This is a genomic window from Burkholderia sp. Ac-20365 (assembly GCF_017104715.1).
Classification (GTDB): Bacteria; Pseudomonadota; Gammaproteobacteria; order Burkholderiales; family Burkholderiaceae; genus Paraburkholderia.
The window spans coordinates 1-56,656 of the sequence record NZ_JAAGPI010000041.1; the positions used below are offsets into that span (position 1 = coordinate 1).

General features: G+C 61.4%; 57 protein-coding genes and 1 tRNA gene (1 of these 58 cut by a window edge). 19 read left to right on the forward strand and 39 right to left on the reverse strand.

Translation table 11 applies throughout. The features are described 5' to 3' along the window. Positions 1-233 (forward strand): hypothetical protein (locus tag G3O01_RS37985; protein WP_205812314.1); only part of this gene is annotated, 233 nt, incomplete at its 5' end. 63 nt (positions 234-296) lie between these two features. Here G3O01_RS37985 and G3O01_RS37990 read toward each other — a convergent pair. Continuing rightward, entirely contained in the window at positions 297-1,421 is a 1,125-nt protein-coding gene (locus tag G3O01_RS37990; RefSeq protein WP_205812316.1) for an AI-2E family transporter, read from the reverse strand. A 260-nt stretch (positions 1,422-1,681) separates the two neighbouring features. Here G3O01_RS37990 and G3O01_RS37995 point away from each other — a divergent pair, with 260 nt between their 5' ends. The 4 genes from G3O01_RS37995 to G3O01_RS38010 all read left to right on the forward strand — a co-directional run bounded on the left by G3O01_RS37995 (position 1,682) and on the right by G3O01_RS38010 (position 5,611). Beyond that, positions 1,682-2,896, forward strand: a complete 1,215-nt coding sequence (locus tag G3O01_RS37995; protein WP_205812318.1) for a DUF2863 family protein — start codon at positions 1,682-1,684, stop codon at positions 2,894-2,896. A gap of 198 nt (positions 2,897-3,094) precedes the next feature. Further along, positions 3,095-3,976 carry a response regulator transcription factor gene (locus G3O01_RS38000; RefSeq protein ID WP_205812320.1) on the forward strand — a complete coding sequence of 294 codons (882 nt, stop codon included), beginning with the start codon at positions 3,095-3,097 and terminating at the stop codon, positions 3,974-3,976. Positions 3,977-4,067: 91 nt separating this feature from the next. Continuing rightward, positions 4,068-4,742: an energy-coupling factor ABC transporter permease gene (locus G3O01_RS38005; protein WP_205812328.1), complete on the forward strand. Its 675-nt coding sequence runs from the start codon at positions 4,068-4,070 to the stop codon at positions 4,740-4,742. Between the two features lie 200 nt (positions 4,743-4,942). Beyond that, positions 4,943-5,611, forward strand: coding sequence for a hypothetical protein (locus G3O01_RS38010; protein WP_205812331.1), 669 nt, complete (start codon positions 4,943-4,945; stop codon positions 5,609-5,611). 132 nt (positions 5,612-5,743) lie between these two features. On the opposite strand, the gene G3O01_RS38015 is transcribed toward G3O01_RS38010, so the two are convergent. Then, positions 5,744-6,910, reverse strand: a complete 1,167-nt coding sequence (locus G3O01_RS38015; RefSeq protein WP_205812333.1) for a M14-type cytosolic carboxypeptidase — start codon at positions 6,908-6,910, stop codon at positions 5,744-5,746. A 30-nt stretch (positions 6,911-6,940) separates the two neighbouring features. After that, positions 6,941-7,723, reverse strand: coding sequence for a peroxide stress protein YaaA (gene yaaA, locus G3O01_RS38020; protein WP_205812335.1), 783 nt, complete (start codon positions 7,721-7,723; stop codon positions 6,941-6,943). 57 nt (positions 7,724-7,780) lie between these two features. Here yaaA and G3O01_RS38025 point away from each other — a divergent pair, with 57 nt between their 5' ends. Together G3O01_RS38025 and G3O01_RS38030 are read left to right on the forward strand one after the other, a co-directional pair. Then, positions 7,781-8,311 (forward strand): putative toxin-antitoxin system toxin component, PIN family, encoded by a 531-nt coding sequence (locus G3O01_RS38025; RefSeq protein ID WP_205812337.1) that lies wholly within the window; start codon positions 7,781-7,783, stop codon positions 8,309-8,311. Between the two features lie 94 nt (positions 8,312-8,405). Next, positions 8,406-9,596 (forward strand): pyridoxal phosphate-dependent aminotransferase, encoded by a 1,191-nt coding sequence (locus G3O01_RS38030; RefSeq protein WP_205812338.1) that lies wholly within the window; start codon positions 8,406-8,408, stop codon positions 9,594-9,596. An 82-nt stretch (positions 9,597-9,678) separates the two neighbouring features. Here G3O01_RS38030 and G3O01_RS38035 read toward each other — a convergent pair whose 3' ends face one another. Next, positions 9,679-10,326: a glutathione S-transferase gene (locus G3O01_RS38035; RefSeq protein WP_205812340.1), complete on the reverse strand. Its 648-nt coding sequence runs from the start codon at positions 10,324-10,326 to the stop codon at positions 9,679-9,681. Positions 10,327-10,462: 136 nt separating this feature from the next. Between G3O01_RS38035 and G3O01_RS38040 the strand changes: the two genes are divergently transcribed. The 6 genes from G3O01_RS38040 (at position 10,463) to G3O01_RS38065 (ending at position 16,157) form a co-directional block, all read left to right on the forward strand. Next, entirely contained in the window at positions 10,463-12,031 is a 1,569-nt protein-coding gene (locus G3O01_RS38040; RefSeq protein ID WP_205812342.1) for a 3-hydroxyacyl-CoA dehydrogenase, read from the forward strand. Continuing rightward, positions 12,032-12,820, forward strand: coding sequence for an enoyl-CoA hydratase (locus G3O01_RS38045; RefSeq protein ID WP_205812344.1), 789 nt, complete (start codon positions 12,032-12,034; stop codon positions 12,818-12,820). Continuing rightward, positions 12,817-13,542, forward strand: a complete 726-nt coding sequence (locus tag G3O01_RS38050) for a histidine phosphatase family protein (RefSeq protein ID WP_205812346.1) — start codon at positions 12,817-12,819, stop codon at positions 13,540-13,542. Before G3O01_RS38045 ends, G3O01_RS38050 begins: the two co-directional genes overlap by 4 nt. A gap of 26 nt (positions 13,543-13,568) precedes the next feature. Next, positions 13,569-14,657, forward strand: coding sequence for a phosphotransferase (locus G3O01_RS38055; RefSeq protein ID WP_205812353.1), 1,089 nt, complete (start codon positions 13,569-13,571; stop codon positions 14,655-14,657). Between the two features lie 64 nt (positions 14,658-14,721). Continuing rightward, a complete protein-coding gene (locus tag G3O01_RS38060; protein ID WP_205812361.1) occupies positions 14,722-15,939 on the forward strand; it encodes an acyl-CoA dehydrogenase family protein in 1,218 nt (405 codons plus the stop codon). Continuing rightward, positions 15,936-16,157 carry a hypothetical protein gene (locus G3O01_RS38065; protein WP_205812505.1) on the forward strand — a complete coding sequence of 74 codons (222 nt, stop codon included), beginning with the start codon at positions 15,936-15,938 and terminating at the stop codon, positions 16,155-16,157. Before G3O01_RS38060 ends, G3O01_RS38065 begins: the two co-directional genes overlap by 4 nt. 576 nt (positions 16,158-16,733) lie before the next feature. On the opposite strand, the gene G3O01_RS38070 is transcribed toward G3O01_RS38065, so the two are convergent. From G3O01_RS38070 to G3O01_RS38205, 28 genes are all read right to left on the reverse strand, one after another. Next, positions 16,734-17,198, reverse strand: a complete 465-nt coding sequence (locus G3O01_RS38070; RefSeq protein WP_241024630.1) for a MaoC family dehydratase — start codon at positions 17,196-17,198, stop codon at positions 16,734-16,736. Then, positions 17,195-17,653, reverse strand: a complete 459-nt coding sequence (locus G3O01_RS38075) for a MaoC family dehydratase (protein WP_205812363.1) — start codon at positions 17,651-17,653, stop codon at positions 17,195-17,197. Before G3O01_RS38075 ends, G3O01_RS38070 begins: the two co-directional genes overlap by 4 nt. Before the next feature lie 31 nt (positions 17,654-17,684). Continuing rightward, positions 17,685-18,812, reverse strand: a complete 1,128-nt coding sequence (locus G3O01_RS38080) for an acyl-CoA dehydrogenase (protein WP_205812371.1) — start codon at positions 18,810-18,812, stop codon at positions 17,685-17,687. Between the two features lie 10 nt (positions 18,813-18,822). Then, positions 18,823-20,019: an acyl-CoA dehydrogenase family protein gene (locus G3O01_RS38085; RefSeq protein ID WP_205812379.1), complete on the reverse strand. Its 1,197-nt coding sequence runs from the start codon at positions 20,017-20,019 to the stop codon at positions 18,823-18,825. A 54-nt stretch (positions 20,020-20,073) separates the two neighbouring features. After that, positions 20,074-20,505 (reverse strand): DUF1178 family protein, encoded by a 432-nt coding sequence (locus tag G3O01_RS38090; RefSeq protein ID WP_205812381.1) that lies wholly within the window; start codon positions 20,503-20,505, stop codon positions 20,074-20,076. A 247-nt stretch (positions 20,506-20,752) separates the two neighbouring features. After that, entirely contained in the window at positions 20,753-21,343 is a 591-nt protein-coding gene (locus tag G3O01_RS38095) for an NUDIX hydrolase (protein ID WP_205812388.1), read from the reverse strand. Between the two features lie 41 nt (positions 21,344-21,384). Beyond that, positions 21,385-21,681: a DUF2818 family protein gene (locus G3O01_RS38100; protein WP_205812390.1), complete on the reverse strand. Its 297-nt coding sequence runs from the start codon at positions 21,679-21,681 to the stop codon at positions 21,385-21,387. Then, positions 21,681-23,165, reverse strand: a complete 1,485-nt coding sequence (gene nuoN / locus G3O01_RS38105) for an NADH-quinone oxidoreductase subunit NuoN (protein ID WP_205812392.1) — start codon at positions 23,163-23,165, stop codon at positions 21,681-21,683. Before nuoN ends, G3O01_RS38100 begins: the two co-directional genes overlap by 1 nt. A 25-nt stretch (positions 23,166-23,190) precedes the next feature. Then, entirely contained in the window at positions 23,191-24,684 is a 1,494-nt protein-coding gene (locus tag G3O01_RS38110; protein ID WP_205812400.1) for an NADH-quinone oxidoreductase subunit M, read from the reverse strand. Between the two features lie 23 nt (positions 24,685-24,707). Beyond that, complete coding sequence (gene nuoL / locus G3O01_RS38115; protein ID WP_205812407.1) at positions 24,708-26,768, reverse strand: NADH-quinone oxidoreductase subunit L; 2,061 nt, start codon at positions 26,766-26,768, stop codon at positions 24,708-24,710. Positions 26,769-26,786: 18 nt separating this feature from the next. Beyond that, positions 26,787-27,092 carry an NADH-quinone oxidoreductase subunit NuoK gene (nuoK, locus tag G3O01_RS38120; protein WP_007588140.1) on the reverse strand — a complete coding sequence of 102 codons (306 nt, stop codon included), beginning with the start codon at positions 27,090-27,092 and terminating at the stop codon, positions 26,787-26,789. An 18-nt stretch (positions 27,093-27,110) separates the two neighbouring features. After that, positions 27,111-27,779, reverse strand: a complete 669-nt coding sequence (locus G3O01_RS38125; protein WP_205812409.1) for an NADH-quinone oxidoreductase subunit J — start codon at positions 27,777-27,779, stop codon at positions 27,111-27,113. 162 nt (positions 27,780-27,941) lie between these two features. Further along, positions 27,942-28,430 carry an NADH-quinone oxidoreductase subunit NuoI gene (nuoI, locus tag G3O01_RS38130; RefSeq protein WP_012401389.1) on the reverse strand — a complete coding sequence of 163 codons (489 nt, stop codon included), beginning with the start codon at positions 28,428-28,430 and terminating at the stop codon, positions 27,942-27,944. Positions 28,431-28,445: 15 nt separating this feature from the next. Further along, positions 28,446-29,510, reverse strand: a complete 1,065-nt coding sequence (nuoH, locus tag G3O01_RS38135) for an NADH-quinone oxidoreductase subunit NuoH (protein ID WP_205812411.1) — start codon at positions 29,508-29,510, stop codon at positions 28,446-28,448. Further along, complete coding sequence (gene nuoG / locus G3O01_RS38140; protein WP_205812413.1) at positions 29,511-31,844, reverse strand: NADH-quinone oxidoreductase subunit NuoG; 2,334 nt, start codon at positions 31,842-31,844, stop codon at positions 29,511-29,513. 96 nt (positions 31,845-31,940) lie between these two features. Continuing rightward, the gene (gene nuoF, locus G3O01_RS38145) at positions 31,941-33,269 is read right to left on the reverse strand and encodes an NADH-quinone oxidoreductase subunit NuoF (protein ID WP_205812415.1); all 1,329 of its coding nucleotides are present in this window, start codon (positions 33,267-33,269) and stop codon (positions 31,941-31,943) included. After that, positions 33,266-33,751 (reverse strand): NADH-quinone oxidoreductase subunit NuoE, encoded by a 486-nt coding sequence (gene nuoE / locus G3O01_RS38150; protein ID WP_205812417.1) that lies wholly within the window; start codon positions 33,749-33,751, stop codon positions 33,266-33,268. Before nuoE ends, nuoF begins: the two co-directional genes overlap by 4 nt. 170 nt (positions 33,752-33,921) lie before the next feature. Then, the gene (locus tag G3O01_RS38155) at positions 33,922-35,175 is read right to left on the reverse strand and encodes an NADH-quinone oxidoreductase subunit D (RefSeq protein ID WP_205812418.1); all 1,254 of its coding nucleotides are present in this window, start codon (positions 35,173-35,175) and stop codon (positions 33,922-33,924) included. A 9-nt stretch (positions 35,176-35,184) separates the two neighbouring features. Beyond that, complete coding sequence (locus tag G3O01_RS38160) at positions 35,185-35,787, reverse strand: NADH-quinone oxidoreductase subunit C (protein ID WP_205812420.1); 603 nt, start codon at positions 35,785-35,787, stop codon at positions 35,185-35,187. A 21-nt stretch (positions 35,788-35,808) separates the two neighbouring features. Beyond that, positions 35,809-36,288 carry an NADH-quinone oxidoreductase subunit B gene (locus G3O01_RS38165; protein WP_006052903.1) on the reverse strand — a complete coding sequence of 160 codons (480 nt, stop codon included), beginning with the start codon at positions 36,286-36,288 and terminating at the stop codon, positions 35,809-35,811. Positions 36,289-36,350: 62 nt separating this feature from the next. Continuing rightward, positions 36,351-36,710, reverse strand: a complete 360-nt coding sequence (locus tag G3O01_RS38170; RefSeq protein WP_028369574.1) for an NADH-quinone oxidoreductase subunit A — start codon at positions 36,708-36,710, stop codon at positions 36,351-36,353. Between the two features lie 172 nt (positions 36,711-36,882). Further along, positions 36,883-36,967 (reverse strand) — tRNA-Leu (locus tag G3O01_RS38175). Between the two features lie 112 nt (positions 36,968-37,079). Next, the gene (gene secG / locus G3O01_RS38180) at positions 37,080-37,469 is read right to left on the reverse strand and encodes a preprotein translocase subunit SecG (RefSeq protein ID WP_205812422.1); all 390 of its coding nucleotides are present in this window, start codon (positions 37,467-37,469) and stop codon (positions 37,080-37,082) included. An 85-nt stretch (positions 37,470-37,554) separates the two neighbouring features. Next, positions 37,555-38,334 (reverse strand): triose-phosphate isomerase, encoded by a 780-nt coding sequence (gene tpiA, locus G3O01_RS38185; protein ID WP_205812424.1) that lies wholly within the window; start codon positions 38,332-38,334, stop codon positions 37,555-37,557. A gap of 155 nt (positions 38,335-38,489) precedes the next feature. After that, positions 38,490-39,506 (reverse strand): NAD(P)H-quinone oxidoreductase, encoded by a 1,017-nt coding sequence (locus tag G3O01_RS38190; RefSeq protein WP_205812426.1) that lies wholly within the window; start codon positions 39,504-39,506, stop codon positions 38,490-38,492. A gap of 126 nt (positions 39,507-39,632) precedes the next feature. Then, positions 39,633-41,771 (reverse strand): polyribonucleotide nucleotidyltransferase, encoded by a 2,139-nt coding sequence (gene pnp, locus G3O01_RS38195; RefSeq protein WP_205812434.1) that lies wholly within the window; start codon positions 41,769-41,771, stop codon positions 39,633-39,635. Positions 41,772-42,097: 326 nt separating this feature from the next. After that, a complete protein-coding gene (gene rpsO / locus G3O01_RS38200; RefSeq protein ID WP_205812442.1) occupies positions 42,098-42,367 on the reverse strand; it encodes a 30S ribosomal protein S15 in 270 nt (89 codons plus the stop codon). A 157-nt stretch (positions 42,368-42,524) separates the two neighbouring features. After that, positions 42,525-43,808: a branched-chain amino acid ABC transporter substrate-binding protein gene (locus tag G3O01_RS38205; RefSeq protein WP_205812444.1), complete on the reverse strand. Its 1,284-nt coding sequence runs from the start codon at positions 43,806-43,808 to the stop codon at positions 42,525-42,527. A 179-nt stretch (positions 43,809-43,987) separates the two neighbouring features. On the opposite strand from G3O01_RS38205, the gene G3O01_RS38210 reads away from it, so the two are divergent. Beyond that, positions 43,988-44,512, forward strand: coding sequence for a hypothetical protein (locus tag G3O01_RS38210; protein WP_205812446.1), 525 nt, complete (start codon positions 43,988-43,990; stop codon positions 44,510-44,512). A gap of 96 nt (positions 44,513-44,608) precedes the next feature. Here G3O01_RS38210 and G3O01_RS38215 read toward each other — a convergent pair whose 3' ends face one another. From G3O01_RS38215 to G3O01_RS38240, 6 genes are all read right to left on the reverse strand, one after another. Further along, the gene (locus G3O01_RS38215; RefSeq protein WP_205812448.1) at positions 44,609-46,159 is read right to left on the reverse strand and encodes a 2-isopropylmalate synthase; all 1,551 of its coding nucleotides are present in this window, start codon (positions 46,157-46,159) and stop codon (positions 44,609-44,611) included. A 1,096-nt stretch (positions 46,160-47,255) separates the two neighbouring features. Next, on the reverse strand, positions 47,256-48,128 hold the full coding sequence (gene pssA, locus G3O01_RS38220) for a CDP-diacylglycerol--serine O-phosphatidyltransferase (protein ID WP_205812450.1): 873 nt from the start codon (positions 48,126-48,128) through the stop codon (positions 47,256-47,258). Positions 48,129-48,149: 21 nt separating this feature from the next. Then, on the reverse strand, positions 48,150-48,788 hold the full coding sequence (locus G3O01_RS38225; RefSeq protein WP_109483990.1) for a phosphatidylserine decarboxylase: 639 nt from the start codon (positions 48,786-48,788) through the stop codon (positions 48,150-48,152). A gap of 124 nt (positions 48,789-48,912) precedes the next feature. Continuing rightward, positions 48,913-50,010, reverse strand: coding sequence for a ketol-acid reductoisomerase (gene ilvC, locus G3O01_RS38230; protein WP_346779252.1), 1,098 nt, complete (start codon positions 50,008-50,010; stop codon positions 48,913-48,915). A gap of 12 nt (positions 50,011-50,022) precedes the next feature. Further along, positions 50,023-50,514 carry an acetolactate synthase small subunit gene (ilvN, locus tag G3O01_RS38235; protein ID WP_007588180.1) on the reverse strand — a complete coding sequence of 164 codons (492 nt, stop codon included), beginning with the start codon at positions 50,512-50,514 and terminating at the stop codon, positions 50,023-50,025. Between the two features lie 111 nt (positions 50,515-50,625). Continuing rightward, positions 50,626-52,389, reverse strand: coding sequence for an acetolactate synthase 3 catalytic subunit (locus G3O01_RS38240; protein ID WP_205812454.1), 1,764 nt, complete (start codon positions 52,387-52,389; stop codon positions 50,626-50,628). 419 nt (positions 52,390-52,808) lie between these two features. Here G3O01_RS38240 and G3O01_RS38245 point away from each other — a divergent pair, with 419 nt between their 5' ends. The 4 genes from G3O01_RS38245 (at position 52,809) to G3O01_RS38260 (ending at position 55,164) form a co-directional block, all read left to right on the forward strand. After that, complete coding sequence (locus G3O01_RS38245; protein WP_205812456.1) at positions 52,809-53,372, forward strand: RNA polymerase sigma factor; 564 nt, start codon at positions 52,809-52,811, stop codon at positions 53,370-53,372. Beyond that, entirely contained in the window at positions 53,369-53,797 is a 429-nt protein-coding gene (locus tag G3O01_RS38250; RefSeq protein ID WP_205812458.1) for a DUF3619 family protein, read from the forward strand. The genes G3O01_RS38245 and G3O01_RS38250 overlap by 4 nt, the downstream gene beginning before the upstream one ends. Before the next feature lie 17 nt (positions 53,798-53,814). Next, positions 53,815-54,582: a DUF3106 domain-containing protein gene (locus G3O01_RS38255; protein WP_205812459.1), complete on the forward strand. Its 768-nt coding sequence runs from the start codon at positions 53,815-53,817 to the stop codon at positions 54,580-54,582. A gap of 81 nt (positions 54,583-54,663) precedes the next feature. After that, positions 54,664-55,164: an RDD family protein gene (locus G3O01_RS38260; RefSeq protein ID WP_346779253.1), complete on the forward strand. Its 501-nt coding sequence runs from the start codon at positions 54,664-54,666 to the stop codon at positions 55,162-55,164. 221 nt (positions 55,165-55,385) lie between these two features. Here G3O01_RS38260 and G3O01_RS45660 read toward each other — a convergent pair whose 3' ends face one another. Beyond that, the gene (locus G3O01_RS45660) at positions 55,386-55,511 is read right to left on the reverse strand and encodes a hypothetical protein (RefSeq protein WP_277403082.1); all 126 of its coding nucleotides are present in this window, start codon (positions 55,509-55,511) and stop codon (positions 55,386-55,388) included. 479 nt (positions 55,512-55,990) lie between these two features. On the opposite strand from G3O01_RS45660, the gene G3O01_RS38265 reads away from it, so the two are divergent. Continuing rightward, a protein-coding gene (locus G3O01_RS38265; RefSeq protein WP_205812463.1) for a UDP-2,3-diacylglucosamine diphosphatase crosses the window boundary here: on the forward strand, positions 55,991-56,656 show its 5' portion. 276 nt of this gene lie beyond the right edge of the window; the window shows 666 of its 942 coding nt (coding positions 1-666); its start codon is at positions 55,991-55,993; its stop codon lies beyond the right edge, outside the window.

Here is a 56,656-nt window from a genome sequence, read left to right on the forward strand (position 1 = left end):
ACACTTATCGGCTGTTGATTTTTAAAGAACATTCGCGGGAAGCGCCTTGCTTTCACCACGTTGCTGCGTCAGCAGCAGAGAAACGAGATTATGAAGAACCTTTTTCGTTTCGTCAACCGGTTTTTTTGGCATCGCCTGAAAAACCCTGCCGACTTCACGACCGCGCCGTTTCTGCCGCGGCCCCGCTCCGCTGCGCTCAACACCGCGCTACCGAACGAGGACGCGAATCTTAGGCCATCACACGCCCTGTGACAAGGGTGTGACGCAAAGATTTTTCAAAAGCCGATCCTAAACGATCATTCTTCCCGCGCCTTTTCGACCTGCGCCACAGGCTCCGCAGGTTTCCCTCCGGCCCTTGCGGCCAGCTCGCGCGCATCGGGCGACCCGATCGTCCAGTCGTGCAGCACCGTATAAGCCACGGCCAGCAGTGTCGGGCCGATAAACACGCCAAGGAAGCCAAACGCGAACGCCCCACCAAGAATGCCGAGCATCACAAGAATCAACGGCATGTCGCTGCTCTTGCCGATCAGAATAGGCTTGACGACGTTATCCGACATACCGACCACCACCACGCCCCACACGACGAGAAATATCGCCCATCCCGTTTCGCCGCCGTGGTACAGCCAGATCGCCGCTGGCAGCCACACTACGACGGGACCGCCCGGAATCACCGACAGAAAGAACGTCGCGAGCCCAAGCAACGCCGGCGTAGGCACGCCCGCAATCCAGCAGCCGAAGCCAGCCAGCACACCTTGCACGAGCGCCGTCCCGAGAATGCCGTACACCACGCCCTTCACCGTGCTGCCCGCCAATGCCAGCAGATAGTCGGCGCGTTCGCCGGCAATGCGCCGCATGCCCGCGTTGAGCCAAGCCGCGGCACCCTCGCCGCCCGTATAAAAGAAGAACGTCAAAATGATGCTGAGCGCGAGCAGCCCCAGCCCATGCGTGATGGCAAGCGCCGCCGCGAGCACCCATTTGCCCGCGGGCGCGGCAAGCACACGCAGTTGCGCGGCCATCTCGGAATTGCTGCTGGTGACGCGCTCCCAGAACGATTCGATGCTCGAACCGACCAGCGGAATCCGCGCAACCCAATCGGGTAAATCCGGCAGGCCTGCATCCGTCAGATGCTGGACCAGGGCCGTGATCTCCTTGGTATGCGCGCCGAGCGCAAACCCCGCGTAGACAAACGGCCCCAGCACGACGACCAGAATGATCAACACGATCAGCGTCGCCGCCCACCTGCGCCGCCCGCCCAAGGTCGCCGACAGCTTGCAGTACAAGCCCCACGAGCTATAGCTGAGAATCGCGCCCCACAGCAGCGCCGTCGTAAACGGCGCGAGCACCAGCAGCGAGCCGCCGACCAGCAATAGCAACGCAAAGACGGCCGCCAGCCGCTCGATCAGTTGGTCCGACTTCACCATGCATCACCCCCGACATCATTCCATCCAGATCCAGACGTCCGATGTGCCGACGTCGAAACGTCCGCAGAACGAGTATAGGAAAGCTCAGGCGAAAGCCACGCTCGCAAGGCCGGGCGCCGACTGCAGGCGGCCGGAAGCATGCCCCTCAGGCGCTGCGAAGCCCACGACCCGGACAAATCGCTGCCAGCAGTGCGTGTCGATAATATGTCGGCGAAGAAACGACTAGAATATATGGTTCTCTGCACACAACCTCCGGATTTATGCGCTCGCGAATCGCCAAACGTCTCCCTCCCGATGCCGACAAACTGGTCGGTCTGTCGCTCGCGCTCTTTGCGTCGGGCAGCCGTACCGAAGACCGATTCTGGGAAGCCAAGCTCGACGCTCTGCTCGCGAAAATAGTCCGCAACGGCAATCAGACGACGCTCGACGCCGCGCTCGACCATCTGCAGCAGAATCATCCTGATGCATACGGCGCGCTGGCAGACATGGCCGAAACGCATAGCGAGTCGCTGATTCTCGAGCACGACGGCGTTCAGTACGAAGCGCTGCTGATCGCCGCGCCCGTGCTGGCCTGGACGCGCTATGTGATTCCGTCGGGCGCGCTCAAAGGCGACGCGTCCGACGCGTTGCGCGCGCACCTGCAGGCTCACGTGCTGGCCGCCGACACCCGTGTCGCGATGGCGCCCTTTATGTATAGCATCGACCAGTTGCCGCGTCACCACGTCGAAACGTGGCGCCTCGCGCAGCAACTCGCGCAGGCGGCCGTCGGCGGCGTCAACGCGAAGATCAACTTCGGCGAACTACCGGAAACGTCGCCTATTCTGGCCGACCCGCGCTTTCTGCTGGCGGTCGTTGCCGCACCCGTCGGCGCGCCCGTATTCCGCTGGCAGGAAGAAGAGCACGGCTCGCGCATCGAGCGCAGTCAATGCCTCGAACAGTGGGCGACGCAAGGCGGCGCCAATCTGGCTGTCGTGCTGCCCGGCTGCGAGTTCGAATGCCTGCTGCCGGACGCCTACTACTCGGCCTGCCGCGACGCGGACGAGCGCGTGCGCCCGCACACCGTTCGCACGGCAGTGCGCTATCTGTTCGACACAATCGGTGCGACGCCCGACGAACTGCGCGCGGTCGTCGCTGGCTTCGGCGAGCGACGCATCGACGAATACCGGATCGGCTTCACGCGCCGCGGCAGCAACGAAGTGATCTATGGCGTCGTGTGGCCGCTCTACGGTCGCGAGAACGGCGACCCGGGCATCGACGAGGAACCGCAGGAAGCGATGTCGGCTGAAGGTCCGCTGGAAGACATCGTCGCCTTGCTGAAAGAAACGGGCATCACCGATATCCGCCGTCACGCCGGCCGTTTCGAGCCGGAATATTGTGACGACTGCGGAGTCCCACTCTATGCGGATCCGCTCGGCGAGATCGTTCATGCAGAAATGCCGGAAGATGCTGAGCCTGCACAACCGCATTTCCACTGATCATTTCAGACTTTTCTCTGCATTGAATCAAGCCCCGCCGAATGCGGGGCTTTTTTTATGGCACTCGTCCTATGCCGCCTGGACAGGCCGTCACGCGATCGGGAATTTTTCATCATCGACACGATGGCGCATCGCTGCGTGACGACGAGATCGTCGCGTGCATCGCGCCACCACGACCGATCGATCAGGAGGCAATGCATGCGGTTTTTAGTTTTCAACACGGACGCCGAGCGCAGGGAAGGACTCAAGGCGCTCTTAAGGCAAATCGACCGGCAGGCGCGGTTTGGTGAAGCAAAGGACTGGCCGCAGGTGGAGCGCACGCTGCGCCGCCTGCAGCCAGATCTGCTCCTGATCGACTGGGAGCTCTGGATGTCGCCCGGCGACGCGCGCGCGTTGCTCGCCAACCACCCCGGCCTGCCCGTCGCCGTACTGGTCGACGACAGTTCGCCGAGCCATGTGCGTGCGTTCGTCGAAAAAGGCGTGCTTGGCGTGATTCCGCGCTCGACCGATCCGCGCGTGATCGTGCGCGCGCTCGAAATGGTTTTGCTGGGCGTCCACTACATTCCCGCAGGCGCGCTTTCATTCAACGCGCCCGCGCCGACGGGCAAGCTCATGCGTCCGCTGAACGACGCGCGCACGCTCGAACTGGTCGCGCCGCCAAAGCGGCCGCGCCTCGCCGGCGGCCTTTCGCCGCGACAAGAACAGATCATGCGCTGCGTGCACATGGGCAGTACGAATAAAATGATTGCTCGCGCGCTTGGCATCAGCGAGGGCACCGTGAAAATCCATCTGGCGACGATCTTCCAGCAACTGGGCGCACCCAACCGCGCCGCCGCCGTCGCCATCTATAACGGCTGGCTCACTGCGCAACTCGAAGTGCTGCGCAGCGGACACAACCGGATCCAGCGGCCCGCGCGCGTGACATCGAACGTCACGCCGCTACGCCAGCACAAGCCGCGAACGTTCCGCTATCCGTTGCCCGCCAACGACACTGCCGGCGCATTGCCCATGGCAGCCGAAGCGACAACGCCCTATGGCACACGGCCCAAGCGCCCGGAGCGCGATGATGGCGCGATGTAAAGGTCGAAAGAAATCACCATCAATCGACATAAATCATCGCTGGCATGGAATCCGCTCACACGTTTCGCCGTTCAACGAGTAATATGAAGACATGGGTTTCCTCTATACACCGCTTCCGTTGTGGGTCGCTGTCGGTGGCTGGATCGCCGCTGTGGCTCTGCTCGCGCTCGCGCTCTGGAAGAACCCGTTCAGGCGCCTGCAGGAACCCGTGCTTCAGCATGTGTGGCTCGCCATCATCGTCGCCGTATCGGTGCTGTGGGCGACCAACGCATGGCTCGAAGATGGCACGGTGATTCACCTGCTCGGTGCAACGCTCGTCGTCACGTTGTTCGACTGGGGGCTTGCCCTCATCGCGATGGCCATCGTGACGGGTCTTGCCGCTGTCGTGTTCGACGCGCCATGGCAAGGCATCGCACTCACCTTCCTCGTGTTCGGCGCCGTGCCAGTCGGCGTCTCGACGCTGCTGCAGCGTGCGAGCGTCGCGTGGTTGCCGCGCAATCTCTTCATGTTCATCTTCGGCCAGGGTTTCGTGTCACCGGCCATTGCCGTTACGGTGGCATCGGCGGTTGCGTTGGCAACGCATATCGCGCTTGCCGACGGATCGATGTCCGTGATCCCTGCAGGCTACGCGTTCAGTGTGTTTCTGCTCGCATCAGGTGAGTCGTGGTTCACGGGCATGTCGACCGCATTGATCGCCGTCTATCGGCCCGCGTGGGTCACGACTTACGACGTGCGCCGCTACCGGCTCGGCGGACCACGAACCTGATCACACTTCGCATCGCATCGGTAGCAAGCAGGCGGATGTACTGCCCCGGCGCATCCGCGCATCCCTGCATCATCCGCCGATCTATCGCCCGTTGAGCCTCTGCACCACGACACGACAAAATATTTGTGCCAGGATTGAACTCCTTCGTGTCGACGGGCATCTTATGTGCCTGAAGTCATCACAGCATTGACCAGAGATAGATGGATCGCACCAACGCACCGCGCCGATTGCCGCGGTTGGTCGGCCGGTTAGCGGTGTGGGTAGCGAGCGCATCGCTCGCATGCTCGCTGCCCGCTTTCGCCGATCAACTCGGGCAGCACAACGACCTCGTCAGCAAGTTCATCAACGATATGCACGCCGATCCGCTCGTCGCGGATTGCGCCGCGCATGGCGACTTTGTCGCGAGCACATCGACGGCATTCGATCACGTCGAGTTCCCACCCAGTTCATTCGATAGCGCGCACGCGGCCGTCACGCCCTGGAACGATTCGTTCGACGAAGGCAAGCAGAAGGTCAAGGTCGACAGCATCGTGACCGTCGAAGGCCTGGGCGTTCCGCAAGGCGGCGGCGATGCATCGCAGCTGAAGTTCCGCTGCGGCTACGTCGGCGCGCAGATGCTCGCTTTCAGCTGGAACGACCCCGTGCCGCCGCTGCGTGCACGCAGCACTGCTTCGTCGGGATCGAATAGCGTAAAGGGCAAGCACGGCGCGAGCGGCAAGGGCTCGAAAAAGAGCTCGGGCAAATCGACCAAAGGCACGACGAACAAGTCGGGCAACAAGAAGTCGAGCAAATCCTCAGGCAAGGCTGTGACGACGAAGAGCAGCACCACGAAGTCGAGCGCAAAGAAGTCGACTGCGAAGAAGCATTGACGCCACGCCCACGCTCGCCAGCGTTCTGATCAAAACTGGCGTACGACTCAAACAAGAAACAAAAAGCGAGGCCACGCATCCCGCGTGGCCTCGCTTTTTTACATACGTTTGCGTTTTCGCTGACAACCGGCGTCAGGCGAACGTTTCCATATGCCAGAGGATCGCCTGCAGCATCGCCGCGCCAAGCGACGCGCTGCGCTCGCCGTTCCAGCCCACACGCTCATCGGGCAGATTGGCGTTGTCCTTGAACGGCATTTCCAGCGTCAGCGACAGGCACCCGAACTCGTTGCCGATGTACTTCGACGCGAGCTTCAATGCATCCTGCCGATACTTGCTCGCTTCATAACCGTACTTGTCCTGGAAATCGGGACTCGCGCGCTTGAAGTTCTCGATGAACGCGTTCTGTTCCTCGCGCTGACGTTCGGTAAAGCTCGGCAGCATCTCCGAGCCCGCGACGAACACATACGGCAGCGCTTCATCGCCGTGAATGTCGAAGAACAGGTCGCAGCCCGTCGCATGAATCGCGTCGCGCACGAGCAGCACTTCGGGGCTGCGCGCCGCGTCGGGCTCCATCCACTCGCGATTCAGGTTCGCGCCCGCCGCATTCGTGCGCAGATTGCCGTTCACGCTGCCGTCAGGGTTCATGTTCGGCACGATGAAGAAGTCGGCGTAATCGTAGAGCTTGCGCGCGACGGGATCGCCCGACCAGTCGCCCCACCCCGCGAGCCGCTTCACGAGGCCTTCGACGAACCATTCGGCCATCGTCTCGCCCGGATGCTGACGCGCGATAATCCAGATGCGCTTTTTCTGCTTCAATGTACCGTCTTCGAGCAAGGTCGGCGTGCCGAGCGTCAACAGCGACATCGGCCGGCCTTCGACCGTCTTGCCCAGTTCCGTCAGCGCGGCATGCGGCATCTGCTGGACTGCGCCGAGAAATTCCGAGTGACGCTCTTCGCCATACGGCTCGAAGTACGCGTAATAGATACGGTCGAAATCGGGCGTGTGATCGATGGTCAGCACCCGGCCATCGTACGAAGTCGGCACGCGGAACCAGTTCACGCGGTCATAGCTCGCGCAAGCCTGATAGTTGCGCCAGCCTTCGGCGAACGCGCAGTCGGCGGCGTTCTCGAAGGTCATCACGCAACGCTCGCCGCGTGCGCCCGACAGCCGGAAATAGAACCACTGCGCAAAGTCGGCGTGGCTTTCCGGACGCACGCGCAAGCGGATATTGTCGGCTTGTGCGCAGGACAGGACTTCGATCGCGCCTGCATCGAAATTGCTCGTAATGGATAGCGTCATGATGGTGTTCCTGCTGGTTCGGCGCGGCGGTCAGTCCGCGATGCGCCGGCGAAAAACGTAGGTGGAATCGTTCGATGCACCCGCGTCGAATGCATAGCCTTCGGCGTCGAAATTCTTGAGCTGCTCGGGCGTATCGAAACGGTTTTCCACCGCGTAGCGCGCCATCAGTCCGCGCGCGCGCTTTGCATGAAAGCTGATGATCTTGTAGCGGCCGCCCTTCCAGTCTTCGAACACGGGCGTGACGACGGGTGCAGCGAGTTTCTTCGGCTTGACCGACTTGAAGTATTCCGTCGATGCGCAGTTGATCAACGCGCGCGACGCGCCGTCCTTCTTTTCCAGTTGCGTGTTGAGCGCCTGCGTGATGCGCTCGCCCCAGAACGCGTACAGATCCTTGCCGCGGCTATTCTCGAAACGCGTGCCCATTTCGAGCCGGTACGGTTGCAGCAGATCGAGCGGACGCAGCAGACCATAGAGGCCCGACAGCACGCGCACGTGCTGCTGCGCGTAGTCGAGATCGGATGCGGACAGCGACTTCGCGTCGAAACCTTCGTACACGTCGCCGTTGAACGCGAGCATCGCCTGCTTCGCGTTCGACGTGTCGAACCTGGGCGACCAGTCGGCGTAACGCTGGAAATTCAGATGCGCGAGCTGGTCGGAAATATCCATCAGCGAGGCGATGTCATGCGGCGACAGACGGCGCAGATCGCCGATCAGTTCGGCGGCGTCATCGACGAAATCGGGGATCGTGTGCTTCTTGACGTGCGGCGGAGTGTCGTAGTCGAGCGATTTGGCCGGCGACAGAACGATTATCATAGAGGCTTTCAGGCACGCCGTGCCTGGCGGTCAAAGACGAAAGCCAGATTGTAACGAATGCCCGAAACCCCTGCCTTGCCCGAACAGAATGCGTCTGCTGCAGTTGCCCAACCCGCAACCGTGACAGCGCCCGCCGTCGTGCTCGATTCGAACGTGTGGATCGACATTCTCGTATTCGACGACCCGCACACGCGCCCCATTCTCGCCGCGCTCGAAAGCGGCGCAATGCGCGCGCTGATCGACGCGCGCTGCCTCGCCGAGCTGACTTTCGTGCTCGATTATCCGCAGTTCGAAAAACGCGCCGTCGACAAAGCGGCAGCGCTTGCCACGCTCGCACGTCTGTCGACGCTGGTCGAGCCGCCCACGCCCGCTGAAAACACGCCCGCGCTGCCCAAATGCAAGGATCGCGACGACCAGAAGTTTCTCGAACTTGCCTACGCGATGCACGCGGACTGGCTGGTATCGAAGGATCGTGCGGTATTGAAGATGGCAAAACGGATCGCGCGCGATTTCGGCTTCCGGATTGCGCAGCCTGCACCGTTCGTCGCCGAATGTGCGCTGACGGCCACGGAGCCGGCAGAAGCCTGACGCAAACCGGCGCGGCCCGCGCACGAACGCCACCGCGCCGTTTTCCCTACAATCGAGCTTCACGCCTGACGACAACGGTAACAACGACCGCGACATGAACGCACCGCACGATCTGACGACCACGCCCATGACCACCACGCCTCCTTCGTTCCCGTCCCGTCTGCCGAGCGTCGGCACGACGATCTTCACCGTGATGAGCGCGCTCGCCGCCGAAAAGAACGCGGTCAATCTCGGTCAGGGCTTTCCGGATTTCGATTGCGATCCGCGTATCGTCGATGCCGTGACCAACGCGATGCGCGAAGGTCACAACCAGTACCCGCCGATGGCAGGTGTCGCGCCGCTGCGCCAGGCAATCTCCGAAAAGATCTCGAACCTGTACAGTCGCCGCTACGACGCCACGACCGAGATCACGGTAACGGCAGGCGCGACGCAGGCGCTTCTGACTGCAATCCTGTGCGCGGTCCATCCGGGCGACGAAGTGATCGTCGTCGAGCCGACCTACGACAGCTATCTGCCGTCGATCGAACTGGCGGGCGGCAAGCCCGTGTTCGTCACGCTCGACGCGCCCGACTACGCGATTCCGTTCGACAAGCTCGCCGCCGCGATCACGCCGAAAACGCGCATGATCCTGATCAATACGCCGCACAACCCGACGGGCACCGTCTGGCGCGCGGACGACATGAAGAAGCTCGAAGACATCGTGCGCGGCACGAATGTGCTGATTCTGTCCGATGAGGTCTACGAGCACATGGTCTACGACGGCGCGCCGCACGAAAGCGTTGCGCGCTATCCGGAACTCGCGCAGCGCAGCTTCGTCGTGTCGAGCTTCGGCAAGACGTATCACGTGACGGGCTGGAAGGTCGGCTACGTGGCCGCGCCCGCGGCGCTGACGGCGGAATTTCGCAAGGTGCACCAGTTCAACGTGTTCACGGTCAACACGCCGATGCAGCTCGGTCTCGCGCACTACATGCAAGACCCGGCGCCGTATGTGAATCTGCCGGCCTTCTATCAGAAGAAGCGTGACTTCTTCCGCGCCGGTCTCGCGCAATCACGCTTCAAGCTGCTGCCGTGCACGGGCACCTACTTCCAGTGCGTCGATTATTCGGCCATCAGCGACATGCCCGAAGCCGAATTCGCGCAGTGGCTCACGAGCGAGATCGGTGTCGCCGCGATTCCCGTGTCGGCGTTCTATCACGAGTCGCATGAATCGGGCGTCGTGCGCTTCTGCTTCGCGAAGAAGGAAGACACGCTCGCCACCGCGCTCGAACGGCTGGCGCGTCTCTGAGATGGCGCGCGCGATGCTGCGAATGAACCCATGTTCTTCGTCATCGCGCGCGACACACCGCGGCGGCCGTGCTCCGCTGCGTTCACTTCTTCTTTTGCGCTTCGATGTAGGCCTTGCGGTCGTCCGTCACCCGTTGCGCGGCCGGGCGCGCATTGATCGCCTTCACATACGGCTTCCAGTCAATGCCGACATCGAGCAGGAAATCGCGCCCGTAGATGGCCTGCGTCGCCATGCCGACGAGCGGCAGGCTCACGAAGCCGGAGATATCCGCGATACCGAACTGCTCGCCGCGCAGATACGGCGTGAATTTCGCGAGCCGCCTGAATCCACCAATGTGATGAATCAGCAGTTTCTCGGTACGTCCTTTTGTGGCGTCGGTGATCGTGCCGCCGAAGAACGCCTGTTTGTACAGATTGCGCGCCGTCAGTTCGAGATGCACGTCGACGAACGTGATCAGCTCGCGCTCTTTCGCGGCTTCCCACGGATCGCGCGAGAACATGGCCTTCTCGGGAAACGCGGCCGCCAGGTATTCGATGATCGCCTGCGACTCGCACAGGCTGCCCCGCTCTGTCACGATGTACGGCACCTTGCCGAGCGGCGAGTGTTCGAGGAACGCCTCGTCCTGGCTGAACGTCACGGGCACTTCCTCGAACGGAATGCCGAATTCGAGCAGCGCGAACTTCACTTTGTTGTAATAGTTGGACAGCGCAAAACCGTGCAGCTTGATCATCCGGTGTCTCCCTGCGGATGGTTGTCGAAAATCGCTCGCAATTCGTCGCGATCTGTTGCAGATGCAGATCTGAACCCGCACACGACAGATTGAAACGAACGTACTATTTTAGAATAATCATGGAGTCAGTCACATCATGTCACCGAACACCTCTCGCCAGTACAGTATCGAGACCGTCGGCGTCGTCGGCGCGGGCGCGATGGGTCGCGGCATCGCGCAAATTGCCGCGCTCGCAGGCCTCAAGGTCAGGCTCTTCGATACGAACACGGCAGCCGTCGGCGCAGCGCGCGATTATCTGTCCGACACGTTTTCCAAACTGGTCAGCAAAGGCAAGCTCGACAACTCGCGCTCGCTGGCCGCGCTCGCCAATGTCACGGGCGCAAACGCGATCGGCGAACTGAAGGACTGTGATCTCGTCATCGAAGCGATCGTCGAAAAGCTCGACGTGAAGCGTGCGCTCTTCAAGGAACTCGAAGGCGTCGTCAGCGAGCGCTGCATTCTCGCGTCGAACACGTCGTCGCTGTCCATCACGGCGATTGCGGCCGCGTGCGCCGATCCGTCGCGCGTGCTCGGCTATCACTTCTTCAACCCGGTGCCGCTGATGAAAGTCGTCGAAGTGATCGACGGCTTGCGCAGCGATCCCGCCGCAGGGGACGCGTTGATGGACCTCGCGCGCCGCATGGGTCACACGCCCGTGCGCGCGAAGGACATGCCCGGCTTCATCGTCAATCACGCGGGCCGCGGGATGAATACGGAAGGCCTGCGCGTCGCGGATGAAGGCGTCGCGAGTTTCGTCGAGATCGACCGCATCATGCGCGAGCAGGCGGGCTTTCGTCTCGGTCCGTTCGAACTGCTCGATCTGACGGCGCTCGATGTCTCGCATCCCGTGATGGAATCGATCTATCACCAGTTTTATGAAGAGCCGCGCTTCACGCCGTCGCCGATCACGGGTACGCGCCTCGCGGGTGGGCTGATCGGGCGCAAGGCGGGCGAAGGCTTTTATGTGTATGTCGACGGCAAGCAGCAGGCGCCCGCCGAAGCGCCAGCGCCGACGCAATTGCCAACGCGCGTCTGGGTAAGCGCACGTGTGCCCGCCGCGCATGACGCCGTGCTCGCGCTGATCGCGAAAACCGGCGTGGCTGTAGACGAAGGCGCAACGCCCGCTGCCGATTCGCTGATCGTCGTGACGCCGCTCGGCTTCGACGCAACGACAGCGGCTGTCGATGAAAACCTCGACGCAAGCCGCGTCGTCGCAATCGATACCCTCGTCCCGCTCGCCGACGCAAAACGCCGCACGCTGATGACCACGCCCGCGACCACGCGCGCCGCGCGCGATGCCGCGCATGCCCTCTTCGCTCACGACGGTGTGCCCGTCACCGTGATCCGCGATTCGACGGGCTTCGTCGCGCAGCGCGTGGTGGCGACGATCGTCAACATCGGTTGCGATATTGCGCAGCGCCAGATTGCGTCGCCGTCGGATATCGATCTCGCCGTGACGCTTGGGCTCGGCTATCCGCGCGGGCCGCTCGCACTTGGCGACGCACTCGGCGCGCAGACTATCCTGACCATTCTGCGCAACATGTTCAGCGTGCTCGGCGATCCGCGTTACCGGCCATCGCCGTGGCTCGCGCGCCGTGCACAACTCGGCATGCCGCTCACGCAAGCCGACATCGCCGATCAAAACAACGCAAAGGAGACCGCATAAATGGCCGCCGAACTGCTCGCCTCACGCCCAGCCGAAAGCGAATCGACGCTCGTGCTGACGCTCTCCAACCCCGGCGCGCGCAACGCGATGCACCCGGACATGTACGCTGCCGGCATCGAAGCGATGAACACGGCTGAGCGCGATGCGTCGATCGGCGCCGTCGTCATCACGGGTGCGGATAACTTTTTCTGTGCAGGCGGCAATCTGAACCGTCTGCTCGAAAACCGCGCGAAAGATCCTTCTGTGCAGGCGCAAAGCATCGATCTGCTCGGCGAGTGGATCGCGGCATTGCAGGCGTCGTCGAAACCGGTGATCGCGGCCGTCGACGGCGCCGCGGCGGGCGCCGGGTTTTCGCTGGCGCTGGCATGCGACCTGATCGTCGCCGCCGACGACGCGAAATTCGTGATGTCGTACGCACGCGTCGGCCTCACGCCGGATGGCGGTGGCTCGTGGTTCCTCGCACGCGCGTTGCCGCGTCAGATCGCGACGGAAGTGCTGCTCGAAGGCAAGCCGATCGGCGCGACGCGTCTGCATGAACTCGGCGTCGTGAACCGCCTCGCGAAGCCCGGCGCCGCGCGCGATACGGCTGTTGCCTGGGCCGACGATCTCGGCAAGATTTCGCCGAACGCGAAGGCGCGCATCAAAGGTCTGGTCGCGGCTGCCGGCGAACAATCGCTGCCCGAGCATCTCGTTGCCGAGCGCGACAGCTTCGTCGCGTCGCTGCATCATCGCGACGGGCTCGAAGGCATTACCGCATTCCTCGAAAAGCGCGCACCCCATTACAAATGAGCACGCCAACGGGTTATCAGTTGCCGAAGCGCCGCCGTATCTATCTGATGCGGCACGGCGACGTCACGTACTTCGATGCGTCGGGCAGCACGATCGACCCGGAGCGCGTGCCGCTCAATGAGAACGGGCGCGCGCAGGCGGACGCCGCAGGACGCGCGTTTGCCGAACAGAATGTGCGCTTCGATCGTGTGATCGCGAGCGGCCTGCCGCGTACGGTCGAAACCGCGCAGCGTGTGCTCGCACAAATGAGCGCTCAGACTACGATCGACATCGAACCCGCATGGGAAGAGATACGCGGCGGCAAACCCGGCTCGATTCCCGCCGCAGATCTCGAAGCCGCTTTTCTCGGCGCGTTCGAAGGCATCGTCGCGGAAGACGTGAAGTTTCTTGGCGGCGAGACGATCGGCGAACTGTTCGACCGTGTGCTGCCCGCGCTCGATGCGCTGCGTGCCGACACATCGTGGGACGTGGCACTGCTCGTGCTGCACGGTGGCGTCAATCGCGCGATCCTGTCGCACGCGATCACGGCGGGTGGACGGACGTTCTTTGGCCACCTCGCGCAATCGACCGGTTGCATCAACGCGCTCGATATTGGCACGGCACCGCGCGACTGGGTCGTGCGGATGATCAATCATTCGCCGCCTTCGCCGCTGCATCGCGACGTGCGCAATACGACGATGGAAATGCTTTACGCGCAGTTCATTCAAACAAGGCGCAGCTAGCAGACAGATTTTCCAACGGAGGAGACATGCCGCAAGACGCGACACCGACCGACTACTCCGCATTCGAAGGCACGCGGCCCGTCAGCGAGCGACAACGCATCGATGTCGACGCGCTTTCTGCGTGGCTCGCACAACATGTCGAAGAGTTTGCTGGACCGTTGACGCTCGAACAGTTCGCGGGCGGCCAGTCGAATCCCACCTTCAAGCTGATCACACCGACGCGCGCTTACGTGATGCGCGCGAAGCCCGGCCCGTCCGCGAAACTGCTGCCGTCGGCGCATGCGATCGAGCGCGAGTACCGCGTGATGCATGCGTTGCGCGACACGGATGTGCCCGTCGCGAAGATGCTCGCGCTGTGCGAGGACGAAAGCGTGATCGGCCGTGCGTTCTACGTCATGGAATTTGTGCAGGGCCGCGTGTTATGGGATCCGTCGCTCCCGGGCATGTCGCCTGCACAGCGCGGCGCGATTTACGACGAGATGAATCGCGTGATTGCTGCGTTGCATAGCGTCGATGCCGAAGCCGTTGGGCTCGCGGATTACGGCAAGCCCGGCAACTATTTTGCGCGGCAGATCGGGAGATGGAGCAAGCAGTATCAGGCGTCGGAGACCGAGCCGATCGATGCGATGCATCGGCTGATCGATTGGTTGCCGCAACATATGCCCATCGAAACGGATGCACGCGCAACCATCGTGCACGGCGATTACCGGCTCGACAATCTGATCTTCGATCCTCACGAGCCGCGCGTGCTTGCCGTGCTCGACTGGGAACTGTCGACGCTCGGCGATCCGCTCGCCGACTTCGCGTATCACTGCATGGCGTGGCACGTCGATCCCGCGCAATTTCGCGGCATTGCGGGCCTCGACTGGAACGCACTTGGCATTCCCGACGAGGCACAGTATGTGCGACGTTATTGCGAGCGCACCGGACTCACGATTCCCGGCGACTGGAACTTCTATCTCGCGTACAACATGTTCCGCATCGCTGCGATTTTGCAGGGAATCATGAAACGCGTGGTGGACGGTACGGCGTCGAGCGAACAGGCGGCGGACGCAGGACGGCGCGCACGACCGATGGCCGAACTTGCCTGGCGCTATGCGCAGAAAGCGCGCTAAGGAACTGTCGGCGCTGATGTGGCTCCATCTGTAGACCGGATTCAACGTCATCCACGAGGCCAAGATGAATTTCGACTACACACCGAAGGTTCAGGCGTTGCGCGACAAGCTGCTCGCGTTTTTCGACGAACACATCTATCCGAACGAGCAGGCCTATGCCGCCGAAGTCACACGCAACCGACAGGCGGGCAATGCGTGGGTGCCGACGGAACTGATTGAAAGCCTGAAGCAGCAGGCACGCGATGCCGGCCTATGGAACCTGTTCCTGCCCGACTCCGAGCGTGGCGCGGGGCTGACGAACCTCGAATACGCGCCGCTGTGCGAGATCATGGGCCGCGTGCCATGGTCGCCGGAAGTGTTCAACTGCAACGCGCCCGACACCGGCAACATGGAGACGATCGAGCGCTATGGCAGCGAAGAGAATCGTCGCGAATGGCTGGAGCCGCTGTTGCAGGGACAGATTCGCTCGGCGTTTCTGATGACGGAGCCGGAAGTGGCGTCATCGGATGCGACCAACATTCAGACGAGCATCGTGCGCGATGGTGACACGTATGTGATCAACGGACACAAGTGGTGGTCGTCGGGTGCGGGTGATCCGCGCTGCAAGCTTTTCATCGTGATGGGTAAGACGGACCCGGACGCGCCGCGTCACGCGCAGCAATCGATGATTCTCGTGCCGGCCGACGCGACGGGTATTACCGTGCATCGTCCGCTGACAGTGTTTGGTTACGACGATGCGCCGCATGGACATATGGAAATCACGCTCGACAACGTGCGCGTGCCCGTTACCAACATGCTGCTTGGCGAGGGGCGCGGCTTCGAGATTGCGCAAGGACGGCTTGGGCCAGGGCGCATTCACCATTGCATGCGGTTGATTGGGCTTGCTGAACGTGCGCTCGAGTTGATGGCCAGGCGTGCGTTGCAGCGTGTGGCGTTTGGCAAGCCGATTGCGGCGCAAGGCGTGACGCAGGAGCGGATTGCCGAGGCTAGATGTCTGATCGAGCAGGCGCGACTGCTGACGTTGAAGACGGCTTATATGATGGATACCGTTGGAAATAAAGGCGCGCGCGGTGAGATTGCGATGATCAAGGTTGTGGCGCCTAACATGGCGTGTCAGGTGATTGACTGGGCCATTCAGGTGCATGGCGCGGCAGGTATGAGTGATGATTTTCCTTTGGCGTATGCCTATACCACCTCGCGGTGGCTACGGTTTGCTGATGGGCCAGATGAGGTGCATCGGAATGCTATTGCCAAGATTGAGCTTGGGAAGTATTCCGGGTGATGGTTTTGCGGTTCTGGTTTGGTTTTGGTTTTGGGTTTGGTTTTGGTTTTGGTTTTGGTTTTGGTTTGGTTTTGGTTTTGGTTTTTATGGCTTTGCGCTGGCATCCGCGTTTTGTTTTGCCTTGTTCATGCGTCGCCCCTGTGCGGGGCGGCACTTACTTTCTTTGCCGCCGCAAAGAAAGTAAGCAAAGAAAGCGGGCTAACACCGCCCGCTCTTGACCACCGCCTGAGGGCCCCCAACCGTTCCTCCGCTTCACACGGCGTTCTGCCATTCAATGCCCGTTGCCAGCGCCTCGAACAGGCGCCTCACCCGCTTCAATTACCCGTAGCGCAGCCAGCGGCAGCGAATGGTTGATGCCGCCCAGGTGGCAAACTGTGTGTAGGTCGTAGTGCTTCACACCTCGGCGCTCTTACGACACCGATCGTGTTTTCCAGTCCGGAGTGATGCGTGTGCGGCGCGAAAGCCGACACACAGTTTGCCGCTATAGAACGTGGGCAATTTGACTACGTGTGTACCGACGCGGGAGTGTGAAGTGGGTGAGGCGCCGATTCAAGGTGCTGGCAACCGGCATCGAATGGCAGAACGCCGTGTGAAGCGGAGGAACGGTTGGGGGCCCTCAGGCGGAGACAAGAACTGGCGGTGTTTAGCGGCTTTCTTTTGCCTACTTTTCTTTGCCGCGGCAAAGAAAAGTAGGTGCCGCCCCGCACAGGGGCAACGCTAGCAAACCAGATACATCACGCGGATGCCAGCGAAAGCAAAAGCAAAACACCGAACATCGCGCCGCGCGAGCGGAGCTAAAAATAGTGCCGCGTAATAAACTCCGCGACACACACAGGACGCTCACTCCCTTCCCGCTCAAGCGTCACATTCCACGCAATCTGCACACCGCCCTCTTCGACATCCGTCACACCCGCAACAACAAAACTCGCGCGCAACCGCGAACCCACCGGCACAGGTGCCGTAAAACGCACACGATTGAGCCCGTAATTGACGCCCATACGCTGCTCGAAACGAAACGTATCGACCAGCAACGCAGGTATCAGCGACAGCGTGAGAAAGCCATGGGCAACCGGCCCGCCAAACGGCGACTCACGCTTTGCGCGCTCCGGATCGACATGAATCCATTGATGATCGCCCGTCGCGACAGCAAAGCGGTCGACACTCGCCTGATCGACCTCGACCCAATCGCTCACGCGCGGCAGCTGCCCGACGAGCGCACGCACGTTGTCGGCCGAACCGAGCGCCAGATCCGGCGTCATGCCGAGGCTCCGGGATTGCGCAACCCGAAAATCGCCTTCGAACGCACGGTGATCACGAGTTCGCCGTCCTGATTGAAGCCCTGCCATTCCGTCGATACGATGCCGCGATCCGGCTTGCTCGCCGACACGCGCTTGTCGAGCACGCTGTTCATCATGCGAATCGTGTCGCCGACGCGTACCGGCTTCAACCAGCGCAGATCGTCGATACCGGGCGAACCCATCGACGTCGAACCCGCCAGCACGTTGCGCACCAGCATGCCCATCATCACCGAACACGTGTGCCAGCCGCTTGCGATCAGCGTGCCGTACGGCGACGCCGCCGCGCCCGCATCGCTGACGTGAAACGGCTGCGGATCGAACTGCTCCGCAAAGCGGACGATCTCGTCGCGCGTGAAGGTGTGCGAGCCGACTTCATACGACTTGCCGACTTCCATGTCCTCGTAGCTCAAACCCATTGTTGACCTCGTTTGCTCGTGTTCGTGGCGCTCAGGCATCAGCCGTCGCAAAGCGCGGCAGCGCGGTGAAGCGCGCCAGATGATGATCGACATCGCCAAGCGTGGTTTCGATGATGGCAAGACGCTTGAACAGATGCGCAGCGGCGACTTCGTTCGTCACGCCCATGCCGCCATGCAATTGCACCGCCTGCTGACCGACAAAGCGCGCGGCCTGACCCACGCGCACCTTCGCCGCCGATACCGCGCGGCGACGCTCGTCAACGTCGTCGCTGGCGTAGCGCACGGCGGCGAGATACGTCGCCGAACGCGCCTGCTCCGCATGAATCAGCATCTCGACCATCCGATGCTGAAGCGCCTGGAAGCGCGCGATCGGCACGCCGAATTGCTGACGCGTCTTCGTGTATTCGACTGTCGCGTGATTCAGCGCGTCGAGCGCACCGATGGCCTCCGCGCAAAGCAACACCGTGCCGTAATCGGCGATGTGCTCCAGCGCGGCCGCGCCCGCGTGACTGCCAGCGAGCTTGCGCGCAGGCGTCGCGTTAAACACGAGCGTCGCAGCGCGCTGGCCGTCGATCGTGCGGTAGTCGGTGATCTGAACATGAGCCGAATCGCGCGCGACGACGAACAATGCGATCTCACCATCGAGTCGTGCAGGCACGATCCAGTAGTCGGCCTGCGCACCGTGCTGCACGACCGACTTCGTGCCGCTCAATGCGAAGCCATCGCCCGTGCGCGTCGCCGTCGTGTCGAGCGAAAACAGGTCGTAGCGCGCGGTCGGCTCATGAAACGCAACCGCCAGCTTGATCTCGCCTTGCGCTGCGCGTTCGAGCAGCGCGGCGTCGTCGCCCTCGCCCGTGCCGGACAGCTTCAATGCTTCGATGCCGACGGCCGTCGCCCAGTACGGCTCGATGACGAGCGCGCGCCCCAGTTCCTGCATTACGACCAGCAAGTCGACCGTGCCGCCGTCGAAGCCGCCCTGCGCTTCCGGCACAGGCAACGCGGTCAGACCCAGTTCGGCGAACGCGGACCAATGTTCGTTCGATACGCCCGCTTCCGTACGCACGATCGCCTGCCGCGCCTCAAAACCGTACTGCTTGTCGAGATAACGGCGCAGCGCGTCGGCGAATTGCTGTTGTTCGTCGGTGAAATTGAAGTTCATGCGCCGCTCCTCACAGTCCGAGAATCATCTGCGCGATGATGTTCTTTTGAATTTCGTTCGAGCCGCCGTAGATCGACGTCTTCCGATAATTGAAGTAGTACGCGGCCAGCGGCGCGGCATCGTCGTCGCCGGCAATGCTGTGTGCGCGTTCGCCTTCGAGGAACGGCACATCGAACGGTGCGGCGAGCGGTCCGACCGCTTCGAACATCAGCTCCGTCAAACCTTGCTGCACTTCCGTGCCCTTGATTTTCAGCATCGACGCTTCCGGGCCAGGACCGCGCCCGCCCGCTTCGTTCGCGACCACGCGCTGCACGGTCACTTCAAGCGCCATCAATTCGATTTCGAGGCTCGCGACCTTCGCCGCGAACAGCGGATCGAGCAGCAACGGTTTGCCGCTCTTCTTCTGGTTCAACGCGAGCCGCTTGAGGAATTCGAGTTCACGCTTCGACTGCCCGACGCGCGCGATACCCGTGCGCTCGTGGCCGAGCAGATACTTCGCGTACGTCCAGCCGCGGTTCTCATCACCGACCAGATTTTCGACCGGCACTTTTACGTCTTCGAAGAACACTTCATTGACTTCGTGATCTTCGTCGAGCGTGATGATGGGGCGCACGGTGATGCCCGGCGTCTTCATGTCGATCAGCAGAAACGAGATGCCCTCCTGCTTCTTGGCGCCGCTGTCGGTGCGCACGAGGCAGAACATCATGTCGGCGTGCTGGCCGAGCGTGGTCCAGGTCTTCTGTCCGTTGACGACGTAGTGATCTCCGACGCGTTCGGCACGCGTGCGCAGCGACGCCAGATCCGAGCCTGAGCCTGGCTCCGAATAGCCCTGGCACCACCAGTCCGTGCCGTCGAGAATGCGCGGCAAGTAGTGGCGCTTCTGCGCTTCGCTGCCGTACTTCATTAGCACGGGCGCGACCATCGACACCCCGAACGGCAGCACCGTCGGCGCACCGAGCCGCGCGCACTCTTCGTCCCAGATATGTCGCTGTGTCGCGTCCCAGTCCGGGCCGCCGTATTGCTGCGGCCACGCAGGCGCCGACCAGCCGCGCTTGCCGAGCAGCTTGTGCCAGTTCGCGTAGTCGTCGCGATTCAGACGTTTGTGATTGAGGACTTTGTCGCGCAGCTCGTCAGGCAGATTCGCTTCGAGCCAGGCGCGGACGTCGGCGCGGAACGCGTCGTCGGCGGGGGAATAGTTCAGATCCATGCGCAGTGTCTCCTGGCCGCGGCCTTGCGCCGCCAGGAGCACTGCAAGCGATGGCTATTGCAGCGGCTCTTTCAGTGCGGCGGGCACAGGCAGCGGCATCACATCGATGCCTTCCTCGACGAGGGCACGCGCATCTTCCGGCGTCGTGACGCCACGGATGCTGCGAGCGGGCGCTTCGTTGTAGTGAATGCGCCGCGCTTCCTCGGCGAAGCGGTCGCCCACGTTCTCCGTCTTTTCCAGCACCTCGCGCAGTGCGCGCATCACGTGCGCCTGCAACTCACCAACGTCCGCCGCCTTGTCCTTCGACGCGCTCGTTGCACCCGACAGATTCAGGCGCGGCGCCGATGGCAAACGGCTCACTTCCGTCGCCCCGCAAATGGGACATGCGACCAGCTTGCGGGACAACTGCGATTCGAAGTCATCGGCGGAAGCAAACCAGCCTTCGAACCGATGATCGTGCGGACACTGTAGATCGAGGACCTTCATGTGGAATCAGGGCTTGCGTACGAGTTTAGCGCAAAATTGAGATTTGTGAACGGTCGTTCGTAAAAATGCTTTTGCTGATTGGCCGCATGCGCGGCGCGGCACCGAACGGGAATCAGCCATTCTAGCGCGTTGGCGCAGGACGCGCCGACGCTCGTCTGGACGGCTGGCCGCCAGACGGGCGTCGCCAGAAATGGAAAACGGCAGCGCGAAGCTGCCGTTTTCGTATTGATGCCTTGCGCTTTCTGCTTCAGCCCACCGCGGGCGCATTCTCCGGCCACGCGCCCGACAGCAGCTTCTCCAGCCAGAACGTGCCGATGATCGTCTTCACGTCGCTCAGCTGCCCCGTACGGATCCATTCGGACACGTCCGACACCTTGGCGATGAACGTTTCCAGGAACTCGCCATCGTCGAGCTTGCGCTCCCCTGCCGTCAGGCCTCGCGCGACGTAAATATCGATGAATTCCGTCGAGTACGAAATGATCGGGTGCACACGCGTCAGGTAGATGTACTCGCGCGCGGTGTAGCCTGTTTCTTCTAGCAGCTCCCGCTTGGCACAGGCAAGCGGGTCTTCGTTCGGATCGAGCTTGCCGGCCGGATACTCATACATGACCTTGCCCATCGCGTAGCGATACTGGCTTTCCATCAGCACGCGGCCGTCGTCGAAAAGCGGGATCACCATCACGGCGCCGGGATGCTGCACGTACTCACGCGTCGCCTGTTTGCCGTCGGGCAAGCGCACGGTATCGCACTTGACGGTCATGAACGGCCCTTGATAAGCCAGTTCGCTCTTGACGCAGGTTTCGACGAGCGCAGCGTCGTGATCGGGAAGTTCTGCCATGTGCGACCTCTTTTCAGCCAGAAGCGCGACGGCCGAAACCGTCAGCGCCGCTTGACGAGATATTGAAACGTGAAGCCCGGGAAGGCGAAAACGATGAACAGGCTGAAAGTGATCGCGTAGAACTGCCAGCCTTGCTCGAAGCGGTTACCGGCGCGCGCCTCGAGCATGAAGCCGAGCGCGCCGACAATGAAATACAGCACGATCAGTTCGCCGATCCTGATCCACGCGCTTTTCCTCGCGGCCTTGAGCGGCACGAATCCAAACACGCGCTGATTCAGGAACGGCAGGTTGGCGCCGACGAGCGCCAACAGCACGATGAACCACCCCGCCGCCGACATTACAGCGGGAACGGCAGCGTATGCGAAATAGCGTTCAGGCAGAGCGACATCAGCGGACCCGGAACGATACCGAGCACCAGCACGGCCACGCCGTTGAGCGCGAGCAGCGTGCGCTTGCAGGTGTCGCCGGTAATCGGGGTCGTGTCGACGGGGTCGTCGAAGTACATCAGCTTGACGATGCGCAGGTAATAGAACGCGCCGAACAGCGATGTGATCACGGCGAGTACGGCAAGCCACGTCAGACCGGCGTTCATCGTCGCTTCCAGCACGGCGAGCTTCGCGTAGAAGCCGACAGCCGGCGGAATGCCCGCGAGCGAGAACATCATCACCATCATCACGAACGCGAACACCGGGCTGCGCTGGTTGAGGCCCTTGAAGTCGTCGAGCGTCTCGGCTTCGAAGTCACGGCGAGCAAGCAGCATCACCACGCCGAACGAACCGAGCGTCGTCACTAGATAGACGATGCTGTAGAACATTGCCGAGCCGTATGCGCTCGCAGCCGAGCTCATCTTGCCGTCGACCACGCCGGCCAGCAGGCCGAGCAGCACGAAGCCCATGTTCGAGATCGCCGAGTACGCAAGCATCCGCTTGACGTTGCGCTGGACGATACCCGTGATGTTGCCGACGATCAGCGACAGCGCCGCGAGGATGACCAGCATCTCCTGCCAGTCTACCGCGAGCGGCAGCAGGCCCATCACCAGGAAGCGCAGACCCCACGCGAAAGCCGCCACCTTCGGACCGCCGCCGACGATCAGCGTCATTGCCGTCGGTGCGCCCTGATAAACGTCAGGCACCCACATGTGGAACGGCACCGCACCCATCTTGAACGCGATACCCGCAACGATGAAGATCACGCCGAACAGCAGCACGACGTCGTTGATATGACCCGATGCAACCGCCTTCAGCACTTCGTTCAGTTCGAGCGAGCCCGTCGCGCCATAAAGCATCGAGATGCCGTACAGCAGGAAGCCCGAAGCCAGCGCGCCCAGCACGTAGTACTTCATCGCGGCTTCGTTGGACGGCGCGTTTTCACGGCGCAGTGCAATCGCGGCGTAAAGCGACAGCGACATCAGTTCCAGACCGAGGTACAGCGTCAGGAAGTTGTTGCCCGAGATCATCACGATCTGGCCGAGCAGCGAGAACATGCCGAGCAGGAAGAAATTGCCTTCGAACAGCCCGCGGTCTTCCAGATACTTGCGCGAGTAGACGATCGACACCGCGTAACCCAGCGACACCACCGCCTTCATCACGTTGGCGAACGGATCGACCACGTACATGCGCGAGAAGTAGTATTGCGGCCCGGCGCCCGGTGCGAAGGCGTCGATGGCGTACCAGACGCCGGCCACCACCGTGGAAATCAGCGCGATGAAATACGTCGTGCGGCGGCTCTCAGGTCCGGCAAACGTGTCGTTGAGCCACGCAACGACGATAGCGGCCATCACTAGCGCGTCGGGTAACAAGGCGGTCATAGGTGCGTTTTGCATGATCTTTAAATTCCTACGCTTCGCATTACTGCGACAGCGGCAGCTTCGACTGCGCAACGTGGGACAGGAGGTTTTCCACCGACACGTGCATTACTTCGGTAAAGGGCTTCGGATAGATGCCCATGTACAGCGTCAACAGCGCGAGCACGCCCAGCATGAAGAACTCGCGGCGGTTGATATCGACGAGGCTCTTCACGTGGTCGTTCACAACCGCGCCGAAATACACGCGCTTGTACATCCACAACGTATAGGCCGCGCCGAGAATCAGCGTGACGGCCGCACCGAACGCAATCCAGAAGTTGTACTGGACAGCGGCCAGAATCACCATGAACTCGCCGACGAAACCGGACGTGCCCGGCAGGCCGCAGTTCGCCATCGAGAACAGCATCACGAGCGCCGCGAACTTCGGCATCGTGTTGACGACGCCGCCGTAATCGGCGATCTGACGCGAGTGCATACGGTCATACAGCACACCGATGCAAAGGAACATCGCGCCCGACACGAAACCGTGCGAGATCATCTGCACGATCGCGCCTTCGGTGCCGAGCTGGTTGAAGATGAAGAAGCCGAGCGTGACGAAGCCCATGTGAGCGATCGACGAATACGCGACCAGCTTCTTCATGTCCGCCTGCACCATCGCGACGAGACCGATGTAGACCACGGCGATCAGCGACAGTGTGATCACGACGGGCGCGAGGAAATGGCTCGCGTCCGGTGCGATAGGCAGCGAGAAGCGCAGGAAACCGTATGCGCCCAGCTTCAGCATGATCGCGGCCAGCACGACCGAGCCGCCCGTCGGTGCTTCCACGTGCGCGTCGGGCAGCCACGTGTGGACGGGCCACATCGGCACCTTGACGGCGAACGCAAGGAAGAAGGCTATGAATAGCAGCACCTGCGGCGTCATCGACAGCTTCGCGGCGTGCCATGCGGCGAGATCGAACGTGCCTGTCTGCGTGTACAGGTACAGCAAGCCGACCAGCATCAGCAGCGAGCCCATCAGCGTGTAGAGGAAGAACTTGAACGCCGCGTACACACGGTTCGCCCCGCCCCACACGCCGATGATGATGTACATCGGAATCAGCGTCGCTTCAAAAAACACATAGAACAGCATGCCGTCGGCTGCGGAAAACACGCCGACCATGATGCCCGACAGGATGAGGAAGGCCGCCAGATATTGCGCGACGTTCTTCGTGATCACTTCCCATGCGGCGATCACAACGATCACCGTAATCAGCGCCGTCAGCACGACGAACCACATCGAGATACCGTCGATGCCGAGGTGGTACGTAATGTTGAAACGCTCGATCCAGTTTGCCTTTTCTTCGAACTGCAATGCTGCCGTACTCGTATCGAAATCCGTCATCAACGGAATCGTCACGATGAAACTCAACACCGACCCGATCAGCGCAACCCACCGCGCCGGACCGGGATTGCGATCTGAACCGATGGCAAGAACCACCAGGCCGAAAACAATCGGCATCCAGATCGCGATACTCAGAATCGGAAACGTCGTGTGCATGAGAAGTGTCTCCAGCCTGTTTTTTATTTTCCGCCGAGCGTTACAAACAAGGTCAGGAGCCCCAGCATGCCGATGATCATGGCGAATGCGTAGTGGTAGATGTAACCCGATTGCAGGAAGCGGATCACGCTCGCAAACCAGCCAATGAAGCGCGCGCTTCCGTTGACAATGCCGTCGATGACCACGACATCGCCCTCTTTCCACAGGCCGCGGCCAATGGCCACTGCGCCGCGCGCGAAGACGACTTCGTTGATCTTGTCCATGTAGTACTTGTTATCCAGCAGCGTGTAGATGGGACCGAAACCACGCTTGATCACGGCCGGCAGATCCGGACGCTTCAGGTACAGGAACCACGACACCACCACGCCTGCCAGCGCCAGCCACACAGGCAGACCCGACGCAGCGTGCAGGCCCATCGAGGCCCAGCCCTGGAATTCTTCGGCCATCTCGTGCAGCGCCGGATGGTTTTCGCCGATGAAGATCACCTTGTCGAACGCCACGCCGTGCTGGAAGAAGTCGCCGTACAGCATCGGGCCGATTGCGATCGCACCGATCACGATCGACGGAATGGCGAGCAGCACGAGCGGCAACCACACGACCCACGGCGTTTCATGCGGCTCGTGAGCGTGATGATCGTCGTGACCGTGATCGTCGTGATGACCGTGGCCGTGCGCAGCCGCTTCGGCGCCCATCGGCGATTCCGGATGCTTCGGACCGCGGAAGCGCTCTTCACCGTGGAACACGAGGAAGTACATGCGGAACGAGTACAGCGCCGTCACGAACACGCTTGCGACGACCGCGAAGTACGCGAAGCCCGAACCCGGCAGATGCGACAGCTTCACTGCATCGATGATCGAGTCTTTCGAGTAGAAGCCCGAGAAGAACGGCGTACCGATCAGCGCGAGCGAACCGATCAGCGACGTGATCCACGTAATGGGCATGTACTTGCGCAGACCGCCCATGTTGCGCATGTCCTGATCGTGGTGCATGCCGATGATCACGGAACCCGCGCCGAGGAACAGCAGCGCCTTGAAGAACGCGTGCGTCATCAGGTGGAACACAGCGACCGGGTACGCCGACACGCCGAGCGCGACCGTCATGTAGCCAAGCTGCGACAGCGTCGAGTAAGCGACGACACGCTTGATGTCGTTCTGCACGATGCCGAGGAAGCCCATGAACAGCGCCGTGATCGCGCCGATCACCGTGATGAACGACAGTGCCGAGTCCGACAGTTCGAACAGCGGCGACATGCGCGTCACCATGAAGATACCGGCCGTCACCATGGTCGCCGCGTGAATCAGCGCGGAGATCGGCGTCGGGCCTTCCATCGAGTCGGGCAGCCACACGTGCAGCGGGAATTGCGCCGACTTACCCATCGCGCCGATGAACAGACAGATACACGCGACCGTCAGCAGGCCCCAGTCGGTGCCCGGGAAGCTCAGCGAAGCCAGTTCGTGGCTCTTCGCGAACACGTCGCCGTAGTTCATCGAGCCGCCGTACGCGAGGATCAAACCGATGCCCAGAATGAAGCCGAAGTCGCCCACGCGGTTGACGATGAACGCCTTCATGTTCGCGTAGATCGCGCTTTCACGCTTGAAGTAGAAGCCGATCAGCAGGTACGAGACAAGACCCACCGCTTCCCAGCCGAAGAACAGCTGCAGGAAGTTGTTGCTCATCACGAGCATCAGCATCGAGAACGTGAACAGCGAGATGTACGAGAAGAAGCGCTCGTAGCCCGTTTCTTCGTCGGCCATGTAGCCAATCGTGTAGATGTGCACCATCAGCGACACGAAGGTCACCACGCACATCATCATGGCCGTGAGCGTGTCGACGAGGAAGCCGACTTCGAACTTGACCTTGCCGACCGTCATCCATTCGTAGACGGTTGCGTTGAAGTTCGCGCCATGCAGCACGTCGAGGAAGACGACGCACGAAAGCACGAAGGAAATCGCGACGCCGAGGATCGTGACCGAATGGGCACCCTTGCGCCCTACCGTCTTGCCGAAGAGCCCCGCAATCAGCGAGCCGGCCAGCGGTGCAAGCGCAACCGCCAGCAACAGGTTTTCATTGAGTGTCGTTGACATAAGAGCCTGTGCCTGAAGTTAACCTTTGAGCTGATCGAGATCCTCGACATTGATCGTGTCGAGGCTACGGAACAGGGTCACCAGAATCGCAAGACCGATCGCCGCTTCCGCCGCTGCCACCGTCAGCACGAAGAAAACGAAGATCTGGCCATGCACATCGCCGAGATAATGCGAGAACGCGACGAAGTTCGTGTTGACCGCCAGCAGCATCAGTTCAATTGCCATCAGGATGATGATGACGTTGCGACGGTTCAGGAAAATGCCGACGATGCTGATCGCGAACAGGATCGCGCCGAGCACGAGGTAATGGGCAAGGGACAACATGTTTTTCTCCTCCTGACGTCAGCTTTTCTTGGCGGCGTCTGCGTCGCCAGCAACGGTTTCAGGTTCAGCCGGACGTTCGATCTCCGCGGCCATCTTGACCACGCGCACGCGGTCTTGCGCACGCACCTTCACCTGATCCGACACGCGCTGGCGCTTGCTGTCCTTGCCATGACGCGTGGTCAGCGCAATCGCCGCGATGATCGCGACCAGCAGCACGAGGCCCGCCACTTCGAACGCGAAGATGTAGTCGGTGTAAATGATCTTGCCGATCAGGCGCGTGTTCGACCAGTCGGCGGCGCCGGCGACGGCAGCCGTCGTGTCGCGCACGGGCTGAACCGTCGCGCCGTAGCCATGCCACAGGATCAGCGCCGTCTCGATCACGATGATCGCGCCGACCACCGTCGCCATCGGCACGAAGCGCTTGAAGTCGCGGCGCAGCACGTCGAGATTGATGTCCAGCATCATCACGACGAACAGGAACAGCACCATCACCGCGCCGACATACACCAGCACCAGCAGGATCGCGAGGAATTCCGCCTGCAGCAGCATCCAGATCGCGGCCGCGTTGAAGAACGCGAGCACGAGGAACAACGCGGACGACACCGGGTTGCGCGAAGTGATCACCTTCAGCCCTGACACCGTCAGGAGTAACGCGAAGATGTAGAACAGTACGGTCGTGAAGTCCATGATTACCGATTCATCGTTAGGCCATCGTCAGGCTTGGTGCTTTGGCGCGCGTCGTCTTCTGCATTGTGTTGCTTTGCGTGACGCAGCGCCAGAGCGGTCTGGCAGTTCCGCGCGTTCTTATGCCTGGCAGATACGCGCGGGATTCAACTCGTGGCTAACCTATCAACGATAGGGTGCGTCGGCTGCCTTGTTAGCAGCGATCTCCGCTTCGTAGCGGTCGCCGACTGCGAGCAGCATGTCCTTCGTGAAGTACAGGTCGCCGCGCTTTTCGCCGTGATATTCGAGGATGTGCGTTTCGACGATCGAATCGACCGGGCAGCTCTCTTCGCAGAAGCCACAGAAGATGCACTTGGTCAGGTCGATGTCGTAGCGCGTCGTGCGGCGCGTGTTGTCCGCGCGCGTTTCCGATTCGATCGTGATCGCGAGCGCCGGGCACACGGCTTCGCACAGCTTGCACGCGATGCAGCGCTCTTCGCCGTTCTCGTAGCGGCGCAGTGCATGCAGGCCACGGAAGCGCGGGGAAATCGGAGTCTTCTCTTCCGGGAACTGCACGGTGATCTTGCGCTGGAACGTATAGCGTCCCGTCAGCGCGAGGCCCTTGAGCAGCTCGGTCAGAAAGAAGGTCTTGAAGAAGTTTTGGATTGCGGTCATGGTTCGTCCGCCCCCTTAATTCCAGATATTCAACGGCGACATGATCCAGAGGCCGACCACGATCACCCAGATCACGGTTACCGGCAGGAAAATCTTCCAGCCCAGACGCATGATCTGGTCATAGCGGTAACGCGGGAATGTCGCGCGCACCCAGATGAAGACCGACAGCAGGAAGAAGACCTTGAGGACCAGCCAGAAGATGCCCGGGATGAACGACAGGAACTCGAACGGAGCACTCCAGCCGCCCAGGAACAGGATCGAAGCAAGCGCCGAGATCACGATCATGTTGATGTATTCGGCGAGGAAGAACAGCGCGAACGCCATACCCGAGTAATCGATCATGTGACCCGCGACGATTTCCGATTCGCCTTCCACCACGTCGAACGGGTGGCGGTTGGTTTCCGCGATGCCCGACACGAAGTAGACGACGAACGCCGGCAAGAGCGGCAGCCAGTTCCACGACAGGAACGTGATGCCGTGGCTCGCGAAGATGCCGCGCATCTGCGAGCCGACGATGTCCGACAGGTTCATCGTGCCCGCGGTCATCATCACGACCACGAGTGCGAAGCCCATCGACACTTCGTACGACACCATCTGTGCTGCAGCGCGCATCGCGCCGAGGAACGCGTACTTCGAGTTCGACGCCCAGCCGGCCAGAATCACGCCGTACACGCCGACCGACGAGATCGAGATCGCGTACAGCAGGCCTGCGTTGATATCGCCGAGCACGGCGCCTGCCTGGAACGGAATCACCGCCCAGACCGCGAACGCGGGCACCACCACCATCACAGGCGCGATCAGATAGACCCAGCGGCTTGCCTGCGACGGCTGAATGACTTCCTTGAGCAGCAGCTTCAAGACGTCTGCGATCGGCTGCAGCAGACCGGCGGGGCCGACGCGGTTCGGGCCGAGACGAACGTGCATCCAGCCGATCAGCTTACGCTCCCACAGGATCAGATAAGCCACGCACAGCAGGATGGCAACGGACACCACGAGGATGCGCACCACCGCCCACACCGTGGGCCATGCCACCCCGAGAAGCTGGGAGCCGCCCGCGTTGATCGATTCGAACAAGGTCATTTACGCCTTCTCCACCACCAGTTCACCGAACAGGCTGCCCAGCGCTGCACCGGCAGGCGTAGCCGCCGACACGCGGACGACTGTCTCCGCAAGATTCGCATCACGCACGGCCGGAATCTGCACCGAACGATCGCCCTGACGAACGCGCACGGCGTCGCCTTCCTTCAAACCCAGCTTGTCGAACAGCGCGGCGGGCAGACCCACCGAGTTGGCGGCGCGCGCAGCGGCCGTCAGATGCAGCGACTCCGCACGACGCACGAGCTGGTCGGCGTGATAGATCGGCACATCGGCGATACGCTCGAAGGTGCCTTCCGCTGCCTTCGCGCCATTGCCGCGTGCGACGCTTGCCGACGTCTTGTTCGACAGACGCGGCGTGAGATCGCCATCGCCCAGCGCAGCAACACGCACCTGCTCCGCCGTATCGTAGTCGAAGCCCGACGCGCCGAGCAGGTTGCCGAGCACGCGCAACACTTTCCATCCAGGACGTGTATCGCCGAGCGGACGCACCACGCCGTTGAACATCTGCACCGTGCCTTCCGCGTTGACGAACGTGCCCGCCGTTTCCGTGTACGGGGCGATCGGCAGCAGGACGTCCGCGTATTCGGCGCCCGTCTGGAACGGCGACATCACGACGACCATTTCAGCCTGGTTCAGCGCGGCGAGCGCCTGAGCCGGGTTGGCCGTATCGAATTCGGGTTCGAGGTTCAGCAGCACATAGCCCTTGCGCGGCTGCTCGAATGCTTCGCGCGCGTTCAGACCGCCCTCGCCCGGCAATGCGCCGACGAGATGCGCGCCAACCGTGTTCGCTGCTTCCGTCAAGAAGCCGAGCGTCGCGCCCGTCGTGTCGGCAATCCATTGCGCCGCTGCGTGGATCGCAGCGAATTCCGGATGCTGGACGGCGCCGTTGCCGAGCAGCACGACGCGCGTTTCGCCAGCGCCGAGTGCCTTGGCCGTCTGCTTTGCTGCATCCGATGCCGTCGCGCCTGCGAAGGCTTCCGGCAGCGCCACGCCCTTCGCTTCCGACACGGCGGCTGCGATGCCAGCCAGTTCGTTCAGCCACGCTGACGGTGCCGCTGCGATACGTGCCGCTTGCGGGATCAGCGCGTCGTCGCGCGTGGCCTGCAGCAGCGTGATCTGTGCGCCGCCCTTCGCGGCCTGACGCAGACGCGCAGCAAACAGCGGATGGTCGCGACGCAGCGACGACCCGATCACGAGCGCGCTGTCGAGCATCGACAGGTTGGCGATCGACGTACCGAGCCACGGCGTGCCGTTTGCGGCTACCGAAAAGTCCGTCTGACGCAGACGGAAATCGATGTTCGGTGTGCCGACGGCTTGCGCGAGTTGCTTGAGGAGGAACAGTTCTTCGACCGTGCTATGCGCGCTGCCGAGTGCGGCAATCGCGTTCGCGCCGTGATCGGCCGAGATGCCCTTCAGACCCTTGACGACGTATTCGAGCGCCGTCTGCCAGTCGGTTTCCATCCACTGGCCGTTCTGCTTGAGCATCGGGCGCGTCAGACGTTCCGGGCTGTTGAGGGCTTCATACGAGAAGCGGTCCTTGTCCGAAATCCAGCATTCGTTGATGGCTTCGTTTTCGAACGGCAGAACACGCATCACGCGATTGTTCTTTACCTGCACCACGAGGTTCGCGCCGACGGAATCGTGCGGGCTCACCGACTTGCGGCGCGACAGTTCCCACGTACGCGCGCTGTATCGGAACGGCTTGCTGGTTAGCGCGCCGACCGGGCACAGGTCGATCATGTTGCCCGACAGTTCGGAGTCGACCGTCTTGCCGACGAACGACGTGATTTCCGAGTGCTCGCCACGGCCCAGCATGCCGAGTTCCATCACGCCGGCGACTTCTTCACCAAAGCGCACACACCGCGTGCAGTGAATGCAGCGCGACATTTCTTCCATCGAGATCAGCGGGCCGACGTTCTTGTGGAACACGACGCGCTTCTCTTCGGTATAACGCGAGGACGACTTGCCGTAACCAACGGCCAGATCCTGCAACTGGCACTCACCGCCCTGGTCGCAGATCGGGCAATCGAGCGGATGGTTGATCAGCAGGAACTCCATCACCGATTGCTGGCCCTTCACCGCCTTGTCCGACTTCGTGCGCACGATCATGCCCGCCGACACCGGCGTCGCGCATGCAGGCACGGCCTTCGGCATCTTCTCGACATCGACAAGACACATCCGGCAGTTGGCCGCAATCGACAGCTTCTTGTGATAGCAGAAGTGAGGGATATAGGTATCGACCTTATGCGCAGCCTGAATGATCATGCTGCCTTCGGCCACCTCTACTTTCTTGCCGTCTATTTCAAGTTCAACCATGATGGTCAATCTTCCTTAACCTGTTACCGCTCAATCGTTCGCCCGCTCGCCGCTGCGCTTTGCGCTTGGCGGCGGCGCCCGCGTTTGATTCCCGCTTTATGCAGCGACCGTTTCCGGGGCCGCCGCCGCGCCGGCATGACCGCCGACGACGCAACGCTTGTTGGCGACGTGATACTCGAATTCGTCCCAGTAGTGCTTCAGCATGCCGCGCACGGGCATCGCCGCTGCATCGCCGAGCGCGCAGATCGTGCGGCCCATGATGTTTTCAGCCACCGAGTTCAGCAGATCCAGGTCTTCCTTGCGGCCCTGACCGTGCTCGATGCGATGCACGACGCGATACAGCCAGCCCGTGCCTTCGCGGCACGGCGTGCACTGACCGCACGACTCTTCGTAATAGAAGTACGACAGACGCAGCAGCGAGCGCACCATGCAGCGGGTCTCGTCCATCACGATGACGGCGCCCGAACCCAGCATCGAACCCTGCTTGGCGATCGAGTCGTAGTCCATGTCGGTTTGCATCATCAGCTCGCCCGGAATGACCGGAGCCGACGAACCGCCAGGAATCACGGCCTTGATCTTCTTGCCGCCGCGCATGCCGCCTGCGAGATCGAGCAGCGTCGCGAACGGCGTGCCGAGCGGGACTTCATAGTTGCCCGGACGCTCGACGTCACCCGATACCGAGAAGATCTTCGTGCCGCCGTTGTTCGGCTTACCCATTTCGAGGTAATTCTGCGGACCGACGGCCAGCAGGAACGGCACGGCTGCGAACGTTTCCGTGTTGTTGATCGTGGTCGGCTTGCCGTACACGCCAAAGCTCGCCGGGAAAGGCGGCTTGAACCGCGGCTGGCCCTTCTTGCCTTCCAGCGATTCGAGCAGCGCGGTTTCTTCGCCGCAGATGTACGCGCCGTAACCATGGTGCGCGTGCAGCTGGAACGAGAAGCCCGAACCCATGATGTTGTCGCCGAGGAAGCCCGCCGCGCGTGCTTCTTCCAGCGCTGCTTCGAAGCGTCGATAGACTTCGAAGATTTCACCGTGGATGTAGTTGTAGCCGACCGTGATGTTCATCGCGTACGCACCGATGGCCATGCCTTCGATCAGCGCATGCGGATTCCAGCGCAGAATGTCGCGATCCTTGAACGTGCCCGGTTCGCCTTCGTCCGAGTTACAGACGAGATACTTCTGTCCCGGGAACTGGCGCGGCATGAAGCTCCACTTCAGGCCGGTCGGGAAGCCCGCACCGCCACGGCCACGCAGGCCCGACGCTTTCACGTCTGCGATCACCTGCTCAGGCGGAATCTTCTCTTCGAGAATACGGCGCAACTGCTTGTAGCCGCCGCGCGCAACGTAGTCCTCAAGATGCCAGTTGTCGCCGTTCAGGCCGGCGAGAATCAGCGGTTTGATGTGACGATCGTGTAAAGACGTCATTTCGAAAGTTCCTCGAGCAGCTGGTCGATCTTCTCGCGGCTCATGAAGCTGCACATGCGATGGTTGTTCACGAGCAGCACGGGGGCATCACCGCACGAACCCATGCATTCGCCCTCTTTCAGGGTGAACTTGCCGTCCGCGGTGGTTTCGCCGAAGTCGATGCCGAGCTTCTGCTTCAGATAGTCGGCGGCGCTGTCCGAACCGCCATCAGGACCGAGCTGGCACGGCAGGTTCGTACAGAGCGTGATCTTGTATTTGCCGACCGGCTTCAACTCGTACATCGTGTAGAAGGTCGCGACCTCCTGCACGGCGACGGGCGGCATGCCGAGATAGTCGGCGACGAACTGCATGAGTTCGGGCGACAGCCAGCCAAGCTCTTCCTGACCGACGGCGAGCGCCGCCATCACGGCGGACTGCTTCTGATCCGCGGGATACTTTGCGATCGCGCGATCGATTTCTTTCAGGCCTTCAGCTGAGATCATTTTCAGACACGACTCTTTCAATTCCTACCGAACGAAAACCTGTCGCGCACTGCGTATTGCGGCATGTTGCGACAGACCCGGCGTTCCTTTGCTTGACGTGCGCTCCGCTTCTATTGCTTTATCGGCTGCGAGAGCGCGCGCCTTGATGAATACCGCTATGACAAACCGCTCTAGCGGTCCACTTCACCGAACACGATGTCCTGCGTGCCGATGATCGTCACGGCGTCGGCGATCATGTGGCCGCGCGCCATTTCATCGAGCGCGGACAAATGCGCATAACCCGGCGCGCGGATCTTGAGGCGGTACGGCTTGTTCGCGCCGTCCGACACCAGATAGATGCCGAACTCACCCTTCGGATGCTCCACGGCTGCGTACGCTTCGCCTTCCGGCACGTGGAAGCCTTCCGTGAACAGCTTGAAGTGGTGAATCAGGTCTTCCATGTTCGACTTCATGCCCACGCGCGACGGCGGCGCAACCTTGTGATTGTCCGTCATCACAGGGCCGGGATTCTTACGCAACCATTCAATGCACTGTTTCGCAATGCGTGTGGATTGACGCATTTCTTCGACGCGCACCAGATAGCGGTCGTAGCAATCGCCGTTCACGCCGACCGGAATGTCGAAGTCCATCTGGTCATACACTTCGTACGGCTGCTTCTTGCGCAGATCCCACGCGATACCCGAACCGCGCAGCATCGCGCCCGTCATGCCGAGCTGCAGCGCCCGCTCCGGACTCACGACGCCAATGCCGACCAGACGCTGCTTCCAGATGCGGTTGTCGGTGAGCAGCGTTTCGTACTCGTCGACACAACCCGGGAAACGGTTGAAGAAATCTTCGATGAAGTCGAGCAGCGAACCCTGGCGCGTCTCGTTCATCTTCGACAGTGCCTTCGCGTTGCGAATCTTCGATGCCTTGTATTGCGGCATCGCGTCCGGCAGATCGCGGTAGACGCCACCCGGACGGTAGTACGCCGCGTGCATCCGTGCGCCGGACACCGCTTCATACACGTCCATCAGATCTTCGCGCTCGCGGAATGCGTACAGGAACACGGCCATTGCGCCGACGTCGAGCGCGTGCGCGCCGATCCACATCAGGTGGTTCAGCACGCGCGTGACTTCGTCGAACAGGACGCGAATGTATTTCGCGCGAATGGGCACATCGATGCCGAGCAGCTTTTCGATCGCCATCACATAGCCGTGCTCGTTGACCATCATCGACACGTAGTCGAGACGGTCCATATACGGCACGGACTGAATGAAGGTCTTGCTTTCCGCGAGCTTTTCAGTCGCGCGGTGCAGGAGGCCGATATGCGGATCGGCGCGCTGGATCACCTCGCCGTCGAGTTCGAGCACGAGGCGCAGCACACCGTGCGCTGCCGGGTGCTGCGGGCCGAAGTTGAGCGTGTAGTTCTTGATCTCTGCCATGGCGTTCTCTTAGTGTTTCAGGCCGCCATAGCGATCCTCGCGGATCACGCGCGGCGTGATTTCCCGAGGCTCGATCGTCACGGGCTGATAGACGACACGCTTCTCTTCCGGGTCGTAACGCATCTCGACATAACCGGAGACAGGGAAATCCTTGCGGAACGGGTGACCGATAAAACCGTAATCGGTCAGGATGCGGCGCAGGTCCGGGTGACCTTCGAAGACGATGCCGAACAGATCGAATGCTTCGCGCTCGTACCAGTTGGCCGAACTCCAGACATCCACGACCGACGGGACCAGCGGCACATCGTCGTCCGGCGCGAACACGCGCACGCGCACGCGCCAGTTGTTCGTGACGGACAGCAGATGCAGGACTGCGGCGAAACGCGGACCTTCGTAAGCGCCTTCACCGTAGGTTTGATAGTCGACGCCGCAGAGATCCATCAGCTGTTCGAAGCGCAGCGACAAATCGTCGCGCAGACGCGTGACCACTTCGAGGTAATCTTCCGCCTTCACGACGATGGTCAGCTCACCGATCGATTCGGTGATGCTCGTCAGGCGGCCGCCAAAGGCCGCCTCGAGGTTCGCTTTGAGGGTCTCGAGTTTGCTTGCCATATTGTGGGGAGGACTTGGGCTTTATTGACGGGCGATGGTATTGGTGCGGCGGATCTTCGCCTGTAGCTGGATCACGCCGTACACCAGCGCCTCAGCCGTGGGCGGACAACCCGGCACGTACACATCGACGGGCACGATACGGTCGCAGCCACGCACCACCGAATACGAGTAGTGATAGTAGCCACCGCCATTCGCGCACGAACCCATCGAGATCACCCAACGCGGCTCGGCCATCTGGTCGTACACCTTGCGCAGGGCAGGCGCCATCTTGTTGCACAGCGTGCCGGCAACGATCATCACGTCCGACTGACGCGGACTTGGACGGAACACCACGCCGAAACGGTCGAGGTCATAACGGGCAGCGCCCGCATGCATCATCTCAACCGCGCAACACGCGAGACCGAACGTCATCGGCCACAAGGAACCGGTACGCGTCCAGTTGATCAGCTTGTCAGCCGTGGTGGTGACAAACCCTTCCTTCAAGACCCCTTCGATACTCATTTGTTTTCCACTCCAGACGAGCGGCGAGCCATCGCCACCCAAACACACCGGCGATTAACCCGTCATTCCCAGTCGAGGCCGCCCTTCTTCCAGATATAGGCGAAGCCCAACAGGAATTCGAGCAGAAAAATCATCATCGAGATGAAGCCCGGCCAGCCAATATCACGCAGGGCCACGCCCCACGGGAACAGGAATGCCGTTTCAAGGTCGAAGATGATGAAGAGAATGGCGACCAGGTAGTAGCGCACATCGAACTTCATGCGCGCATCTTCGAATGCTTCGAAGCCGCACTCGTACGGTGCGTTCTTTTCGGTGTCCGGCCGATTCGGACCGAGGATCTTGCCAATACTGACCAGTGCTACGCCTAAACCGGTGCCCACGAGGAGGAACATCAATACGGGGAAATAGGCTGCGAGGTTCAAAGCTATCCTCAATCGGTTGGTTCTGAGTGACGTCAGGAGACGTTGACTGCTACGAACAACCCCTGACGCGAAACACTTCGGGATGCTTGATGTTGAAAGCCCACAGCAAACACTACCCCAGAAGTGAAAATGCCAGCCGAAGCTGAAGCAAGCGGCTGGCATTAGATAACATTGGTGCCGACGGCGAGACTCGAACTCGCACAGCTTTCGCCACTACCCCCTCAAGATAGCGTGTCTACCAATTTCACCACGTCGGCACTGTCTGCAATCCGGGAAAACAACTTGTAAAACCCGCGAATCGCTTCAAGACTTGAATTGTAACCCGGTTAAACAGTTTGTTCAACGCACAAACGTGTTTTCCTCGAAAATTTATTTCGGCACGTCCTGGCCTGGCGCAGAAGCTGCAGGTGCAGCGACAGCAGCCGATGCATTGACCGGTGCCGACGTAGCAGGAGCGGCCGATGCAGCAACAGGCGCGGTAACCGGCGCACTACCCAGTACGCCTGCCGAAGGCTTCGAGTGATACGAACCGAGGTACGTCAATCCCAACGTGGTCACGAAGAACACTGCTGCCAGTATCGCAGTGGTACGTGACAGAAAATTAGCAGAACCTGTCGCGCCGAAGAGACTGCCTGATGCGCCACTACCGAAAGCCGCACCCATGTCGGCGCCCTTGCCATGTTGCAACAGCACGAGGCCAATGACGCCAAGCGCCGACAGCAACTGCACGACGATGATCAACGTTTTCAAATACAGCATCACACTCACCTGAGTCTTTATTTAACCGTACAGCACGACATGCCGCACGCAATGGGTCATCCTCGCCCAGGCACTCTGCTTCGAATCAGCGTGCGGCGGTTGCCGCGACAGCTGCACTGCAGATTGCCAGGAAATCCTTATCCTTCAACGACGCGCCGCCGATCAGACCGCCGTCGATATCCTGCTGGCTGAACAGGTCTTCCGCGTTCTCCGGCTTCACACTGCCGCCGTACAGCAGCAGCACGTCAGCGGCATCGCCGCCCTTCGCCACGAGACGCGCGCGCAGGAACGCGTGAACATCTTGTGCCTGCTGCGCCGTTGCACTCTTGCCGGTGCCGATCGCCCATACGGGTTCGTAAGCAACGACGAGACGCGCCGCATCTTCCACCGACAGCTTCTCGAGCACCGCATCGAGTTGCGCACCGACGACCTGCTCCGTCTTCCCGCTCTCACGCTCTTCAAGCGTTTCGCCGACGCAAACGATCGGCGTCAAACCCGCTTCTAGCGCGCGCTGCGTTTTTACGGCAACGATCTCCGCGCTTTCGCGATGATACGCACGGCGCTCCGAGTGCCCGACGATCGCGAACGTCACGCCAAACTCAGCCGCCATCTCGGCTGCGACTTCGCCGGTATAAGCACCTTGCGTGTACGCGGAGACATCCTGCACACCCCACGCGACGCAGCCGCTTTCGAGCAGCGTTTGCGCCTGCGCCAGATAGGGGCACGGCACACACACGCCGACTCGCACATCTTCCGGAAGATCTTCCGCACCGCGCGATACCGCCTGCAGCAGCACACGGTTATCGGCCAGCCGGCCGTGCATCTTCCAGTTACCGACTACCAGTTTTGCTCGTTGTTTCGCCATCGTCTCGCTCGTTTTATCGTGGTACGGGTGATGAGCGCGTCCGCTTCGTCGGCGCCCGGTACCCGCTCCGCATGCAAAAACCATGCAGAACGCGCAAAACACGCGATTTTACTGTGTGCTGACAGACTGGGTCAAACTCAATTAAACGAGCGCTGTCAAGCACCCGCACCCCAATTCAGCACGATCTTACCGACATGCGTGCTGCTCTCCATCAGTTCGTGCGCCTGCGCGGCCTGCGCGGCGGGGAATACCTTGTAGATCACCGGCTTGATCGCGCCGTCTTCGAGATGCGGCCAGACTCGCTCTTTCAGTTGCGCCGCGATCTTCGCCTTGAACTCGACGGGCCGCGGACGCAGCGTCGAGCCCGTGACCGTGAGCCTCCGACGCAGAATGTCGTTCAGGTTCACTTCCGCCTTCGCACCGCCCAGCAGCGCGATGATGGCGAGACGGCCGCCATCGGCGAGCGCCTTCAGTTCGCGCGGCACATAGCTGCCCGCCACCATATCGAGAATCACGTCGACACCGCGATCGTTCGTGAGAGACTTGATCACCTCGACGAAATCTTCCGTCTTGTAGTTGATCGCCCGCTCCGCACCGATCTCTTCGCAGGCTCGGCACTTCTCGTCCGTACCGGCCGTCGCAAACACGCGATAGCCGAGCGCATGCGCAATCTGGATCGCCGTCACGCCGATACCGCTCGAGCCGCCCTGTACCAGAAACGTTTCGTTTTCGCCGCCCTCGCCTTTGCCGAGCATCGCACGGTCAAAAACATTGCTCCAGACCGTGAAAAACGTCTCAGGCAATGCAGCCGCTTCAATATCCGAGAAACCCTTCGGCACCGGCAGACATTGCAGCAGCGGCACGGTCGCATATTCCGCATAACCGCCGCCCGCCATCAGCGCGCACACACGGTCGCCGATCTTCAGGCCGAACGAATTACGCTTCTCGTCGATATTTCCGCCGACGATTTCGCCTGCCACTTCCAGGCCCGGCAGATCCGACGCGCCCGGCGGCGGCGCATAACCGCCCTTGCGCTGGAAAACGTCTGGCCGGTTCACGCCCGACGCGGACACCTTGATCAGCACTTCGCCCGCCTTCGGCTCGGGCATCGGCCGCTCGGCGAGTTTCAAGACTTCCGGCGCACCGAATTCGGTGATTTCGATTGCGTTCATCGTCGTCTCTCCCAAGGTCTGGATTGCGCTGCGAGCCGGTCACATAACCCGTTCGCACTGCAATCCACCCTACATGAAAAACGGCCGGCGCGCAGTTGCGCTACCGGCCGCTCTACCATTACCGCATTACTGCTGCGGCGTCGGTTCCGATTGCGGTGCTTCGTTCAGCAGTGCCTTCGCCGACAGACGCACACGACCCTTCTCGTCCGTCTGGATGACCTTGACCTTCACTTGCTGGCCTTCCTTCAGGTAGTCGTTGATGTCCTTGATGCGCTCGTTAGCGATTTCGGAGATGTGCAGCAGACCATCCTTGCCCGGCAGTAGATTCACGATCGCGCCGAAGTCCAGCAGCTTGAGAATCGTGCCTTCGTAGACCTGGCCGACTTCCACTTCTGCCGTGATGTTCTCGATGCGCTTCTTCGCTTCGGCCATGCCTTCGCTGCTCGTGCTCGCGATCGTGACGACGCCGTCGTCCGAAATGTCGATCGTCGTGCCCGTTTCTTCCGTCAGCGCGCGGATCACCGAACCGCCCTTGCCGATCACGTCGCGGATCTTTTCCGGATTGATCTTGATGGTGATCATGCGCGGTGCGTACGCCGACATTTCCGTGTTCACGCCCGACACCGCCGAGGTCATCTTGTCGAGGATATGCAGACGACCTTCCTTCGCTTGCGCGAGGGCAACCTGCATGATTTCCTTCGTGATGCCCTGGATCTTGATGTCCATCTGCAGTGCCGTCACGCCATTCGACGTACCCGCCACCTTGAAGTCCATGTCACCGAGGTGATCTTCGTCGCCGAGGATGTCGGTCAGCACGGCAAACTTGTTGCCTTCGAGAATCAGGCCCATCGCGATACCCGCGACGTGTGCCTTCATCGGCACGCCGGCGTCCATCAGCGCGAGGCAGCCGCCGCACACCGATGCCATCGACGACGAACCGTTCGATTCCGTGATTTCCGACACGACGCGGATCGAGTAACCGAACTCTTCCGCGCTCGGCAGACACGCGATCAGCGCGCGCTTCGCGAGGCGGCCGTGACCGATTTCGCGGCGCTTCGGCGAACCGACGCGGCCCGTTTCGCCCGTAGCGAACGGAGGCATGTTGTAGTGGAGCATGAAGCGGTCGCGGTACTCGCCTTCGAGCGCGTCGATGATCTGCTCATCGCCCTTCGTGCCGAGCGTTGCGACGACCAGCGCCTGCGTTTCGCCACGCGTGAACAGCGCCGAACCGTGCGTACGCGGCAGGACGCCCGTACGGATTTCGATCGGGCGCACTGTGCGCGTGTCGCGGCCGTCGATACGCGGCTCGCCGTTCAGGATCTGCGAACGGACGATCTTCGCTTCGATGTCGAACAGCACGTTGCCCACCGACGCCTTGTCGGCTGCTGCCGTGCCCGCTGCTGCCGCTTCTTCTTCGAGCTTGGCTTGCGTCGCTGCGTAGACTTCCTTCAGCTTCGCCGAGCGAGCCTGCTTGTCGCGCGTCTGATACGCCGACAGCAGTTCGTTGCCCGCGATTTCGTTGACGCGCGAGATCAGCGCTTCGTTCTTCGGCGCCGGCTTCCAGTCCCATTCCGGCTTGCCGCCTTCACGAACCAGTTCGTGGATCGCGTCGATAGCCGTTTGCATCTGCTCGTGACCGTACACGACAGCGCCCAGCATCACGTCTTCCGGCAGCTGATCGGCTTCCGATTCAACCATCAGCACCGCGCGTTCCGTACCGGCGACGACGAGGTCCAGACGCGATTCCTTGCTTTGCGAACGGGTCGGGTTCAGCACGTACTCGTTGTTGATGTACGCAACGCGCGCAGCACCGACGGGGCCGTTGAACGGCAGGCCCGACACAGCGAGTGCCGCCGACGCGCCGATCAGCGCGGGGATGTCAGCGGGGACTTCCGGGTTGATCGACATCACGTGGATGACGACCTGCACTTCGTTGTAGAAGCCTTCCGGGAAGAGCGGGCGCAGCGGACGGTCGATCAGGCGCGAGATCAGCGTTTCGCCTTCCGACGGACGGCCTTCGCGACGGAAGAAGCCGCCGGGGATCTTGCCAGCCGAGTAGGTCTTTTCGAGGTAATCGACGGTCAACGGGAAGAAGTCCTGACCCGGCTTTGCCGTCTTCGCACCGACCACTGTGGCCAGCACGACGGTGTCTTCGATGTCGACGAGCACGGCACCGCTTGCCTGGCGGGCGATTTCACCCGTTTCCATGCGAACCGTATGCTGGCCCCACTTGAACTCTTTGACGACCTTGTTAAACAGAGACATTTGTCCTCCTTGATCTTTTAGTCATGCCGCGCAACGACGCGCGGCACCGCAGGACCGAAGCCTTTTGGGTAGAGGAGTGTTATGCCATTCCAGAGAACCGCGTGGATGGATCCGTTGCACGCGAACCGCTGGAATGACACAGCGCCCTACCCTGAAGCCCGGTTTTGAATCGTCCGGCCTTGATTCTTGTTACCCGCGACGCAACCGGCACGCCGGGCGGGTGAACAACGGCAAACTTCACATGAAGCGCACCGTTGAAAAACAAAATGCCTGTATCAGCGGAACTGACACAGGCATCTTGCTGACAGAAAGTCCGATGCGCCGGATTACTTACGCAGACCCAGCTTCTCGATCAGAGCGCGGTAACGATCAGCGTCCTTGCCCTTCAGGTAGTCGAGCAGCTTGCGGCGACGGCTCACCATGCGCAGCAGACCGCGGCGGCTGTGGTGATCCTTCGAGTGGGCCTTGAAGTGAACCGTCAGTTCGTTGATGCGCGTGGTCAGCAGAGCGACCTGAACTTCGGGGGAGCCGGTGTCGTTAGCAGCGCGTGCGAATTGCGCGACGACGTCGGATTTCTTGATTTCAGCTACGGACATGTTGATTTCCTTTGAATCACAGGCGGTCACGGAAGAAGGGCCGTGCCGTGGGTTACAACAAAACGAGTCGCGTATTGTAGCACAGCCCTGCAATCCGTCGAACCCTGCCGGTTCGGGCCCAGCTTCTGGACGCTGTAGGCCTCGGGAAGGACTACGTTCAGGGCCGCTTCATCTGGCACGTCGTCGGCGCAAGCGTGCGCTCGGGCGCCAGCGCCAGAACCGTCCGGAACCCGTAGCCAGAGCCTTCGTTGTCGAAATGGACGCCCGACGTGCCCGCCTTGTCCATCTCCATCACGTAAAGGGGCTGGATCAGCTGGTGATCGTCGGCGCGCATCCACGACGCATGGAAGCCGTTGTCGTACTTCATCCCTTCCAGCGCCTTCGCGACCTTTTCGGGCTGCGCGCTCCCTGCTCTGGTCATCGCGGCCGCCAGCATTTCGATCATCAGCGGCATGCGCAGCACGGGGTAATCGTCCGATGCGGCCGGGAAACGCTGGTGGAACGACCCGTACCACGCGTCCGACGCCGCGCCGCCTGCGTTCGGATGCCAGTCCGCCACGGCGATCACGCGCTTCACGCCGGCATCGCCAAGCGCCGCCGGCGCGCCAAGGCTGTTGCCGTAGAACGTGTAGAACTTGGTGTCGAGGCCCTGCTCGCGCGCCGCTTTCACCAGCAGCGTCAGATCGTTGCCCCAGTTGCCCGTAATCACCGCATCCGCGCCGCTCGCGCGAATCTTCGCGATATACGGCGCGAAATCTTTCACACGGCCGATCGGATGAAATTCATCGCCGACCACGGCGACATCCGGCCGCTTCGAGGCGAGCGCCGCGCGCGCGAGCGTGCTCACGTCGTGCCCGAAGCTGTAGTCCTGATTCAGCAGATAGACCTTCTTCACCGATTTATCGCGCTGGATCACATCGGCGAGCGCGTCCATCCGCATGCCCGCATGCGCGTCGAAGCGAAAATGCCAGAAGCTGCAGTTCGCGTTGGTGAGCGCGGGGTCGTCGGCGGAATAGTTGAGGAACAGTTCTCGGTTGTCGGGCTCGCGCGTGTTCTGCTTGTCGATCGCCGTCAGCAACGCAGCCGCCACGGCCGAACTGTTGCCTTGCGTGATGAAGCCGATGTGCCTGTCGGCGGCCGCGCGCAGTTGCACCAGCGCCTCTTCCGCGCTGCCCTTGCTGTCGAGCACGACGAGTTCGAGCGGATGCGCGCCGTCCGCGAGCTTCACGCCGCCGCGCGCGTTGACCGTTTCGACACCGAAACGCAGGTTTCGCTCGACGGCCGCACCCGCGTTGGCGAACGGGCCGGACATGCCCTCGATCATCGCAATGCGGATCGGCGCACCGGCGGGCGCCGCTTGCGCGTGCACGCCCGTTGCAGGAACCGATGCTGCCGCCAGCGTCATCGCCGCCATTACCGCCTTCGCCCACTTTGCTTTCATCAGCGTCTCATCTGTCGATCGAAGCGCGGATCATAGGACGGCACGCTGACCACAGGCAAGCAGCTAGCGGGCGAAAACCCGTCGCAGCGGGCGAACGTCCGACAAATCTTTTGGCGCGGCGCATGTCAAAATATCTGACCAGAACAACAACCAGCCATCGAACACCATTGGAGGTGTCCATGCTCAACCACCTTTCATCCGCGCGCCCGGTGCGCGGCGCGCTCGCGGCACTCGCCTGCGCCCTTGTGCTCGCCGGCTGCGCGCAGCCGTGGCAGAACTATCAGGCCGGCGCGGATCAATCGACGATCGTCGCGCGCCTCGGCCCGCCGCGCGAAGTCTACGACCTGCCCAACGGCGGCAAGCGCCTGATGTGGCCGACACAGCCGATGGGTGAATACACCACCGCCGCTGACGTCGACGCGTCCGGCAAGATCATCAACGTGCGCCAGGTGCTGCAGCCGAACGAGTTCTATCGCGCGGAAATCGGTAAATGGACGCGCGATGACGTGCTGGTCAATTTCGGACGCCCGGTCGAAACGAACTACTTTCCGCTGATGAAGCGCGAGGTGTGGACCTATCGCTACCTGGAAGACAACGTCTGGTACATGATGTACAGCTTCTATTTCGACGATCAGGGCATTTTGCGTCTGACGCAGAAGACGCCGGATCCGCTGCACGATCCGGACCGACGCAGCCTGTTCTGAGCTGTTTCGCCACGAATTAGGACTTAGCGCACACACAAAGAAAAACCCCGCCGCAGCGGGGTTTTTCTCATCGCGGCCTAACGCCGCCCGAAAGCATCAGATTTCCGAGCGCTGCGGATTCACCTTGTCATGGCCCGCGCCGAGTCGGTTCAGCGCCGACAGATACGCCTTGGCCGAAGCCGCGACAATATCCGGATCGGTGCCGATGCCATTCACGATCCGCCCCGCCTTCGACAGACGCACGGTCACTTCGCCCTGCGCCTGCGTACCCGTGGTGATTGCGTTGACCGAGTACAGCAGCAGTTCCGAGCCGCTGCCCACTTCTGTTTCGATCGCATTCAGCGTGGCATCGACGGGACCGTTGCCGTTCGCTTCGCCGACCACTTCCTTGCCCTCGACCGAGAACACGATGCGCGCGTGCGGACGCTCGCCCGTTTCCGAGTGCTGCGACAGCGAGACGAACTTGTAGTGTTCCTTTTCCTGCGCTTCCGCGGACTCTTCCGTGACGATCGCGATGATGTCTTCGTCGAAGATCTCGGACTTGCGGTCCGCGAGTTCCTTGAAGCGCTGGAATGCGAGGTTCAGTTCGCTTTCGCTGTCGAGCGAGATCCCCAGTTCCTGCAGACGCTGCTTGAACGCGTTACGGCCCGACAGCTTGCCGAGCACGATCTTGTTCGCGGTCCAGCCCACATCTTCGGCGCGCATGATTTCGTAGGTGTCACGCGCCTTCAGCACGCCGTCCTGGTGGATGCCCGACGCGTGCGCAAAAGCGTTCGCGCCGACCACTGCCTTGTTCGGCTGCACGACGAAACCCGTGATCTGCGACACGAGCTTCGACGCCGGCACGATTTGCGTCGTATCGATGCCCAGATCGAGACCGAAATAATCCTTGCGCGTGCGCACCGCCATCACAATTTCTTCGAGCGATGTATTGCCCGCGCGCTCGCCGAGACCGTTGATCGTGCACTCCACCTGACGCGCGCCGCCGATCTGCACGCCAGCCAGCGAGTTCGCGACGGCCATGCCGAGGTCGTTATGGCAGTGCACCGAGAACACGGCCTTATCCGAGTTCGGAATGCGCTCGCGCAGCGTCTTCACGAGATTGCCGTACAGTTCCGGCACACCGTAGCCGACGGTATCGGCGATGTTGATGGTCGTCGCGCCTTCCGCGATGACGGCTTCGAGCACGCGGCACAGAAAGTCCATATCCGAGCGGCTGCCGTCTTCCGGCGAGAATTCCACATCGTTCGTGAACTTACGCGCGAAACGCACGGCCAGCTTCGCCTGCTCGAACACCTGTTCGGGCGTCATGCGCAGCTTCTTTTCCATGTGCAGCGGCGACGTCGCGATGAACGTGTGTATGCGGAAATGGTCGGCGGGTTTCAGGGCGTCAGCGGCGCGCTGGATGTCCTTGTCGTTCGCGCGGGCGAGCGAGCAGATCGTGCTGTCCTTGATCATGCCGGCGATCGTGTGGATCGCGTCGAAGTCGCCGTTCGAGCTGGCGGCGAAGCCTGCTTCGATCACGTCGACTTTCATCCGTTCGAGCTGCTTGGCGATACGGATCTTTTCTTCCTTCGTCATCGACGCACCGGGCGATTGTTCGCCGTCACGCAAGGTCGTGTCGAAAATGATGAGCTTGTCTGCCATCTCGGGTCTCCAGGGGGATTCGGTCAGTTTGAATTGGAAAACGGAATTCGAGTGTTTGCGCCACCACCGCAGGCGACGCTAGACAACGAACGAGGCAGACGGAGGGCGAAAACGATCAGCGCGGCAGGCGCGCTAGCGCTAGCGAGCGTAGTAGCTTGCCGGCTTGAAGAGACAGGAAGGGGAACTTGGAAAGTGCCATGCCAGAGACTATAGCGGCAATGCCGCAAACGTGCAATTGGGGAGGCCCGGTAGGGGCCTGGGTTTTGGGTTTTCGTGTTTCTGGTCTTTTTTCGCTGGCCTCCGCGTTTTGTTATCGGTTCTTCATGCGGTGTTCCTCTGCGGGGCGGCAGTTACTTCGCCTGGCTTGCGGCGCTGGCTTTGGTTTGCTCGTGCGTTCGCTGCCATCCGCGATTTGCCTTCGTGCTTCATGCGTTGCCCCTGTGCGGGGCGGCACTTACTTTCTTTGCCGCCGCAAAGAAAGTAAGCAAAGAAAGCGGACTAACACCGCCAGTGCTAGTTCTTGCCGGAGGGCCCGACCTTTCCTCCACTTCACACGGCAACCGCTCCGTTTGATGCGCGTTGCCAACGCCTTGAATAATCGCCTCACCTTCTTCAATTATCCGTAGCGCAGCCAGCGACAGCGAATGGTTACGGCCGCCCAAGTAGCAAACGGTGTGCAGGTCGTAGTGACTCACACCTTGGTGCTCTTACGACACCGATCGCGCTTTTCAGTCCGGAGTGGAGCGTATGCGGCGCGATAGCCTACACACAGTTTGGCGCTATAGAACGTGGGAGATTTGATCGCGCGTGCAGCGACGCGGGAGCATGAAGCGGGTGAGGCGCTCAATAAGAGCGTTCGCAGCGGGCTTCGAGAAGAGAGATGCCGCGGACAGGACGGGGCGGTTGGGGGCCCGTGGGCAAGAACAAGGGCTAGCGGTGTTCAGCGGCTTTCTTTTGCCTACTTTTCTTTGCCGCGGCAAAGAAAAGTAGGTGCCGCCCCGCACAGGGGCAACGCTAATACACCAACACCATCACGCGGACGCCAGCGAAACCACAAGCAAACCACCCAAGCGTCGCCAGACAAAAAACAAAAACCTTATCCTGGCCTCTGCGAAGACCGAGCCGGATTCCCCATCCCCCGCACCGCCCGGTAGCCCCAAAACACATACCCGGACAAACCGTAAAGCACAAACAACCCAAACAACATCAAAGGCGGATCAGAAGAAACCAGCACAAACGCAACAACAACAAGCAGAATCGCCGCAAACGGCACACGATGCCGCACATCGAGCGCCTTACCGCTATAAAACGGCGCATTCGACACCATTGTGACGCCCGCGTAAATGGTCAACGCAAACGCAACCCAGGGCAGCCACACGAGCTTCAGCGGCACGCGGTTATCGGTAGCAAGCCAGACAAATCCAGCGATCAAGGCTGCCGCAGCCGGACTCGGCATCCCCTGAAAAAACCGCTTGTCGACGACACCGATATTCGTATTGAAGCGAGCCAGCCGCAGCGCCGCCCCCGAGCAATACACGAACGCCGCCAGCCAGCCCCAACGCCCCAGATCTTTCAGGATCCACTCATACATCACGAGCGCCGGCGCAACGCCAAACGACACCATGTCCGACAGACTGTCGAACTGCTCGCCAAATGCGCTCTGGGTGTGCGTCATCCGCGCGACACGCCCATCCATGCCATCGAGCACCATCGCGACGAAAATCGCGATCGCGGCAACCTCGAAGCGCACGTTCATCGCCTGCACGACGGCGAAGAATCCGCAGAAGAGCGCCGCCGTCGTGAATGCATTGGGCAGCAGATAAATGCCGCGCTTGCGCAGAAACTGCTGACGCGCAGCGCGCCGGCTGTCGATCACAGATTCCCCGACCACGGGCGGCTTGTTGCGCCGAAACGGTCGCGGCTGCGGCGAACCGCTGCTGCGAGGACGACGCGGTTTGAATGCGGCCATCGAACCCTCCCCTGTGCCGCTTTATAGCTCAGCCAGAATCGTGGACGAAGCCGACACCTTCTCGCCGATCGACACCCGCGGACGACTGCCGACAGGCAGATACACGTCGACACGCGACCCAAAACGGATGAAGCCGTAGCGCTGGCCGCGCGTGAGCGGCTCGCCCGCGCGCACGTAGCAGAGAATGCGTCGCGCGATCAGGCCCGCGATCTGCACCGACGTCACCGTCGCGCCGCTCGCCGTTTCGATCACGACCGCGTTGCGCTCGTTTTCCGTCGAAGCTTTGTCCACAGCCGCGTTCAGATACGCGCCCGGAAAATATTCGACCTTCGAAATCGCGCCATCCACGGGCGAGCGCTGCGAGTGCACGTTGAACACGTTCATGAACACGCTGATCTTCAGCGCTTCGCGGTTCGCGTAAGGATCGTGTGCGGTTTCGACAGCGACGATGCGGCCGTCGGCCGGGCACAGCACAGCGTTGGCCTGAGTCGGGATGGGGCGCGCCGGGTCGCGGAAGAACTGCACGACGAAGATGAGCAACAGCCAGAAAATCCAGGCAATGCCGAACCCTGCGACGAAGTGGATCAACAACGCAACGACGGCCGCGATGGCGATAAACGGCCAGCCTTCGCGCGCGATGATCGGATGAGGGTAATTCATAAAATTGGGTTCAGTCTTTTTGAAAACCGTAGGATAGCAAAAGCCGTCCAGGGTTCAGCACCTCTGGACGGCTTTTTGATGCTTCCGGCGCATTTCGTGCGCCGGAGTGCGAAAAACGGGCAGATTAGTTCTTCGACTGATCGACCAGCTTGTTCTTCGCGATCCACGGCATCATCGCGCGCAGCTTCGAACCAACCTGCTCGATCTGGTGCTCAGCCGTGATACGGCGACGCGATTGCAGCGTCGGCGCGCCAGCGCGGTTTTCGATGATGAAGCTCTTCGCGTACTCGCCCGTCTGGATGTCCTTCAGGACTTCCTTCATGACCTTCTTCGTCTCGTCCGTGATGATGCGCGGGCCCGTCACGTACTCGCCGTACTCTGCGTTGTTCGAGATCGAGTAGTTCATGTTCGCGATGCCGCCTTCGTAGATCAGGTCGACGATCAGCTTCAGTTCGTGCAGGCACTCGAAGTAAGCCATTTCCGGCGCGTAGCCTGCTTCGACCAGCGTTTCGAAACCAGCCTTGATCAGGTCGACGGTACCACCGCACAGAACTGCCTGTTCGCCGAACAGGTCGGTTTCCGTTTCTTCGCGGAAGTTCGTTTCGATGATGCCGGCACGGCCGCCGCCGTTCGCTGCTGCGTACGACAGTGCGATGTCGCGTGCTGCGCCCGACTTGTCTTGCGCGACTGCGATCAGGTGCGGCACGCCGCCACCTTGCGAGTACGTGCCGCGAACCGTGTGGCCGGGTGCTTTCGGCGCGATCATGATCACGTCGAGGTCAGCACGCGGGATCACCTGGCCATAGTGCACGTTGAAGCCGTGCGCGAATGCCAGCGCTGCGCCTTGCTTGGCGTTCGCGTGCACTTCCTTTGCGTAGACTTCGGCGATCTGCTCGTCCGGCAGCAGCATCATGACGACGTCGGCGCCCTTCACGGCTTCCGCCACTTCCTTGACCGTCAGACCTGCGTTCTCAGCCTTGCTCCACGATGCGCCGCCCTTGCGCAGACCGACCGTGACGTTCACGCCGCTTTCCTTCAGGTTCAGCGCGTGAGCATGGCCTTGCGAGCCATAGCCGATGATGGTGACCTGCTTGCCTTTGATGAGGGAGAGGTCGGCGTCCTTGTCGTAGAAAACTTTCATGTCAGTTCCTTGGCGAAATTCAGAAAAATGTTGCGTGTGTAGTGCTTGAGCCGGGCGCCTGGAGCAACGCCTGGCATGGATCGAACTGGTTTATCAAACCTTCAGGATACGCTCGCCGCGTCCGATGCCCGAACCGCCCGTGCGGACCGTTTCGAGAATCGCGGTGGCGTCGAGCCCTTCGATGAACGCGTCGAGCTTCTCGCTCGCGCCCGTCAGTTCGATCGTGTAGGTCTTTTCGGTGACGTCGATGATGCGGCCGCGGAAAATATCCGACATCCGCTTCATCTCCTCACGTTCCTTGCCGACCGCCCTAACCTTGATCAGCATCAGCTCGCGTTCGATGTGGGCGCCCTCTGTCAGGTCGACCACTTTCACCACCTCGATCAGGCGGTTCAGATGCTTCGTGATCTGTTCGATCACGTCGTCCGAGCCAATGGAAACGATGGTCATGCGCGACAGCGAACGGTCTTCGGTCGGCGCCACCGTCAAGGTTTCGATGTTGTAGCCGCGTGCCGAAAACAGGCCGACCACGCGCGACAGCGCGCCCGGTTCGTTTTCCAGCAAAACGGAAATGATGTGTCTCATGTTCGCTTCTTCCAGATGTCGATGTATGCGATGCGTGCGTTCCGCGCCGCTCCGTCCGCTTGCGCCTTTTGTGGAGACGTGCATGACGAAGCCGGCGCAGGAAGGCGCTCGTTATAGATCTTCCGACCCGAGGAGCATCTCCGTGATGCCCTTGCCGGCCTGAACCATCGGCCAGACGTTTTCGGTCGGATCGGTCTGGAAGTCGAGAAACACCGTGCGATCTTTCAGGCGCAGTGCTTCCTTCAGCGCAGGTTCCACGTCGGCGGTCTTTTCGATCCGCATGCCGACGTGGCCGTACGCTTCGGCGAGCTTCACGAAGTCAGGCAGCGCATCCATGTACGAATGCGAATAGCGCTTGCTGTATTCGATCTGCTGCCACTGGCGCACCATGCCCAGATAGCGGTTGTTGAGCGAAATGATCTTGACGGGCGTGTCGTACTGTTTGCACGTCGACAGTTCCTGGATGCACATCTGGATCGAGCCTTCGCCCGTGATACAGAGCACGTCGTCGTCCGGGTGCGCCATCTTCACGCCCATCGCCGCCGGCAGGCCGAAGCCCATCGTGCCGAGACCACCGGAATTGATCCAGCGGCGCGGCTTGTTAAAGCGATAGAACTGCGCCGCCCACATCTGGTGCTGACCGACGTCGGAACACACGAAGGCATTGCCGTCCGTCAGTTCCCACGCCTTTTCCACCACGTATTGCGGCTTGATGATGTCGCTCTTGCGGTCGAACTTCAGGCAGTCTTTCGCGCGCCAGGCTTCGATGTCCTTCCACCAGTCGGCGAGCGCCGCGGTGTCGGGGCCATGCTCGGCCGTCTGCAGCTGCTCGATCAGTTCCTTCAGCACTTCCTTCACGTCGCCGACGATGGGGATATCCACCTTCACGCGCTTCGAGATCGACGACGGGTCGATGTCGATGTGAATGATCTTGCGCGGACGCGACGAGAAGTGCGCCGGGTCGCCGATCACGCGGTCGTCGAAACGCGCGCCGATCGCGATCAGCACGTCGCAGTGCTGCATCGCCATGTTGGCTTCGTACGTGCCGTGCATGCCGAGCATGCCGAGGAATTTCTTGTCGCTCGCGCGGTAGCCGCCCAGCCCCATCAGCGTGTTGGTGATGGGATAGCCGAGCAGATCGGCGAACTGGTTCAGTTCGCGCGACGCGTCCGCGAGAATGATGCCGCCGCCCGTATAGATATACGGACGCTTGGCCGACAGCAGCAACGACACGGCCTTGCGGATCTGGCCCGAGTGACCCTTCGTGACCGGGTTATAGGAGCGCAGCGACACGCTCTTGATCGGCTCGTATTGGCAAGGCGCCTTCGACACGTCCTTCGGAATGTCGATCAGCACCGGGCCGGGACGACCGGTACGGGCGATAAAGAATGCTTTCTTGACGGTTGCGGCGAGGTCGCGCACGTCCTTCACGAGGAAGTTGTGCTTCACGCAGGGACGTGTGATGCCGACGGTATCGCACTCCTGGAACGCATCCTGGCCAATGGCGGCAGTCGGCACCTGGCCGCTGATGATCACCATCGGGATGGAATCCATATAGGCCGTCGCGATGCCCGTCACCGCGTTGGTGACGCCGGGGCCGGAGGTCACGAGACACACGCCGACCTTGCCGGTCGAACGCGCGTAAGCATCAGCGGCGTGGACCGCGGCCTGCTCGTGGCGCACGAGGACGTGCTGGAATTTGTCCTGCTTGTAAAGCTCGTCGTAGATGTAGAGTACCGAGCCGCCGGGATAGCCCCAGATGAAATCGACGTCTTCGTCGGCCAGTGCTTTCATGAGCACGGTGGCGCCGATAGAGTCAGCTTCGTGATGGGGAGTCGTATCCGACGTGGAGAATTCCGCGCTGGGCATATTCATCGTTCACCTTTCGAATTTTCGGCAAAAAATTGATCGGGTGCTCTCTGCCGGGCTTGTGGCTCGGGTTCAAGCGGCGCGTCCAGTTTGACAGGAAGGCTTCTTGGGCCAACCTCAAATGAGACAAGTCACTTATGTTGCGAACCGTAGACGATATCTACGATGCGTCCGATGGTCAAGCAAATATTTCCATGATTGACCGGTTTCCCGCTTTTGTCGTCAACTTCCGACCTGCTTACCTGTTGATTACGCCTGTCTGACGAACGCCTTGACGGATACGTACAAATAGCGGCAAAAGCTCGATCCAGCGCGCAGGCTTGCCGTGTTTTCCCCCGGTGCGGGTGAAAGTTTGTTAGCATCCGCGAGTTTTACGACATTTTTCGACCGATTCCGCGCACACTCGCTGCGCCGACCCCCAACGGATGGCATCAGACAAGGAACTCGCCGATTTTCTGGCGGGCGTCGAAAGGCGCGCGTTCAAGCAGACGGTCTACGCCGTGCGGGACGACGATGCGTCTCTCGACATCGTGCAGGACGCGATGATCAAGCTCGCCGAAAAATACGGCGACCGCCCTCCTGCTGAGCTGCCGCTTTTGTTTCAGCGTATTCTCCAGAATGCGATGCACGACTATTTCCGTCGGCAGAAGGTGCGCAATACGTGGGTGACCCTGTTCTCGTCGCTGGGCAATGCGGACGACGAGGACTTCGACCCGCTGGAGACGTTCGAAAGCCAGGACGGCTCGACCGGCGTGGAAAGCAGCGAGCAGCAGCTCGAACGCGAACAGGTCCTGCAACTGATCGACGACGAAATCCAAAAGTTGCCGGCACGTCAACGGGAGGCGTTTCTGATGCGTTACTGGGAAGATATGGATGTCGCTGAGACTGCCGCTGCGATGGGCTGTTCGGAAGGCAGTGTGAAAACGCACTGCTCGCGAGCTACGCACACGCTGGCGCAAGCGCTCAAGGCCAAAGGAATCACGCTATGAGCTCCGCTCTCGAAACAAAAGAACTCGAGTTTGCGCGGCAGCTTCGCCGTGCGCTCGACGAAAACGCTGCCCGCATTCCGCCTGCTACGACTGACCGGCTCGCCGCCGCGCGCCGCGCTGCGCTCGCCCGCAAGAAGCCCGAAGCCGTGGAGGCACCTGCCTTCGCGCCGGTCTTCGTCGGCGCGGGGACGCTTGCCCATCTGCCGCAACCGGAAGGCTCGCGCCGTCTGCCGCGCCTGCGCAAGCTCGTGCTCGCGTGGCCGGTGCTCGCGCTCGTCATCGGCCTTGCTGGCATTGCGTGGTGGGAAGACCACCAGCGCACGGCCGAGCTCGCGGATATCGATGCCGCCATGCTGAGCGACGACCTGCCGCTCAATGCCTATCTCGATCACGGGTTCAACGCGTACCTGACGCGCAACCACTGACCGGGGAGAGCTGACGGGTGAGTTACAAGCGCGGCCTTGCCGTTGTGTCCGGATGCGTGATTGCAGCACTGGTGTCATTTGCCGCCACCTATCCGCGCTTCTACCCGACGCCCACGCCTGCCCCGGCGCCCGCTGGCGGCGGAGCTGCTGCGCCCGCGAAGGCGGCCGCTCCGGCGCTGACGGTCGAACTGCCCGGCCTGCCCACCTCGAACAGCCCGCTCGCATGGGCGAAGCTCTCCAGTGCCGACCACGTCGCGCTCGCGCCGTTCGAGGCGCAATGGGACAGTTTCAGCGAGGAGCGCAAGCGCAAATGGCTTAAAATTGCGTCGCGTTACCCGAAGATGACGCCTGAAGCACAAAAAAGGCTTCATGAACGCATGGCGGAATGGGTCCACATGACGCCCGAACAGCGCCGCGTCGCGCGCGAAAACTATCAGGTCTCGAAAGAAGTGCCGCGTGAGGCGCGCCAGAACGCGTGGAAGGCGTACCAGCAGTTACCTGAAGACCAGAAACAGAAGCTCGCCGCCACCGAACGCAAGCGCCGCCCCACTGTGGTCAGCGCGCCGCCGTCGGGCAAATCCGAGATCAAGGACATCAACCGGCTCGTGAACGGCAAGGACAAGCTCGCGAGCGTGCCCGTGCCGCCCGCGACGGCCGGCGCTTCAGCGGGCGCCGCAGGCAGCATGACGCCTGCGCCCGCCATTCCGGCCGTCGGCAGCTTCGTGCCGGCGACGCCGACACCTGTCTCGCCATCCGAGGCGCCGTCCATCTTCAACGGCTCATAATCTCCCCTGCGAGCCTGCGCCGCGGGCTCATCAACGGCAACCGAGGCCCAGCCCGTGTCCACTTCTGTCGACTCTGCAGCCGTGCCGCCCCAACCTGTTCCCGCAGAACCTGAGACGCCGACGGTGCGACGCCGGCTCGCCGCAATGATGTACGAAGCGGTGCTGCTGTTCGGTGTCGTGTTCATCGCGGGGTATCTGTTCAGCACGCTCACGCAGCAGCGCAATGGCCTCGTCCATCACAACTGGCTTGCGGCCTGGATCGGGTTGGTGGTCGGTGCGTACTTTGTCTGGTTCTGGACGCACGGTGGCCAGACGCTGCCGATGAAGACCTGGCGTCTACGGGTAGTTAACGCCAGGGATGGCGCCAGATTGTCTGTATCGCGTGCGGTGTTGCGTTATTTGCTCGCCTGGCTGTGGCTTTTGCCGCCGCTTGCGTTGCATCCTCTGCTGGGGCTTAAGGTGCCCCAGACCTTGATTGTCGCAAGCGTCTGGTTTGGGCTGTACGCGGCTGTTGGACGGATTGGTGCCGGCCGGCAGTTTTTGCATGATCGGGTGGCGGGGACCAGAATCGTTTTGCGTTAGCGCTGGTTTTTGTCTGCGACGCTGGCTCGGTTTTTTGGAGGTTTTCGCTGGCATCCGCGTTAGCGCCTTCGCGGCGCAGGCGTTGCCCCTGTGCGGGGCGGCACTTACTTTCTTTGCCGCCGCAAAGAAAGTAAGCAAAGAAAGCGGGCTAACACCGCCAATTCTTGACCACCGCCTGAGGGCCCCCGGCAGTTCCTCCACTTCACACGGCGTTCTGCCATTCAGTGTCCGTTGCCCGCGCTTCGAATCAACGCCTCACCCGCTTCAATCACCCGTAGCGCCGCCAGCGGCAGCGAATGGTTTGCGCCGCCCAGGTGGCAAACTGTGTGTAGGTCGTAGTACTTCACACGTCGCCGCTCCTACGACACCGATCGTGCTTTTCAGTCCGGAGTGAAGCGCATCCGGCGCGAAAGCCGACACACAGTTTGCCGCGATAGAACGTGGGCACTGCGATCGCGCAGGCCGCGACGCGGGGGCGTGAAGCGGGTGATGAGCCAATTCAAAGCGTTGGCAACGGGCAGTGAATATCAGGTTGCCGTTTGAAGTGGAGGAACTGTTGGGGGCCCTCAGGCAGGCACAAGAACTAGCGGTGTGAGCGGCTTTCTTTTGCCTACTTTTCTTTGCCGCGGCAAAGAAAAGTAGGTGCCGCCCCGCACAGGGGCGACGCGTGAAGCACGAAGGCAAATCGCGGATGCCAGCGAACAAGCCCAACCAACCTCCCAACCCCACCCCCAAACCCCTCCCGTAATAAGAACTTCTCATGACTGTCACGGCTCCGTCACGCGCCGATGGCGCAATGCGGGTACTGCAACTCGACGCGTGAGCCATGGACAACAACACGTCCGCGACTTCCCTCTTCCGTCAGACTGACCCGAGCGTCGATCCCGTCGCTTTCGGCCCCCGCTCCTCCTCAACCGGCCTGCCTCCGATTCCGCATCTGCCGACATCGGTGACACCATCCGAAAGCCACCACGACGACGATCACGAGAACTCGCACCGCTATCGCACCATCTGGCTGTCCGATATCCATCTCGGTTCGGGCGGCTGCCAGGCGAACTATCTGCTCGACTTCCTGCGCCACAACGAATCCGAATACCTGTACCTCGTCGGCGACATCATCGACGGCTGGCAGTTGAAGAAAGGCTGGTACTGGCCGCAAGGGCATAACGACGTCGTGCAGAAGATCCTGCGCAAGGCGCGCAAAGGCACGCAGGTCGTCTACATCCCAGGCAATCACGATGAAGGCGCGCGCCAGTTCTGCGATCTCGCGTTCGGCGACATCCACGTGCGCGGCGAAGCGTTTCACACCACGCTGCAGGGCAAGCGCCTATGGATCGTGCACGGCGATTTGTTCGATGGCGTGATCCAGCATGCGAAGTGGCTCGCGTATCTCGGCGACACGCTCTACACGATGATTCTCGTGCTGAACCGCTGGTTCAACCGCATCCGCATCAAGCTCGGCTTCCAGTACTGGTCGCTGTCGCAGTATCTG

What these genes read in the sequence shown, in the direction of transcription:
- G3O01_RS37990 (WP_205812316.1), bottom strand. Translation starts at nt 1,421, where the DNA reads ATGGTGAAGTCGGACCAACTGATCGAGCGGCTGGCGGCCGTCTTTGCG.
- G3O01_RS38025 (WP_205812337.1), top strand. Translation starts at nt 7,781, where the DNA reads ATGCCCGAAACCCCTGCCTTGCCCGAACAGAATGCGTCTGCTGCAGTT.
- G3O01_RS38010 (WP_205812331.1), top strand. Translation starts at nt 4,943, where the DNA reads ATGGATCGCACCAACGCACCGCGCCGATTGCCGCGGTTGGTCGGCCGG.
- G3O01_RS38205 (WP_205812444.1), bottom strand. Translation starts at nt 43,808, where the DNA reads ATGAAAGCAAAGTGGGCGAAGGCGGTAATGGCGGCGATGACGCTGGCG.
- nuoL (WP_205812407.1), bottom strand. Translation starts at nt 26,768, where the DNA reads ATGTCAACGACACTCAATGAAAACCTGTTGCTGGCGGTTGCGCTTGCA.
- nuoG (WP_205812413.1), bottom strand. Translation starts at nt 31,844, where the DNA reads ATGGTTGAACTTGAAATAGACGGCAAGAAAGTAGAGGTGGCCGAAGGC.
- G3O01_RS38215 (WP_205812448.1), bottom strand. Translation starts at nt 46,159, where the DNA reads ATGGCAGACAAGCTCATCATTTTCGACACGACCTTGCGTGACGGCGAA.
- nuoN (WP_205812392.1), bottom strand. Translation starts at nt 23,165, where the DNA reads ATGCAAAACGCACCTATGACCGCCTTGTTACCCGACGCGCTAGTGATG.
- G3O01_RS38095 (WP_205812388.1), bottom strand. Translation starts at nt 21,343, where the DNA reads ATGGCAGAACTTCCCGATCACGACGCTGCGCTCGTCGAAACCTGCGTC.
- G3O01_RS38110 (WP_205812400.1), bottom strand. Translation starts at nt 24,684, where the DNA reads ATGCACACGACGTTTCCGATTCTGAGTATCGCGATCTGGATGCCGATT.
- G3O01_RS38085 (WP_205812379.1), bottom strand. Translation starts at nt 20,019, where the DNA reads ATGGATCTGAACTATTCCCCCGCCGACGACGCGTTCCGCGCCGACGTC.
- secG (WP_205812422.1), bottom strand. Translation starts at nt 37,469, where the DNA reads ATGCTGTATTTGAAAACGTTGATCATCGTCGTGCAGTTGCTGTCGGCG.
- G3O01_RS38190 (WP_205812426.1), bottom strand. Translation starts at nt 39,506, where the DNA reads ATGAACGCAATCGAAATCACCGAATTCGGTGCGCCGGAAGTCTTGAAA.
- nuoE (WP_205812417.1), bottom strand. Translation starts at nt 33,751, where the DNA reads ATGATCTCAGCTGAAGGCCTGAAAGAAATCGATCGCGCGATCGCAAAG.
- ilvN (WP_007588180.1), bottom strand. Translation starts at nt 50,514, where the DNA reads ATGAGACACATCATTTCCGTTTTGCTGGAAAACGAACCGGGCGCGCTG.
- yaaA (WP_205812335.1), bottom strand. Translation starts at nt 7,723, where the DNA reads ATGATAATCGTTCTGTCGCCGGCCAAATCGCTCGACTACGACACTCCG.
- nuoI (WP_012401389.1), bottom strand. Translation starts at nt 28,430, where the DNA reads ATGACCGCAATCCAAAACTTCTTCAAGACCTTCTTTCTGACCGAGCTG.
- G3O01_RS38250 (WP_205812458.1), top strand. Translation starts at nt 53,369, where the DNA reads ATGAGCTCCGCTCTCGAAACAAAAGAACTCGAGTTTGCGCGGCAGCTT.
- G3O01_RS38070 (WP_241024630.1), bottom strand. Translation starts at nt 17,198, where the DNA reads ATGACGCCGGATCTGGCGCTCGGTTCGGCCGACAACGTGCGTGCGCTC.
- G3O01_RS38210 (WP_205812446.1), top strand. Translation starts at nt 43,988, where the DNA reads ATGCTCAACCACCTTTCATCCGCGCGCCCGGTGCGCGGCGCGCTCGCG.
- G3O01_RS38225 (WP_109483990.1), bottom strand. Translation starts at nt 48,788, where the DNA reads ATGAATTACCCTCATCCGATCATCGCGCGCGAAGGCTGGCCGTTTATC.
- G3O01_RS38060 (WP_205812361.1), top strand. Translation starts at nt 14,722, where the DNA reads ATGAATTTCGACTACACACCGAAGGTTCAGGCGTTGCGCGACAAGCTG.
- G3O01_RS38100 (WP_205812390.1), bottom strand. Translation starts at nt 21,681, where the DNA reads ATGTCGGCGGCGGGGTGGTTCATCGTGCTGTTGGCGCTCGTCGGCGCC.
- G3O01_RS38125 (WP_205812409.1), bottom strand. Translation starts at nt 27,779, where the DNA reads ATGGACTTCACGACCGTACTGTTCTACATCTTCGCGTTACTCCTGACG.
- G3O01_RS38055 (WP_205812353.1), top strand. Translation starts at nt 13,569, where the DNA reads ATGCCGCAAGACGCGACACCGACCGACTACTCCGCATTCGAAGGCACG.
- nuoK (WP_007588140.1), bottom strand. Translation starts at nt 27,092, where the DNA reads ATGTTGTCCCTTGCCCATTACCTCGTGCTCGGCGCGATCCTGTTCGCG.
- G3O01_RS38005 (WP_205812328.1), top strand. Translation starts at nt 4,068, where the DNA reads ATGGGTTTCCTCTATACACCGCTTCCGTTGTGGGTCGCTGTCGGTGGC.
- G3O01_RS38090 (WP_205812381.1), bottom strand. Translation starts at nt 20,505, where the DNA reads ATGAAGGTCCTCGATCTACAGTGTCCGCACGATCATCGGTTCGAAGGC.
- G3O01_RS38000 (WP_205812320.1), top strand. Translation starts at nt 3,095, where the DNA reads ATGCGGTTTTTAGTTTTCAACACGGACGCCGAGCGCAGGGAAGGACTC.
- G3O01_RS38165 (WP_006052903.1), bottom strand. Translation starts at nt 36,288, where the DNA reads ATGAGTATCGAAGGGGTCTTGAAGGAAGGGTTTGTCACCACCACGGCT.
- G3O01_RS37995 (WP_205812318.1), top strand. Translation starts at nt 1,682, where the DNA reads ATGCGCTCGCGAATCGCCAAACGTCTCCCTCCCGATGCCGACAAACTG.
- G3O01_RS38245 (WP_205812456.1), top strand. Translation starts at nt 52,809, where the DNA reads ATGGCATCAGACAAGGAACTCGCCGATTTTCTGGCGGGCGTCGAAAGG.
- G3O01_RS38045 (WP_205812344.1), top strand. Translation starts at nt 12,032, where the DNA reads ATGGCCGCCGAACTGCTCGCCTCACGCCCAGCCGAAAGCGAATCGACG.
- rpsO (WP_205812442.1), bottom strand. Translation starts at nt 42,367, where the DNA reads ATGTCCGTAGCTGAAATCAAGAAATCCGACGTCGTCGCGCAATTCGCA.
- tpiA (WP_205812424.1), bottom strand. Translation starts at nt 38,334, where the DNA reads ATGGCGAAACAACGAGCAAAACTGGTAGTCGGTAACTGGAAGATGCAC.
- nuoH (WP_205812411.1), bottom strand. Translation starts at nt 29,510, where the DNA reads ATGACCTTGTTCGAATCGATCAACGCGGGCGGCTCCCAGCTTCTCGGG.
- G3O01_RS38035 (WP_205812340.1), bottom strand. Translation starts at nt 10,326, where the DNA reads ATGATCAAGCTGCACGGTTTTGCGCTGTCCAACTATTACAACAAAGTG.
- G3O01_RS38240 (WP_205812454.1), bottom strand. Translation starts at nt 52,389, where the DNA reads ATGAATATGCCCAGCGCGGAATTCTCCACGTCGGATACGACTCCCCAT.
- G3O01_RS38040 (WP_205812342.1), top strand. Translation starts at nt 10,463, where the DNA reads ATGTCACCGAACACCTCTCGCCAGTACAGTATCGAGACCGTCGGCGTC.
- G3O01_RS38075 (WP_205812363.1), bottom strand. Translation starts at nt 17,653, where the DNA reads ATGGGTTTGAGCTACGAGGACATGGAAGTCGGCAAGTCGTATGAAGTC.
- pnp (WP_205812434.1), bottom strand. Translation starts at nt 41,771, where the DNA reads ATGTCTCTGTTTAACAAGGTCGTCAAAGAGTTCAAGTGGGGCCAGCAT.
- G3O01_RS38155 (WP_205812418.1), bottom strand. Translation starts at nt 35,175, where the DNA reads ATGGCAGAGATCAAGAACTACACGCTCAACTTCGGCCCGCAGCACCCG.
- nuoF (WP_205812415.1), bottom strand. Translation starts at nt 33,269, where the DNA reads ATGACGTCTTTACACGATCGTCACATCAAACCGCTGATTCTCGCCGGC.
- G3O01_RS38015 (WP_205812333.1), bottom strand. Translation starts at nt 6,910, where the DNA reads ATGACGCTATCCATTACGAGCAATTTCGATGCAGGCGCGATCGAAGTC.
- pssA (WP_205812450.1), bottom strand. Translation starts at nt 48,128, where the DNA reads ATGGCCGCATTCAAACCGCGTCGTCCTCGCAGCAGCGGTTCGCCGCAG.
- G3O01_RS38030 (WP_205812338.1), top strand. Translation starts at nt 8,406, where the DNA reads ATGAACGCACCGCACGATCTGACGACCACGCCCATGACCACCACGCCT.
- G3O01_RS38160 (WP_205812420.1), bottom strand. Translation starts at nt 35,787, where the DNA reads ATGGCAAGCAAACTCGAGACCCTCAAAGCGAACCTCGAGGCGGCCTTT.
- G3O01_RS38050 (WP_205812346.1), top strand. Translation starts at nt 12,817, where the DNA reads ATGAGCACGCCAACGGGTTATCAGTTGCCGAAGCGCCGCCGTATCTAT.
- G3O01_RS38080 (WP_205812371.1), bottom strand. Translation starts at nt 18,812, where the DNA reads ATGAACTTCAATTTCACCGACGAACAACAGCAATTCGCCGACGCGCTG.